General features: G+C 62.2%; 31 protein-coding genes (1 of these 31 only partly in view). 12 read left to right on the forward strand and 19 right to left on the reverse strand.

What is annotated here, in order from left to right:
• The 5 genes in view from lpdA to pdhA are tightly spaced (at most 37 nt apart) and all read right to left on the reverse strand, a layout consistent with a single transcriptional unit that may run on beyond the window.
• Positions 1 to 496 carry the 5' end (the start) of a dihydrolipoyl dehydrogenase gene (gene lpdA, locus ASILVAE211_RS15280; protein WP_227322200.1) on the reverse strand. 902 nt of this gene lie to the left of the window's left edge, so 496 of the gene's 1,398 nt are visible here — the first part of the coding sequence; its start codon is at positions 494 to 496; the stop codon falls past the left edge of the window.
• A 37-nt stretch (positions 497 to 533) separates the two neighbouring features.
• On the reverse strand, positions 534 to 1,016 hold the full coding sequence (locus ASILVAE211_RS15285; protein ID WP_227322201.1) for a GNAT family N-acetyltransferase: 483 nt from the start codon (positions 1,014 to 1,016) through the stop codon (positions 534 to 536).
• Between the two features lie 25 nt (positions 1,017 to 1,041).
• On the reverse strand, positions 1,042 to 2,325 hold the full coding sequence (locus tag ASILVAE211_RS15290) for a pyruvate dehydrogenase complex dihydrolipoamide acetyltransferase (RefSeq protein WP_227322202.1): 1,284 nt from the start codon (positions 2,323 to 2,325) through the stop codon (positions 1,042 to 1,044).
• A gap of 14 nt (positions 2,326 to 2,339) precedes the next feature.
• A complete protein-coding gene (locus ASILVAE211_RS15295; RefSeq protein ID WP_227322203.1) occupies positions 2,340 to 3,698 on the reverse strand; it encodes a pyruvate dehydrogenase complex E1 component subunit beta in 1,359 nt (452 codons plus the stop codon).
• 5 nt (positions 3,699 to 3,703) lie between these two features.
• The gene (pdhA, locus tag ASILVAE211_RS15300) at positions 3,704 to 4,663 is read right to left on the reverse strand and encodes a pyruvate dehydrogenase (acetyl-transferring) E1 component subunit alpha (RefSeq protein WP_227322236.1); all 960 of its coding nucleotides are present in this window, start codon (positions 4,661 to 4,663) and stop codon (positions 3,704 to 3,706) included.
• 552 nt (positions 4,664 to 5,215) lie between these two features.
• On the opposite strand from pdhA, the gene ASILVAE211_RS15305 reads away from it, so the two are divergent.
• The 3 genes from ASILVAE211_RS15305 to ASILVAE211_RS15315 all read left to right on the forward strand — a co-directional run bounded on the left by ASILVAE211_RS15305 (position 5,216) and on the right by ASILVAE211_RS15315 (position 6,973).
• A complete protein-coding gene (locus ASILVAE211_RS15305; RefSeq protein ID WP_227322204.1) occupies positions 5,216 to 6,223 on the forward strand; it encodes a hypothetical protein in 1,008 nt (335 codons plus the stop codon).
• Positions 6,224 to 6,236: 13 nt separating this feature from the next.
• Positions 6,237 to 6,581, forward strand: a complete 345-nt coding sequence (locus ASILVAE211_RS15310; protein WP_227322205.1) for a hypothetical protein — start codon at positions 6,237 to 6,239, stop codon at positions 6,579 to 6,581.
• A 188-nt stretch (positions 6,582 to 6,769) separates the two neighbouring features.
• A complete protein-coding gene (locus ASILVAE211_RS15315) occupies positions 6,770 to 6,973 on the forward strand; it encodes a hypothetical protein (RefSeq protein ID WP_227322206.1) in 204 nt (67 codons plus the stop codon).
• Positions 6,974 to 7,354: 381 nt separating this feature from the next.
• On the opposite strand, the gene ASILVAE211_RS15320 is transcribed toward ASILVAE211_RS15315, so the two are convergent.
• From ASILVAE211_RS15320 to ASILVAE211_RS15335, 4 genes are all read right to left on the reverse strand, one after another.
• Positions 7,355 to 8,128, reverse strand: coding sequence for a class I SAM-dependent methyltransferase (locus ASILVAE211_RS15320; protein ID WP_227322207.1), 774 nt, complete (start codon positions 8,126 to 8,128; stop codon positions 7,355 to 7,357).
• On the reverse strand, positions 8,125 to 9,819 hold the full coding sequence (gene leuA, locus ASILVAE211_RS15325; protein WP_456304496.1) for a 2-isopropylmalate synthase: 1,695 nt from the start codon (positions 9,817 to 9,819) through the stop codon (positions 8,125 to 8,127). The genes ASILVAE211_RS15320 and leuA overlap by 4 nt, the downstream gene beginning before the upstream one ends.
• A gap of 392 nt (positions 9,820 to 10,211) precedes the next feature.
• A complete protein-coding gene (locus tag ASILVAE211_RS15330) occupies positions 10,212 to 11,909 on the reverse strand; it encodes a Na+/H+ antiporter (RefSeq protein WP_227322208.1) in 1,698 nt (565 codons plus the stop codon).
• 114 nt (positions 11,910 to 12,023) lie between these two features.
• Entirely contained in the window at positions 12,024 to 12,923 is a 900-nt protein-coding gene (locus tag ASILVAE211_RS15335) for an S-methyl-5'-thioadenosine phosphorylase (protein WP_227322209.1), read from the reverse strand.
• A gap of 194 nt (positions 12,924 to 13,117) precedes the next feature.
• Between ASILVAE211_RS15335 and hemF the strand changes: the two genes are divergently transcribed.
• A complete protein-coding gene (hemF, locus tag ASILVAE211_RS15340) occupies positions 13,118 to 14,026 on the forward strand; it encodes an oxygen-dependent coproporphyrinogen oxidase (protein WP_227322210.1) in 909 nt (302 codons plus the stop codon).
• A 118-nt stretch (positions 14,027 to 14,144) separates the two neighbouring features.
• On the opposite strand, the gene ASILVAE211_RS15345 is transcribed toward hemF, so the two are convergent.
• A complete protein-coding gene (locus ASILVAE211_RS15345; protein WP_227322211.1) occupies positions 14,145 to 15,239 on the reverse strand; it encodes a branched-chain amino acid aminotransferase in 1,095 nt (364 codons plus the stop codon).
• 249 nt (positions 15,240 to 15,488) lie between these two features.
• On the opposite strand from ASILVAE211_RS15345, the gene ASILVAE211_RS15350 reads away from it, so the two are divergent.
• Together ASILVAE211_RS15350 and ASILVAE211_RS15355 are read left to right on the forward strand one after the other, a co-directional pair.
• Positions 15,489 to 15,944, forward strand: coding sequence for a DoxX family protein (locus tag ASILVAE211_RS15350; protein WP_227322212.1), 456 nt, complete (start codon positions 15,489 to 15,491; stop codon positions 15,942 to 15,944).
• A 227-nt stretch (positions 15,945 to 16,171) separates the two neighbouring features.
• Positions 16,172 to 17,257, forward strand: a complete 1,086-nt coding sequence (locus ASILVAE211_RS15355) for an acyltransferase family protein (RefSeq protein ID WP_227322238.1) — start codon at positions 16,172 to 16,174, stop codon at positions 17,255 to 17,257.
• 3 nt (positions 17,258 to 17,260) lie between these two features.
• Here the strand turns inward: ASILVAE211_RS15355 and ASILVAE211_RS15360 are convergent, their stop codons facing one another.
• Positions 17,261 to 17,596, reverse strand: a complete 336-nt coding sequence (locus tag ASILVAE211_RS15360; RefSeq protein WP_227322213.1) for a DUF1491 family protein — start codon at positions 17,594 to 17,596, stop codon at positions 17,261 to 17,263.
• An 84-nt stretch (positions 17,597 to 17,680) separates the two neighbouring features.
• Here ASILVAE211_RS15360 and ASILVAE211_RS15365 point away from each other — a divergent pair, with 84 nt between their 5' ends.
• Together ASILVAE211_RS15365 and ASILVAE211_RS15370 are read left to right on the forward strand one after the other, a co-directional pair.
• On the forward strand, positions 17,681 to 17,878 hold the full coding sequence (locus ASILVAE211_RS15365; RefSeq protein WP_227322214.1) for a hypothetical protein: 198 nt from the start codon (positions 17,681 to 17,683) through the stop codon (positions 17,876 to 17,878).
• A 183-nt stretch (positions 17,879 to 18,061) separates the two neighbouring features.
• Positions 18,062 to 19,723 carry a Na/Pi cotransporter family protein gene (locus tag ASILVAE211_RS15370; protein ID WP_227322215.1) on the forward strand — a complete coding sequence of 554 codons (1,662 nt, stop codon included), beginning with the start codon at positions 18,062 to 18,064 and terminating at the stop codon, positions 19,721 to 19,723.
• A gap of 6 nt (positions 19,724 to 19,729) precedes the next feature.
• Here the strand turns inward: ASILVAE211_RS15370 and ASILVAE211_RS15375 are convergent, their stop codons facing one another.
• Both ASILVAE211_RS15375 and ASILVAE211_RS15380 read right to left on the reverse strand, forming a co-directional pair.
• The gene (locus ASILVAE211_RS15375; RefSeq protein WP_227322216.1) at positions 19,730 to 20,407 is read right to left on the reverse strand and encodes a DsbA family oxidoreductase; all 678 of its coding nucleotides are present in this window, start codon (positions 20,405 to 20,407) and stop codon (positions 19,730 to 19,732) included.
• Between the two features lie 119 nt (positions 20,408 to 20,526).
• A complete protein-coding gene (locus ASILVAE211_RS15380) occupies positions 20,527 to 21,450 on the reverse strand; it encodes a LysR family transcriptional regulator (RefSeq protein ID WP_227322217.1) in 924 nt (307 codons plus the stop codon).
• A gap of 164 nt (positions 21,451 to 21,614) precedes the next feature.
• Between ASILVAE211_RS15380 and ASILVAE211_RS15385 the strand changes: the two genes are divergently transcribed.
• Positions 21,615 to 22,286: a peroxiredoxin-like family protein gene (locus ASILVAE211_RS15385; protein WP_227322218.1), complete on the forward strand. Its 672-nt coding sequence runs from the start codon at positions 21,615 to 21,617 to the stop codon at positions 22,284 to 22,286.
• A gap of 18 nt (positions 22,287 to 22,304) precedes the next feature.
• Here ASILVAE211_RS15385 and ASILVAE211_RS15390 read toward each other — a convergent pair whose 3' ends face one another.
• Entirely contained in the window at positions 22,305 to 23,249 is a 945-nt protein-coding gene (locus tag ASILVAE211_RS15390) for an acetamidase/formamidase family protein (RefSeq protein WP_227322219.1), read from the reverse strand.
• Positions 23,250 to 24,212: 963 nt separating this feature from the next.
• On the opposite strand from ASILVAE211_RS15390, the gene ASILVAE211_RS15395 reads away from it, so the two are divergent.
• Both ASILVAE211_RS15395 and ASILVAE211_RS15400 read left to right on the forward strand, forming a co-directional pair.
• On the forward strand, positions 24,213 to 24,989 hold the full coding sequence (locus tag ASILVAE211_RS15395; RefSeq protein ID WP_319799579.1) for a glycosyltransferase family 25 protein: 777 nt from the start codon (positions 24,213 to 24,215) through the stop codon (positions 24,987 to 24,989).
• A gap of 1,297 nt (positions 24,990 to 26,286) precedes the next feature.
• Positions 26,287 to 26,976: a trehalase-like domain-containing protein gene (locus tag ASILVAE211_RS15400; protein ID WP_227322221.1), complete on the forward strand. Its 690-nt coding sequence runs from the start codon at positions 26,287 to 26,289 to the stop codon at positions 26,974 to 26,976.
• Between the two features lie 122 nt (positions 26,977 to 27,098).
• Here the strand turns inward: ASILVAE211_RS15400 and ASILVAE211_RS15405 are convergent, their stop codons facing one another.
• From ASILVAE211_RS15405 to ASILVAE211_RS15420, 4 genes are all read right to left on the reverse strand, one after another.
• The gene (locus ASILVAE211_RS15405) at positions 27,099 to 27,998 is read right to left on the reverse strand and encodes a glycosyltransferase (protein WP_227322222.1); all 900 of its coding nucleotides are present in this window, start codon (positions 27,996 to 27,998) and stop codon (positions 27,099 to 27,101) included.
• Between the two features lie 218 nt (positions 27,999 to 28,216).
• Positions 28,217 to 31,336, reverse strand: coding sequence for a glycosyltransferase (locus tag ASILVAE211_RS15410; protein ID WP_227322239.1), 3,120 nt, complete (start codon positions 31,334 to 31,336; stop codon positions 28,217 to 28,219).
• Positions 31,337 to 31,529: 193 nt separating this feature from the next.
• Positions 31,530 to 32,528 (reverse strand): calcium-binding protein, encoded by a 999-nt coding sequence (locus ASILVAE211_RS15415; RefSeq protein ID WP_227322223.1) that lies wholly within the window; start codon positions 32,526 to 32,528, stop codon positions 31,530 to 31,532.
• Between the two features lie 72 nt (positions 32,529 to 32,600).
• Positions 32,601 to 46,505, reverse strand: a complete 13,905-nt coding sequence (locus tag ASILVAE211_RS15420) for an AIDA repeat-containing protein (protein ID WP_227322224.1) — start codon at positions 46,503 to 46,505, stop codon at positions 32,601 to 32,603.
• 474 nt (positions 46,506 to 46,979) lie between these two features.
• On the opposite strand from ASILVAE211_RS15420, the gene ASILVAE211_RS15425 reads away from it, so the two are divergent.
• Complete coding sequence (locus ASILVAE211_RS15425; protein WP_227322225.1) at positions 46,980 to 47,756, forward strand: EAL domain-containing protein; 777 nt, start codon at positions 46,980 to 46,982, stop codon at positions 47,754 to 47,756.
• A 7-nt stretch (positions 47,757 to 47,763) separates the two neighbouring features.
• Here the strand turns inward: ASILVAE211_RS15425 and ASILVAE211_RS15430 are convergent, their stop codons facing one another.
• A complete protein-coding gene (locus ASILVAE211_RS15430) occupies positions 47,764 to 48,870 on the reverse strand; it encodes an AraC family transcriptional regulator (RefSeq protein WP_227322226.1) in 1,107 nt (368 codons plus the stop codon).
• Positions 48,871 to 49,098 lie beyond the last annotated feature (228 nt).

Raw genomic sequence — 49,098 nt, forward strand, 5'->3', positions numbered from 1 at the left:
GCTTGTAGTTCCAGATCAGCTTGCCGTCCGCCTCGATGCCCGGCAGTTCGCGGGCGCGGGCGCCGGTGGCAAGGATGATATGCGGCGCCTTGACGGTCGCGACCACCTTGCCGTCCTTCTCCACCGTCAGCGTGTTCTTGCCGGCCAGCTTGGCCGCGCCGTCGATGACGGTGACCTTATTCTTCTTAAGCAGAAAACCGACGCCGGTGGCGAGCTGCTTGGCGACGCCGCGTGAGCGCTTCACCACCTTGTCGAGGTCGAATTTAATGTTGTCGGCCGAAAAGCCGAATTCATCGAGATGGGCCAGCATGTGGGACACCTCGGCGCTGCGCAGCAGGGCCTTGGTCGGGATACAGCCCCAGTTGAGGCAGATGCCGCCCAGATGCTCGCGCTCCACAACGGCTGTCTTCAGGCCAAGCTGGGCCGCGCGAATGGCGGCGACATAGCCGCCGGGGCCACCGCCGACGACCACGACATCAAAGCTTTGCTCGGCCATGACTATTTCCTCTCTATCGAAACGGCGATCGGCGCCGTCAGCTTTCGGCAAGCGCCGTCAAGGACGGCCCGGTCAGGCGCTGGCGGGTCCAGCCATCAAGCGGAAAGGCTCCGATCGAGCGATAGAAGCCGATCGCGTTGCTGTTCCAGTTCAGGACATCCCAATCCATGCGGGCGCAGCCCTGGGAAATGGCGCGCTGAGCCAGGAAACGGAAGATCTTGCGGCCGATGCCAGCCCCGCGATGCGCGGGATCGACATAGATATCCTCCACGTAAAGCCCGTGCCGGCCGCGAAAAGTGCTGAAATTATAGAACCAGAGCGAGAAGCCGGCGGGCTTGCCGCCCAGTTCCGCGATCAGCGCTTCGGCGCGCGCCGGCGTGCCGAACAGGGAATCGTGGAAATCCGCTTCCGTCGCCTGGACCTCGTCTTCCAGATGCTCGAAGGCAGCCAGAGCCTTCACGAAGCCGAGGATGGTTGGCACATCCTCGGGCGTCGCGAGGCGAAGCGTCACGCCCGTCATGGTCAGTTCCCCGCAGCCCGTCCGGTCACAGCATCAGGTTGAGCGGTTCCTGGATGATGGCCTTGAAAGCCTGCAACCATTCCGCGCCGAGCGCACCGTCTACCACACGGTGATCGACGGAAAGCGTCGCTGACATGACAGTTGCGATGGCCAGTTCGCCGTTCTTGACCACGGCGCGCGGTTCACCGGCCCCGACCGCCAGAATGGCGGCCTGCGGCGGATTGATGATGGCCTGGAAGTCCTTCACCCCGAACATGCCGAGATTGGAGATGGAGAAGCCGCCGCCCTGGAATTCCTCCGGCTTCAGCTTGCCGGCCCGCGCCCGCAGGCCCAGGTCCTTCATCTCATTGCTGATCGTCGCCAGGCCCTTCTGGTCGGCCTTACGGATGATGGGCGTGATCAACCCATCCGGGATGGCGACCGCGATGGAGATATCAACGTCGTCATAGAAGGCGACGCCCTCATCGGTGAAGCTGGCATTGACCTTGGGCACGCGGCGCAGCGCCAGCGCCGCCGCCTTGATGACCATGTCATTGACGGAGAGCTTGAAGGACGAACCGCCGTCCTTGGAGGAGCGCGCATTGAGCTCTCCACGCAACTTCAGCAGCGCGTCGAGTTCCACATCCATCGTCAGATAGAAATGCGGAACGGTCTGCTTGCTCTCGGTCAGGCGCTTGGCGATGACCCGGCGCATGGTGGTATGCGGCACCAGCGTATGCGGCGCGGCGATGGGGGCTGCCTTCGGTGCGGGCGCGACGGGCTTCGGTGCCCCGGTAACGGCAGCCGGAGCCGGCGCGGCGGCAGCGGCCGGCGCGGCCTTGGCCCCCTCGACATCGACGCGGACGATGCGGCCGTTGGGGCCGGAACCCTTGACGGCGGAAAGGTCGATCCCCTTCTCCCCGGCAATGCGCTTGGCCAGCGGAGAGGCGAAAATCCGCGAACCCTTGTCATGGCCGTTCAAGGCCGGCACGGCACTCGGCGTCGCGGCGGCTTTCGGCGCTTCAGCGGCAGCCGGGGTTGCGGCGGCAGGGGCCGGCGCGGGCGCAGCGCCGCTCGGCACGGCCTCGCCTTCCTGCACCAGGATGGCGATCGGCGCATTGACCTTCACGGCTTCCGTGCCGTCGGCGACCAGGATTTTGCCCAGGATGCCTTCGTCCACGGCTTCCACTTCCATGGTCGCCTTGTCGGTCTCGATCTCGGCGATGACATCGCCGGCCTTCACTGCCTCGCCTTCCTTCTTGAGCCAGCGGGCGAGCGTACCCTCCGTCATGGTGGGGGACAGCGCCGGCATGAGGATATTGATGGCCATGGGCTTGCGCTCCCTCAGACGATCTTGCGAACGGCGTCGACGACCCAGGCCGGCTGCGGCAGCGCCAGCTTTTCAAGATTGGCGGCATAAGGCAGCGGCACATCCAGCCCATGCACGCGAACCGGGGGGGCGTCCAGGTAATCGAAGCAGTTTTCCATGATCTGCATGGCAACTTCGGCGCCGATGCCGGCGAAGGGCCAGCCCTCTTCCACCGTTACCAGGCGGCTGGTCTTCTTGACGCTTTCCACGATGGTCGCGGTATCGAGCGGACGCAGGCTGCGCAGGTTGATGACCTCGGCGCTGATGCCCTGCTCGGCCAGCGCTTCGGCGGCCTGCATGGCAACGCCGACCATGATGCTGAAGGCGACGATGGTGACGTGCTCGCCGCGCCGTTCGACCTTGGCCTTGCCGATGGGGAGAATGAAGTCCTCATCCGTGGGGCAGTCGAAGGTCTGGCCGTAGAGGATTTCGTTTTCCAGCACGATGACCGGGTTGGGGTCACGGATGGCGGCGCGCAGCAGGCCCTTGGCGTCCGCCGCCGACCAGGGGGAGACAACCTTCAGACCGGGGCAATGCGCGTACCAGGACGCATAGCACTGGCTGTGCTGGGCCGCGACGCGGGACGCCGCGCCATTGGGGCCACGGAAGGTGATGGGCGCGCCCATCTGGCCGCCGGACATATACAGCGTCTTGGCGGCGGAGTTGATGATCTGGTCTATCGCCTGCATGGCGAAGTTGAAGGTCATGAATTCCACGATCGGCTTCAGCCCGCTCATGGCCGCGCCCACGGCCATGCCGGTGAAACCATGTTCGGTGATCGGCGTGTCGATGACGCGGCGAGGACCGAATTCGTCCAGCAGGCCCTGGCTGATCTTATAGGCGCCCTGATACTGGGCGACTTCCTCACCCATCAGAAACACGTCGCCGTCACGGCGCATCTCGGCCGCCATGGCGTCACGCAGCGCTTCGCGGACGGTGATGGGCTTGGTGGCGCCCCAGTCCTTCTCCGGCGCGGCGGCCGCGACCGTGGGGGCCAAGCTCGGGGCGGAATTGGCGACGGGTGCCGGGGCTTCCGCCACCGGCGCAGGAGCTGCTGCCGGTGCGGCAGCGGCCGACGCGGCAGCGGCCGCGCCATTGCCGCCGATTTCGGCGATCGGCGTGTTCACGGCCACGCCCTCGGTGCCTTCGGCGACGAGGATGGAGGAGAGCTTGCCCTCATCCACCGCTTCCACTTCCATCGTCGCCTTGTCGGTCTCGATTTCGGCGATGACATCGCCGGCCTTGATCTCATCGCCGACATTCTTGAGCCAGCGCGCGAGCTTGCCCTCTGTCATGGTGGGGGACAGAGCGGGCATCAAAATCTGGGTCGCCATAAGGATCAGGCCTCCACCAGGATATCGGTCCAGAGTTCTTTGGGATCGGGTTCGGGGCTGGTCTGCGCGAAATCCGCCGCATCCTGAACCACGGCCTTCACCGCATCGTCGATCTTCTTGATCTCGGCCTCGTCCACGCCTTGTGCGGTCAGCAGGTGATGCACGGCCTCGATGCAGTCGCGCTCGCTGCGCATCTTCTGCACTTCCTCACGCGTGCGGTATTTCGCCGGATCGGACATGGAATGGCCGCGATAGCGGTAGGTCTTCATTTCGAGCAGGAAGGGGCCGTTGCCGGCGCGGCAATGGGCAATGGCCTGTTCCGCCGCTTCCTTGACGGCGACGACATCCATGCCGTCCACCTGCAGCCCGGGAATGCCCCAAGGGCTGCCGTTTTTGGAGAGGTCTTTCGACGCTGAGGCGCGCTCGACGCTGGTGCCCATGCCGTAGCGGTTATTCTCGATGACGAAGACGACCGGCAGTTTCAGCAGGGCGGCGAGATTGAAGCTCTCGAACACCTGGCCCTGGTTGGACGCGCCTTCGCCGAAATAGGTGACGGACACATTGTCATTGCCGCGATACCAGTTGGCGAAGCCGAGGCCGGCGCCGATGGAGACCTGGGCGCCGACGATGCCGTGGCCGCCGTAGAAGCCGCGGGCCTTGCTGAACATATGCATGGACCCGCCCTTGCCGCGGGAATAGCCGGTCTCACGGCCGGTCAGCTCGGCCATGACGCCGCGCGCTTCCATGCCGGTGGCCAGCATATGGCCGTGGTCGCGATAGCTGGTGATGACCTGATCACCCTCCTTCAGCGCCGCCTGCAGGCCCACGACCACCGCCTCCTGGCCGATATAGAGATGGCAGAAGCCGCCGATGAGCCCCATGCCGTAAAGCTGCCCCGCCTTCTCCTCAAACCGCCGGATCAGCAGCATGTCGTGATAGAAGCGGAGGAGGTCGTCCTTGCCCATTGATACCTCGGGGGTTTTGGTCCGTTTGCGGGGTGCCGCTGCCTGGGCCATGCTCTTCTCCCTGTCGCCGGTTCTAGGCCCGTCGTCGAAAACTCTGGTCCGACACCTAGCCATTCCTGTCCGCCGCCACAAGTCGATGGCGAAAAAGCCTTATGTTGCAATGCAATATAAGACGTTAACTGATTTGTGGTTAAGTCCCTGATCGGCCTGTCCGGCGCCGGGCGGAGCTCGACACGGCATTACCCATCTGCCCCTTATTTCGACCGGTTGTTGCCGGAATCCGCGCCTTGCCTTCTCAACTCTTGCGGAAACGGGCTCTCGGCCCGCTGAAACAGTGAGGATTACGGCGCGGTGTAAAATTTTGTTGCAATTTCATTCCAAATTTTGTTAGTTAATCTAACATTTTGTGGCTGATATGCCATGCCAGAGACCGATCCGCCACCCTTCACGCATCTGCGCCTGCTCTTCTGCTTCGTGCCGAAGGGCGCAAGCCTGCCAGCCGATTGGGCCGCCGCCCATCCCGGTTCGATGAAATTTCCGGCGTCCTTGCGCATGCGTCCGGGCAGCGCTCTGCCGCCTGCATTGCTGCCGATCTCTCCGGGCGACGATTGGCTGCCTCCGGACGAGACGGCCACCTCAGTGGCTCATGCCGACGCGCAGCAGTTCCAGCCGCATGACGCCCGATCGGTGGTACCGCGCATCGCCAGACCGCCCCGACAGCCGCCGCGCCTGCCAGCGCACCGGACGCCGATGCCTGGCACCTATACCGATCCCAAGACGCTGCTGGCGGCCTTCGGCGGCACGACCGCGCGCGCTGAAGGCCGGGCCGTGCTGATCCGCTCGGCGCAGGTGATGTTGGATGAACTGGCAAGCCAGGAAGCCGCACGAGCGGCGGCTGTGGCCCTGGACAGTCTCGCGGAACTCGCCCCGCCACTTGCCGCTGGCGCGATCCTGCTGCGACCGGAGCCGGCCGGCGCGGGCGAGGAACAGGCGCTGCGCCACGCGTTGGTGGAACTCCGCGCGAAAGGCCAACGGTCTTTCGATATGCCGCCACCCAGTCCGCCTTTACCCGGTCTGGTGCCGCCGGACCAACCAAGACGCAAACCCGGCGAAAGCGGCTTCACGCCATCGCCACCCGCAAAACGGAATCCAGGCTACACTCCTGCCCTGCCACCGGTCCTCGTTCGCCCTGGCCGCCCCACGACCGAGAACAAGCCGATCATTCTCGACAGCAGGAAGGACGAACCAAGCTATAATGGCGAAACAGAGCTTTCTAGGATTTTAGTCCCAGGCGGAAAAAGAGTTGGATGGGTAGAAGGCTCGAATAAAAACGTGAGAACCGTCACACCTGACCAGTTCGAGAAAATTAAGCAGGAACTTCTCCAAGACGCTCGCGAACTTCAGACAGATGAAAGCTACGATGGCGATATATATGAGTTGTCTGATGGTGAGATTTTCGGCATCCGCATGAGCGTTCAGCACGGAATAACCATCGATATTCACTATTCAAAAACAACACGCATTAACCGAAACTTTAAAGTTCATCAAAATGCCCCCTGAGCCGATGCATCGATTGGACGATGTCACGCTGACCGAATGGATCAACCTTGTTCCGGGGGAATTGCCGATCGACGCCGTAGGACTGTGGCAGATCATCCCTACCCTGCAACATGACTTTGGGCTTGAGGGCGAAAAACTGACCGAAGCCGTGAAACGTACCATAATCACGTTGATCCAGCATGGTGCAAAGCCGGTTCGCGGCGGCCGAGGCACCGGGCGTGACTGGATCGAACAACCTCATTACGGATCAACCCCTGAAGAGATAGCCCGTAAAATCATCATTGAATGGAGCGGCTGGAGCTTCGCCGAACCTGCTCTCGGCGGCCTGTGGTTTGCTCTGCCGGAACTGTTTGGCTGAACACATGTCCCTAAGCATAGCGTCGCTTCATCCGATAATTCTAATCGATCAAATCTTGAACTATAATCAGCGGCGGTGAGGATGCAAACGCGCTTCAACTTTCCCTTTCCGCTGAAGCGAAGAAACGCATAGCGGTTATTCTCAGCGAATTCAGAAGCCGCTTTCACAAGGAGGGGATACCCGCGCTCATGTGGCTCGACTCATCTTTGAACAAGGGCGCGATTGAGTCACAGCCTGCCATCGGCTTGTACGACGAGAAAGATGATATCGCTCCTGGCGATTTACTGATTGTGGACGGAATTGAGATAGCCATCGCCGTTGCGGATGATGATTTCATGCGCTTTCGCGGAAAGAATTTAGACTATGAAAGCGGACGCTTCGTACTGAGGTAAATATTTCACCTATTGCTTACCTTTGAAAAAAATCACCATGGCAAATGTCTCATACAACGCCGCAAGTATGGCGTCCCGGCACAATCGCCGTGCCGTAGAAGAGAGCGAATTTTGCGGATGCTTCTATTGCTGCAAACTATTTGCACCGCACAAAATCATTGCTTGGACAGACGATGGCGCGACGGCCCTTTGTCCGTATTGCAGCGTCGATGCCGTTCTACCAACGAGAACCGTTGCCGTGACGGTGGAACTGCTCGCTGATCTGAAGAAGACGGCTTTCGGTTCCGGTCTTTAGTTTCGCGAACTTGTTTGGAATAGCCTCGTCCCCGTCATCCCCGCGCATGCGGGGATGACGTTGCTGCGACAAAAACCCGACGGACGCTAGAACCCGCGCACGACCTCGAAGGTCGCGACGTCGATCATGAAGCTGCCGTCGGCTTCGATGGCGAAATGCCGGCGCACGGGCTCCGCCATCGCGCCCTGCAAGGCGCGGATGGCGTTCGCCATCACCTCCGGCGTGCGCATCCGGGCGATCCAGGTCGTGAAATCCATGCGCAGGCGGTGCCGGCGCGTGGCCTGCACCATGAAGCCGCTATCGGCCAAAGTGGCTTCCCATTCGCCAGCGCTGTAGTCCCGCACATGCGAGGTATCGCGCAGCACTTCCACCGATTGCAGATAGGTATCCAGCGCAGGCGCGCCGGGTGACACGACATCGATAAAGACGCCGCGACCGCCGGGACGCATGACGCGATGCGCCTCCTGCAGGCCGGCACGCCAGCCTGTCCAGTGATGCGCGCTGAAGCGCGAGACGACCCAGTCAAAACTGCCGTCCTCGAAGGGCAGCGCTTCGGCCTCACCCTGCTCGGTCAGCAGATTGTCCAAGCCGCGCTCGCCCGCCGCATGCGCCACGACGGACAGCATTTCCGGTGACAGGTCATAGGCCACGACCTCGCGCACGAAGGGCGCCGCCGCGAAGGACATATGCCCGCCGCCGCAGCCCATATCCAGCACGCGGCTGCCGGCCCCGTCTTCCACCAGCATGGCCGAGAAATGCGCCAGATCCTCGCCCTGCGCATGAACCGCACTGGTCAGATATTCGGCGGCGCGCGGCCCGAACTGATTTTCGACCGTTTCCGCCTGGCTGATGCCGTTCATTTCGCCACTCCCATATCGCTGTCGGCGTTATTGGCGGCGCTCAGCACCGCGCGCATGGACGCCTCGCCGCTATCGACGTCGATACCGACGCCGAAGACGGATTTGCCATCCGGCAGCACGCATTCGACATAGGCCGCCGCCTGCGTGCCGGACCCGGTGCCGATGGCATGTTCGTCGTAATTGACGATATCCAGATGCATACCGAAATTGGTGTTCAGCGCATCGACGAAGCTGGACAGCGGACCATTGCCCTGGCCGGTGATGCTGCGCGTCTGCCCGTCGACCTCGACGCGGCCGGTAAAGGTGCGCGGCGCGCCGGACTTATCAACACCCGAGACGCTGTAATCGACCAGCGAGAAGCGCCCCGACCCGTCCAGACCATAGGTGTGACGGAAGGCTTCCACGATGACCGCCGTCGTCGTCTCGCGCTTCGTGCGGTCGGCAATTTCCTGCACGACGCGGCTGAAGGCGATCTGAAACCGGCGCGGCAGGCGCAGGCCCTGATCCTGCTCCAGCACCCAGGCGACGCCGCCCTTGCCGGACTGGCTGTTGACGCGAATGACGGCCTCGTACGAGCAGCCGATATCCGCCGGATCGATGGGCAGATAAGGCACTTCCCAGATGGCATCGTTCTGCTTCTTGCGGGCGGCGAAACCCTTCTTGATCGCATCCTGATGCGATCCCGAGAAAGCGGTGAAGACCAGTTCGCCCGCATAGGGATGACGCGGATGGACCGCGATCTGGTTGCAATGCTCCACCGTGCTGACGACCTTCCGCATGTCCGAAAAATCCAGCTCCGGATCGACGCCCTGGGTGTACATATTCATCGCCATGGTGACGATATCGACATTGCCGGTACGCTCGCCATTGCCGAACAGGCAGCCCTCAACACGATCGGCGCCCGCCATCAGGCCCAGTTCGGCCGCCGCGATGCCGGTGCCGCGATCATTATGCGGATGCAGAGAGATGATGGCGCAATCGCGCCGGGTCATAGTCCGGCAGAACCATTCGATCTGATCGGCATGAACGTTCGGCGTCGCCACTTCCACCGTCGCCGGCAGGTTGAGGATGATCGGGCGTTCCGGCGTCGGCTGCCAGACATCCATCACCGCTTCGCAGATTTCCAGCGCGAATTCCGGCTCGGTGAAGGAAAACGTCTCGGGCGAATACTGATAGGTCCAGATCGTTTCCGGGTGCTGTTCCGTGAGTTCCTTGATCAGCTTCGTGCCGGATACCGCCAGCGCGATGGTGCCGGCCTTGTCCTGATTGAAGACCAGGCGGCGGAAGACTTCGGACGTCGCGTTATACAGATGCACGATGGCGCGATGCGCGCCGGCCAGGCTTTCGATCGTCGGGCGGATCAGCTCTTCCCGGCTTTGCGTCAGAACCTGGATGGCGACGTCTTCCGGGATCAAATTGCCGTCGATCAGGCTGCGGACGAAATCGTAATCGGTCTGGGAGGCGGAAGGGAAACCGACTTCGATTTCCTTGAAGCCGGTCTTGATCAGCAGGTCGAAGAAGCGGCGCTTGCGCTCCCCGTCCATGGGGTCGATCAGCGACTGATTGCCGTCGCGCAGGTCAACCGCGCACCAGCGCGGCGCGTGGGTGATGCGCTTGCTGGGCCATTGCCGGTCCGGCAGGTCGACGGTCGCGAAGGGGCGGTATTTGGAAGCCGGATTGGTGATCATCATGGCAGTCTCTAGTCCTCTAGTCCTTCAGGGCAGCGTCAGGCGGATCAGGACGGCGTCATACGGTCGCGGGCTGGCCGTTCAGCGCACGCGACCGCATCGAAGTCGCGGCAGCGCACGCCTGGGCATCCAAGCGGTGTGGCGATGAGGGCAGAGACGAGACATGGGTCGGATACTTCCGGCAACGACGATCGGTGAGGCAGCGCGGATTGTCCGCGCGCGGCAGAACAAACGGCCTCTTTCAGAGGACCGCGGTGGTAAGTCGCCGAAGGAGCGCAAGCGCGCTCGTGGGGATGTTCTGCATCGTCATAACGACGAGACCGTGCCTTCGCGGCAAGGTTCACGCAACCAAAGGTCGCGCAGGTGTCCTATGCGCGCAGGTTTATTCCGCGACTTTATTCCGCGGCCTCGCGCCGGGCCGGCAGGCTGGCGGCAACCCGCGACAGCGCCTCCTCCGCCAGATCCAGTTCCTCGATCAGAATCTGGACCGCCTCGTCATTGATGGCATGGTGCTGGCGGAGCCTGCGCATCTCGGCCCGCTCGGCGCGAACACCCCGCAGGCGCAGCGCCATTTCCGCACGTTTGTCTTCCCGCGCCTGTTCCTGGCCGTCATTGCCGTCATCACGACCATCCAGTCGCAGACGGTAATCGGCCAGCACCCGGCTGCCCGCCTCCTCATAGGCGTTGCGCCGCGTGCCTTCGCGGCGCTTGAGCCCATCTTCCACGCGTTCTTCCAGCTCGCGCATGGCGCTTTCCGCCATCTGCTGCCGGGCCGCCGCGAGTTCAGCCTCGAAAGGGTCTTCGTCCTGCTGGCCGAGACGGCGCAGCAGCAGCGGCACGCAGACCACCGCGATCAGCAGGGACAGCACGATGACCCCGGCGGCGACGCTGATCAGCAGGGAACGGGCGGGAAATTGCGATCCGTCGGGCAAGAACAGCGGCAAAGACAGGATACCCGCCAGCGTCACGGCGCCGCGCACGCCCGCGACGGAGGCCAGAGCCAAAGCCCCGAAACTGGCAATGCGCCTTTGGCCACGCCGCCTGACCCGGTGCACGCCCGTGCGCAGCAGCGAGGTCATCAACACCCAGGCGAAGCGCAGCAGGATCAGAACGCCCGTCACGAAGACGATCAGCAGCGGCAAGGCCCAGGGCGAATAGCCGGCATGGACGGCCCGCTGGATGCCGCCGCCCAGAATGCTGGGCAATTGCAGGCCCAGCAGCAGGAAGATGAGGCCGTTAAAGGCGAATTCGAGAATACGCCACAGAGAGAAGACATGCCGGCGGGTGGCGCCATGGCTGCCGCCGAACGGGTCCAGCAGATTGAGCACGAGGCCCGCGGTCACAGCCGCCAGAATGCCGGAAAGCCCCAGTTCCTCGGCCGCCAGATAGGCGGCGAAGGGCAACAGCATCACCAGCACGACATAGATCGAGGCCTCGCCCGCGTGATGGGACAGGACACGCTTGTCGAGCTGGAAAAACGCCCAGCCGAGAATGGCACCGATCAGAATACCGCCCAGCGCCACGGCCAGGAATTCGAGACTCGCGACGCCCAACGAAAAATGCACGCCGGCCACCGTCGCGACCGCGAAATTGAAGGACACCAGACCGGAGGCGTCATTCAGCAGCGCCTCGCCTTGCAGCACATGCATGAAGCGGCGCGGCAATGCGCGGCCGTTCAGAATGCCGCTGAGCGCCACCGCGTCCGTCGGCGACAGCACGGCCGCCAGCGCCAGCGCGGCGGCCAACGGCACGAAGGGCAGCAGCCAATGAACGAAACTGCCGACGCCGAAGGTCGTGAAGATCACCAGCCCGACGGAGAGCATGAAGACCGGGACGCCGGCCTCGGTCAGCTCGCGCTTCGGGATGCGATAGGCGTCGGAAAACAGCAGCGGCGGAATGAAGAGCAGCAGAAACAACGCAGGGTCGAAGGCGACGTGGAACCCCAGCAGATCGCAGACCGCGCCCACCGCGATCTGCAACAAAGGCAGCGGCACGCGCACGACCGTCACGGCCAGATTGGTCAGCGCCGTGATGAACAGCAGCAGTAGAATGACGGTCGTCAGATGCATCGCGGCGCCTTTGCTGGAAGCCAAGTCTTAGGGATGTCATCCCCGCCTTTATGGCGGGAATCTACCCATCGGGGCGCCGCTACGGGTAGATGCGCGGCATAAAGCCGCGCATGACGAGGCTGAGTTGGAGCAGAAAACTCAGGCGGCTTTCAGAACGCGGCCGGCGACGACATCAAGCTTGGCGACCACTTCCGGGTCGCGCGCGGCCGGTGCCGTGATCAGGCTGTATTCCAGGGCACGATCGCAACCCGCCGAGCAGAGGCCACGGTTCTGACCGACGACGGGCAGCACGGCCTTGACCAAAGCGCGGGCATTGTCGGCATTGCCGAACAGAACCTTCACCACCTGATCGACAGTGACGGCGTCATGGCCTTCATGCCAGCAGTCATAATCCGTCACCATGGCAACCGTCGCGTAGCAAAGCTCGGCCTCACGGGCGAGCTTTGCCTCGGGCATGTTCGTCATGCCGATCACCGAACAGCCCCAGGAGCGATAGAGCACGCTTTCGGCATAGGTCGAGAATTGCGGGCCTTCCATCGTCAGATAGGTGCCGCCGCGCGTCACCGGCAGGCCGAGGCCGCGTGCCGCCCCTTCCAGCGCATCGCCGAGGCGCGAGCAGACGGGGTGGGCCACCGAGACATGGGCGACGCAGCCGGTGCCGAAGAAGCTTTTCTCGCGCGCGAAGGTGCGGTCGATGAACTGGTCGATGACCACGAAATGGCCCGGCGGCAGTTCTTCCTTCAGGCTGCCGACGGCCGAGAGCGACAGCACGTCGGTGCAGCCGACGCGCTTCAGCGCATCGATATTGGCGCGATAGTTCAGGCCGGAGGGCGAGATCTTATGACCGCGACCGTGACGTGGCAGGAAAACGCAGCGCAGGCCATGCAGGCGACCGAACAGCAGATCGTCGGACGGCGCGCCCCAGGGGGTTTCAACCGTCCGCCATTCCTTCTCTTCCAGTCCGTCGATGTCATAGAGGCCGGAGCCGCCGATAATGCCGATGAGAGGTTCCACAGTTCCGGTCGCGTCTTCAGCCATGAGGCTCTCCTTCGGTGAGAGGTGCGGGTCAGGTCGGGATGTGCAGGGCATCAACAACAGCCGGGCGCATGAGGCAAGGTGCGGCTTGATATAGAGCAATGCCTGAGGGGGAGATTCACGCGCAAGACATGTGTATGAACCTGCGGCAGCGGCGAGGTTTCCTCTGCCTGCCGCATCGCTGAAGGATCGGCCTTATGTCTGACACCATCACCCCCGCCGCCGACCCGGCGCTTGCCCATACCGCCCTGCGCGGCGAAGCCACAGCTTGGTTCGAAAGCCTGCGCGACCGTATCTGCGCGGCCTTCGAGGCCATCGAAGACGCGCAGACCGGCCCGCTGGCGGATCGCGCCCCCGGCCGTTTCGAGCGTACCGCGTGGCAACGCGATACGACGGAAGGTGGTGAAGGCGGCGGCGGCGTCATGAGCGTGATGCGCGGCCGGGTCTTCGAGAAGGTCGGCGTCAATGTCTCAACCGTCTCAGGCGAATTCAGCCCGGAATTCCGCAAATCCATTCCCGGTGCGGCGGAAGACCCGCGCTTCTGGGCCTCCGGCGTCAGCCTGGTCGCGCATATGCACAGCCCGCTGGTGCCGGCCGTGCATATGAATACGCGCATGATCATCACCAGCCATGGCTGGTTCGCGGGCGGCGCCGACCTGACGCCGATGCGGCTGGAAGCGCCGGAAGCGATGGAGGACGCGGCGGACTTTCACGCCGCCTTCAAGGCCGCCTGCGACAAGCACGGCGATGATTTTTATCCGCGCTTCAAGCAGTGGTGCGACGAGTATTTCTATCTGCCGCATCGCGGCGAGCCGCGTGGCGCCGGTGGCATTTTCTATGACCAGCACAAAACCGGCGACGTCACGGCCGATTTCGCCTTCACCCGCGATGTCGGGCTGGCCTTCCTGGACGTCTATCCGCGCATCGTCCGCCGCCGGATGTTCACGCCCTGGACCGAGGCCGAACGCGAACACCAGCTGATCCGCCGTGGCCGCTATGTCGAGTTCAACCTGCTTTATGATCGCGGCACGCTGTTCGGCCTCAAGACGGGCGGCAAGACCGAAGCTATTCTGATGAGCATGCCGCCCGAAGTGCGCTGGCCCTGAGGCGCTTCAGGCTTTCACTAAAGCCACGTCATTCCCGCGAAGGCGCGAATCTTCGTCCTTTGGCACTGCGACGAGACTGAGAAGATGCCCGCTTACGTTGGCATGACGGCTGGTGCGCTCAAAAAACCTTCTGCACCCAGCCATGCGGGTCGGGGGCCTGGCCCAGCTGGATATCCACCAATGCGGCGCGCAGCTTCGTCGTTACCGGGCCGCCGACCTCGGGATTGCCGATCGTGAAGCTGCCCGCTGGGCTGGCCACCCGGCCGATGGGGGCGACCACGGCGGCCGTGCCGCAGGCAAAGACTTCGCGCAGCTTGCCGCTGGCGGCGTCGGCCTTCCACTGGTCGATGGAATAGCGTTCCTCACGCACCGTCAGGCCTTCAGCGCGGGCCAGGGTGATGAGGCTGTCGCGTGTAATGCCCGGCAGGATGGTGCCTTCCAGCGGCGGGGTAGCCAGCGACCCGTCTTCGAAGACGAAGAAGACGTTCATGCCGCCCAGTTCCTCGACCCAGCGGCGTTCCTTCGCGTCCAGGAACAGCGTCTGGTCGCAGCCGTTGCGGATGGCTTCCGCCTGAGCCCGCAGGCTGGCGGCGTAGTTGCCGCCGCATTTGGCCGCGCCCGTGCCGCCGGTGGCCGCACGCGTGTCGTTCTGGGAAATCCAGACTGAAACGGGGCCGCCCGCGCCCTTGAAATAGGAGCCGACCGGCGAGGCGATGACCATGTACAAGTATTCGGCGGAGGGTTTCACGCCCAGGAAGATCTCGCTGGCGATCATGAAGGGGCGCAGATAGAGGCTGCCACCGGGCTGGCTGGGCACCCAGTCGCGGTCGACCTCGACCAGCTTCTTCACCGATTGCAGGAACAGATGCTCGGGCAGTTGCGGCATGGACATGCGATCCGCCGAAGCATTGAAGCGCCGCGCATTGGCATCCGGCCGGAACAGAACCGAGCCGTTGTCGACGCGATAGGCCTTCATGCCCTCGAAAATCTCCTGCGCGTAGTGCAGGACGGCGCTGGCGGGATCGACCTGCAAGGGCGCACGCGCCTCAATCCGGGCGGAGTGCCAGCCCTTGCCTTCCGTATATTGAATGACGGCCATATGATCGGTAAAGACGCGACCGAAGCCTGGATTGGCCAGAAGGGCATCCCGCTGGACCGCCGGCATCGGCGCCGGGTTCGGTTTGTGGTCAAACTGTACGCTGTTGCCGCTCATTGCGTCGCTTCCATCAAATCCATCATCGTCGTGTCGTAGAATGTCACCTGCGCGCAACTTTCGCCTCTAGCGGGACCGCAGACAAGCTATGCGCCGATGCGGAGACGCGGCCGGCAGTCAGGCTGCCGCCGCGCGCGGCAGTGTGATCGCCAAGTGATTGACAGGCCGCCATAAAAAGCGCCCAAACTAGCTACCAAGAAGAACCGGCTCCGCCTGCCCTCATTACTCCCGCAAGAAGGAGTTACGGCGATGCTCGAATTAGGTGCTGACAGAATCAAGGACGGCGCTCTGCTCGCTGCCCGCATCCTGCTGATGCTGCTCTTCGTGCTATTCGGCTGGGACAAATTGACCCAGTTCGGCGATACGATCGGCTTCATGTCCCAGACGGGCGTCCCGGATGCGCCGCTCGCGGCGGTCTTCGCCGTGGTCATGGAGTTCTTCATTGGCCTCGCCTTGGTGGCCGGTGTCATGACACGGCTGACGGCTCTGTTGATGGCCGCCTATACGCTAGCGACGGCGATCGTCGGTCATCCCTTCTGGTCCATGACCGGCAGCGCCGCCGCCGATGCCGAGCTGAATTTCTTCAAGAACATATCGATCATTGGCGGGCTTCTGGCGATCTACGTCACCGGCGGCGGACGTTATTCCGTGGATGCCACGATCAAGCTGGAAAACCACCATGTGCCGAAAATAAGCGGAACGTAACGCCACTGCCGCGACGATATCGCATGTAGTCCGAAAGGCGCATGGGTCGCGTCAGTCAATTAGGGCGTGTGACCCGGCCCTGCCGCCTAAGCTATTGGCTTCCCCAAGTTGCGCGATAGCAATCTGGGGGCTACCTGACAGTTACATCGGACTTCACGACCAAGCGGCGACCGTCGCTCGGGCAGCGTCTTGCTGAGACCAAAGGCCGCCCGTCCGGCTTCGACTATCTGCGGATCGGTCTCGCGCTTGCCGTTGTCATTACGCATGGCGCCATCACCACGGGCGGCCAGGCTGCGGATTCTCACCTCTGGGTAACGCCGCTGCGCCCGGTTTTGCGCGCGGTGCTGCCCATGTTCTTCGCGCTGAGCGGCTTCCTGGTCGCCGGAAGCCTGGAACGGTGCCGGACGCTGATTTCCTTCCTGGGCCTGCGGGTTATCCGGATCTATCCGGCGCTGATCATCGAAGTGCTGCTGTCGGCCTTCATCATCGGCCTCAGCATCACCACGCTTCCCGCCAAGGCCTATCTGACGGACCCCGAATTCCACCGCTATCTGCTGAACGTCACCGGCGATATTCATTATCTTCTGCCCGGTGTCTTCGCGGACAATCCCTTCCCGAACACCGTCAATTCGCAGCTATGGACCGTCCCTTACGAACTCGGCTGCTATATCACCATTTCCGCGCTGGCGCTGATCGGCGTCGTCAGGCGGCCCTGGCTGGCGCCGCTCGCCGCCCTGGGCATCTGCGTCCTTCATCTGGGCTATCGGGTGATCGAGCACCACGGACAGTCCCTGTATATGCTGGGCGGAATTCCCGGCACGCTGCTGATCGTCAGCTTCCTGGTGGGGATTTCGCTTTATCTCTATCGCGAACAGATGAGCTGGGACGGCCGGCTGTTTGGCGGCTCGGTGATCCTGGCCGCGCTGTTGCTGACCTATCTCCCCGGCGGCGAATATCCGGCCGTCTTCCTGCTCGGCTATGTCACCGTATGGCTGGGCCTGACGGACTACCGACGCCTCGCCATTATCCGGAGCGCCGACCTCTCCTACGGGGTCTATCTCTATGGCTTCGTGATTCAGCAGCTCTTCGCGTTTCTGTTCCCCGAATTCCGCTATTGGTGGGCCAGCGTCCTTGTCTGCATTCCCTGTTCGCTGCTCTTCGCGGCGGCATCCTGGAACCTGATCGAAAAGCCCGCCCTGAAGCTGCGCCGGCCGCTCATGAAACTGGAAGCCTTCCTGTTTCCGGCATCCGGGCAGCGGTTCTGGCAGAAGGGCGTGCCGCTGACAGACGGCGCGGCGAAGCGGGATATCTAGCGCTTACAGAATTTTCCCCTCGAAGGGCGGCAGGAAATCCGGTCCTTCGAATTCGATGACCCAGAGATCGGGATCGAATTTCACCTGGCGGTCGACATAGGCATCGGCCTTCTCCTGATCGACCGGCTCGGCTCCCGTCGCGCGCAGCCAGGCGAGCGCGCCGCCATCCGTTCGTGTCTGCGACAGCACGACCAGCCGGTTTTCCCGGTCGCGCAGCACCACGAGGATGCCGCCAGCATCGGCATCGCCCCGGCGCAGGACCATGCCCGGGCGTCCGTCCTTATCGCCCAGGCGGAGTGCCACCTGCACCCAGATCTGGGCTTTTACGCGTGCTTCCATAAAACCGTCCTTTGCCCACTCGACTCGCAACGCTCTGCCTGCCAGATGAGGCCAGAGACGAGGAGGCCCTCAATGGACCGAAAGATGACCGAATCCCAGCGCGCTTATGAAGCGAAGCGCGCGGCGAAGAATGGCATGAGCCTGGATAAATGGCTGGTCAGCAAGGAGCAGGAGAAGAAGGCTGCCACCGCCGCCAAGCTGCCGCCCGCGCCGCCGAAGCCGCCGGGCTTCTTCTCCCGCCTGCTGGACCGCGCGCACAAGCCGATCAAAACCAAAACCTGATAGTGGTGGGCCGCCTACAGCGGCCGTCACCTGGCCTTTCATCGGTCATGTCGCACTGCAACAGGCCAGAGGACCATTTTTGACAATACGGTTACAGTCCTAAGGGGCCATCTTAGTCGATCACCCACACAGCATTGAGGCTCTCACGCCGCTGCCTGCGCTTGATCGACCGAGGAGATCGCTTTGGACCTACCGCTCACCCTGCTTCAGCTCGCCGGCTATGTCGCCCTGCTGCTCTGGGGCGTTCATATGGTCCAGACAGGTGTGCAGAGAGCCTTCGGTGCCAAGCTGCGCGGTTTCCTGGGACAAGCGCTCCGCAACCGGTTTAAAGCCTTTCTGGCGGGCATCGGCGTCACCGCCATCCTGCAAAGCAGTACCGCCACGGGGCTGATGGTGACCGGTTTCGCCGCCGGCGGGCTGGTCGATCTGGTCCCGGCCCTTGCCGTCATGCTGGGCGCCAATGTCGGCACCACGCTGATTGTGCAGCTGCTGTCTTTCAACGTCACCGACGTGGCACCCGCGCTGATCCTGATCGGCGTGCTGATGTTCCGCCGCGCGACGGCCGCCACGCGGGATTTCGGCCGCGTCTTCATCGGCCTCGGTCTTGTTCTGATGGCGCTGAGCCAGTTCGTCGGGCTCGTGACGCCCTACGAAGATGTGCCGAACCTGAAGGTATTTCTGGGTGCGGTCGCCAATCAGCCGCTGGTCGATGTCATTCTGGCGGCCGGCCTCACCTGGGCCGCCCATTCCTCGGTCGCGGTCGTGCTGCTGATCATGTCCTTCGCCGGCAATAACGTGGTGCCGCCGGATGCCGCTTTCGCGCTGGTGCTGGGCGCCAATCTGGGCACCGCCATCAACCCGGTGCTGGAAGGCTCGACCGGCGCGGACCCGGCGGCGCGGCGTCTGCCCATCGGCAATCTCATCAACCGGGCCATCGGCACGCTGATCGCGCTGTCGATCCTCCCCTGGCTGGGCACGCTGCTGGTGCAGATCGAGCCCGATGCCGCACGCTCGGTCGCCGATTTCCATACCGCCTTCAACATTATTCTCGCCGCCGCCTTCTTCCCTTTCCTGAAAACCTATGCGGCCTTGCTGCGAAAGCTGCTGCCGGCGCGCGTCGACCCCGCCGATCCCAGCCGGCCGCAATATCTGAACGCGGGCGCGACCGAAGCGCCGGTCATCGCCATCGGCGCCGCCGCCCGCGAGGCTCTGCGGCTGGCGGATGTGCTGGAGACGATGCTGCTGGGCCTGCGCGACGCTTTCGGTCGCGGCGACCGCCGCGAAATTGCCGAGACCAAGCGCCTGGACGACGTGCTGGACCGTCTGAACACGGCGATCAAATCCTATCTGACCGGTCTCGACACCGACGCGCTGACGACCGCCGATCATCAGCGGGTGACGGAAATCCTGTCCTTCGCGACCCATATGGAACAGGCCGGCGATATCGTGGAGCGCGACCTGCTGGGCGTCGCCCAGAAGAAGCTGCGGCGCGGCCTGGCCTTTTCGAAGGACGGCGAGGCTGAGCTGATCGCCATCATCGATCGGCTGACCGCCAATCTGCGCGCGGCCGGATCGCTGTTCATGACCGGGGACGAGCGCGCCGCCCGATTGCTGGCGGAGGAGAAGGAAAACTTCCGGCAGATGGAGGCACAGGCCACGGCCACGCATTTCGCACGGCTGCGGGCCGGGCGCGTGGACAGCGCCGAGACGAGTTCGCTGCATCTGGATGCGCTGCGCGACCTCAAGCGCATCAATGCCCATCTGGTCGCGGCTGCCGCCTATCCGGTGCTGGAAACCGGGGGCAATCTGCTCGCCAGCCGCTTGCGATCAGCCGAGCACGACTAGGCTGCTTTAGTCGGCGTCGCTCATCGAGAGATCGAAGATCGCGACATTCAGCAGGCATTCCAGCACTTCGGGCTCCTGCGCGCCGGCAATGGCGTGCCGGCGGCCGAGGATGAAGCAGGGCGCACCATTGATGCCGAGACGATGGGCGCGAAGATTGTCGGCATGGACCAGGTCCGTCGCGACATCGCCGGCCAGGAAGGTTCTTGTCTCCGCCATCGGCAGGCCGGCGGCTTCGCCGATGCGCAGCAGCACGTCATAGGCGCCGATATCCTGGCCTTCGCAGAAATAGGCTTTGAAGATCGCGCTCGCGACGACCTCGGCGCGGTCGAAACCGGCCGCGAAATGGACCAGGCGATGCGCATCGACGCTGCTGGGCGTGGTGCGGATGAGGTCGAAGCGGAAGGCGATGTCCTCGCTGCGGCCGAGATCGGTAATCGTCGCGAAAAGGCGCCTTGCCCGGTCCTCCGCGCCGAATTTGCGCTGGATATAGGCACTGCGGGTCATGCCTGCGCGGGGCATATCCGGATTGAGCAGGAAGGGCCGCCATTCGACGGCCATATCGATATCGGGCCGGCGGCGCATCATGCGCAGCAGCCGGCGCGTGCCGATGTAACACCAGGGGCAGACGAGATCATAGATGATCTCGACCACGACCGGTGCTGGGGAAAAGGCGAGCATATTCATGAGCGATCTGCCTGGCCGCGCCCGCCTGTTCCTGACCGCACCGGGCGCAAAACGATTCACCTAGCACAATCGCGCGGCGGCCGCAGCCTACCGCCGCCCAAGTCCGGCAGTATTAATTCTCAGAGGGCGGTGTAGTCCGACACCATCGGATCAAGCCGGAATTCGTTCACAAAAAAATCGATCACGGCCCTGACACGCGGCGCCAGATGTCGCCGCGACGGATAGACCGCATGGATCGGCACGCGTGGGGGCTGCCAGTCCTGCAGAATGGCGACGACACGCCCCTGCGCGATATCCTCGTCGAACATCCAGGTCGGCAGGCGGCTGATGCCGAGCCCGGCCCTGATGCCGTCGCAAATGCCTTCGACGCTGTCGCAGCGGAAGCGGCCATGGACTTCGACGATCGTCGATCCGCCGGGACCGTCGAACTCCCACTGACTGGCCGAGGCACGACCGAGGCCGCCCGTATAAACCAGGCAGGAATGCTGGGCGAGGTCCGCAGGCGTTTGCGGTTCGCCATGCTTTTCAAGATAGGCGGTGGAGACGATCATGCCGCGCGCGGTGGACCCCAGATGCCGGGCCACCAGAGAGGAATCGGCGATCTGCCCCGCGCGAACGGCGACGTCGATATTCTCGGCAACGAGGTCCTGCACCTGTTCCGACATGCTGATTTCGACTTCCAGATCCGGATAACGCTGCATCAGCCGTGGCAGGCGCGGTATGATATGCTTGCGCGACATTGCGGTGGACGAGGCGATGCGCACCGTGCCCGAGGGCGAGGCGCGGCGCTTACCGAGGATTTCCTCGGTCTCGTCCACGGTATCCAGAACCCGGCGCGCATGGGCCAGCAGATCCTGCCCGTCCTGGGTGAAGGTGAGACTGCGCGTGGTACGTTGGATAAGGCGAACGTCGAAATGCGCCTCAAGGGCGGCGATCTGGCGGGATATGGCAGGTTGGGTTGAGCCGACTTCGCGCGCTACCGCGGAGAAGGAACCCGTCTCTGCCACCCGCACGAAACATCTGAAAGCCGCTAATAAATCCATAACCCATACTCGATAGCATGAATGATATCAAAACGTCAGGTATTTAACTTAAGGGAGATATGAACGATCTCTCTTAAAGATGACAAATCTTTAGTCTTAGCCGTGGACAATTCGACGCCAGCCCTGCGATAAACGCATTGGATAAAGAGCTTCCGGGTGCCGCCATGAAATCTTTGAACGCCCAGCTAGTCGCCTTCAAAACCTCCGTTTTCGAACGAGCGGATAAGGAAACCGCTTGTGCATTGCGTGGGCTGGAGACCGAATACCGGGCTGAGGCGGCAATGGCGAAGCCATTGACGATTGGCGAGCGCGCCCCGGACTTCACCTTGGACGGTGCGGATGGGAAACGTCACCAACTTGCAAACTATGCCGCCCAGGGGCCTGTTTTTGTTCTGTTTTTTAAGGGGGGCTGGTGCCCGTACAGCACCTTGACATTGCGCGCCTGGGAAGACATCGCGCCGGAGGTGCGCCGCGCTGGCGGGTCTATCCTCGCGATCTCGCCGCAGAAGGTCAGCCGCGCGGCCCTGGTCCAGGAGAATAACGGCGTCAGCTTCCCGATCCTGTCGGATAGCTGCAACAAGGTGGGCGATGCCTTCGGTGTCGTCAGCAATGTGAAGCAGCTCACCCGCGAGATCCTGACCAAGCTTGGCTGCGACCTGACGGACGAGAACTGCTCCGGCGACATGCGACTGCCGCGCGCCGCCGAATTCCTGATCGGCAGCGACGGCGTCATCCGCTTCGCCCATGTCTCGCCCGTGCATTTCGAGCGGACCGAGCCGCGTGACGGCCTGGCGGCGCTGCGCACGCTGAACGCCGAGACCATGGCGCCGGCCTAAAACCGGCGCCGTCGGCCTTTACGCAAAGACGATGCGCGGGAAATAAAAGCTCATCAGCCAGTTGGGCTTATCGACGATGGCGCTGATGCGCAGATCCCCCGCGACGGAGCACAGCATATAGGCGTCCATCGCCGACAGGCCGTGCTGCGCGCCCAGCAGGTCGATCATCCGGGACAGCGCATCCTTCGCCCCCTGCATCAGGTCTGGCCCGATGCCCGTGGTCACCTCATAGCCCGCGCCATCCAGATGCCGCGTGACCGGCCCGGGCGTCGTGAAACGGGGCGTTTCCAGCTTGGTTTGCTTGATCAGGTCCAGCGTCAGCGTCAGGTTCATCGGGCTTTCAATGGCCGTGCCGCAGACCTCACCGTCCCCCTGAGCCGCATGCGTATCGCCGATCGAGAAGAGGGCGCCAGCCACCTCCACCGGCAGGTAAAGCTCCGTCCCGACCGCGAGGTCGCGAATATCCATATTGCCGCCGACCCGGCGCGGCGGGACGATGGAATGCAGCCCGGCCTCGGCCAAGGCCACCCCGATGGTGCCGGCGAAGGGCTTCAGCGGCACGCGTGCGATGTCTGAGAACAAGGCCGGCGCCAGGGTCGCTGCGTCATAGGACCAGATTTTCAGCGCGGCATCCGGAAACTGATCCGCCAGCAGGCCGAAACCGGGAATATTGGCCGTCCAGCCGAAGCCGGAGGGCGTGAAGTCGTGGATGCTGACTTTCAGAACGTCCCCCGGCTCCGCGCCTTCCACGTAGACAGGGCCCGTCACGGGATTGATGAGGCCGAAATCGAGCGTCGTGACATCGCCGACCGTGCTGTCCGGGGTGAGCTGGCCGGCGGATGCGTCATTGCACTGGAAAGCGATCGTCTTGCCGGGCTCGGTCCGCAGCACGGGCGCGAAACTATTGTCCCAGCCGAAATGATGCTGGGCGGCATGGATGGTAAAGTCGCAATTTCTGCACATGCGGCGAGGCTCCTGCGGGGACGACCAGGGAAAGCCGCAGCCTAGCCGAAAGAAACAGGCTTTGGGCAGCCTTGCCGCTCGCTTTCGGCTTCAGTATGAAGAGCCTGTGTGTTCGCGTAGCTCAGCAGGATAGAGCACAGGATTCCTTGTTGTTGAAACTGGGCGTCGCGATGGGAAACCGCGCGGCGGATCCGCTCAAAGTCGGGGAAAGCTTGGGGTCGCCGATGACCCTGTGCCAATCCCGAGCCAAGCCCCGGCCGAAAGGCCTGGGAAGGTGTAGAGACTGGATGGGTGGCGCCTAAAGGCTTTGGCCTATGGCGAAGGGACAGTCCAGACCACGAACGCGGCCCCACGGGGCAGCGGCGGCGAAAGCCGAAGTGGCATGAATCCTGGGGCCGTGGGTTCGAATCCCGCCGCGAACATTTCCTGACTTCTGTCCATCATCGCGCGATCCGCGCAGGAACGGATTTTAGCGCGCAAGCGTGCTTCCAGAGCGCACGATATTGCCATATCAATATAAAGACGGAATGCCGTAGGGCTTGGCACTGCGGCGGCCTGTCCCGCCGAAAAGCCAGCGGGGAGGTTTGCGGCCCTCCCCGCCTCTCCCGGTCTGGAGACGACGACTTACGAAGTCAGTGGCGCCGTAGCTAGCGATTACTAGCACGCGGCCATTCGTGCCGCGATTTTAACCGCGACGCCACTCTTGACATCTTGGCTCAAATTGATCGGCTCCTGCATCGTTAGATAGGCAGCGTCGCCCTCCATTCGCTATGGATAAGACCATGCTCTCCAGCCGAGCGTATTGGCCTGGACAACCGTTCCCGCTTGAGAGTCCGAGAATGTCGACCGCCTGACCAATCACAATGATGCCCGCCGCGTGATCGCCCAGGCTCAACCTTCGCTCCCCCAAAACTTCGGCACCTCAACTTTCCGGTCAGATAGCCCATGGTATCGTCAATTCGCGTGATCAATCTTGATTCGACACCCGAGCGTTTTGAACAGATCACGGCATGGAACCCAGGCTTTCCGTTCGAGCGCTTTTCCGCCGTCGTCGGCAAAGATCTGGACCGCGATCAGTGCATCCATGACGGGCTGATCACCGAAGACAATACTTATACGATGGGCACGGTGGGCTGCGCCCTGTCCCATATCACCCTCTGGCGCCAATGCGCGGCCGGGTCGCAACCCTTCCACATCGCCGAAGACGATCTCATCCTGCGGGCCGACTTTCAATCCATGGCGCAGGCCAAACTGAACAGACTTCAGGATTGGGACCTGGTGCTGTGGATGCATAATTTCGACTGGCCGCTGAAAGTTGAGCCCGCCGTTGGCCTGGGCCCGGCCATCATGCAATATGACCACGCCACCGCCGTCAGCCGGCCGGATGTCTTTCGCCAAGAAACGACAGAACCCATGCTGATGCGCCTTCTCTCGGCCGCCGCCATGGGATGTTATTCGATCTCACCCAAAGGCGCTGCCCGCATGCTGGCGGATTGCCTGCCGGTTGCCAATCAAAGCGCGGATTACGTCACACAACCGGGCGTCACATGGTTCAATACCGCGCTTGATGTGGAGATGAACCGCCACTACCACAAATGGCAGGCCTATGTGTCCGTGCCGCCCCTCGCCATCTCACCGAACGACCAGTCAACCTCTACCATCCGTGGGCATATGGCGAGAATGCACAATACGGCGACCGCCAATCGCGCGGTCATGCCAATACTCAGCATTGCGGACTAAGCGCGCATAGCGTTCACCGGCATCATTCAACGACGCTGCGGTCGTCCGGCGTACGGGACGATCAAAGCGAAACCGCCTGACCTGCCCGACCGACCACATCACCGGGTCGCCAGGTCAGGGGCGCGGACAAGCCTCTTGCATGATCATTAAATAAATCTCATCACGCTTCTAGCGTTTACTGTGCGATGCCTGGACTATCTTTTTGAGCGCAGGATTGCTCCGCCTCAGAGCATCCTGTTGGGCCGAGACGGCAGCAGATTTCAGTGCACCGTCAGGTTTCAACAAAAAAGCCCGCGCCCCGATCGTTCCGGCTTAGCGAGCATTATCAAATAGTTGTACCGTCAACTTTGACAGCGCGACTCCGATTCGACAAAGCGCGATAAGCGCGACACGCCCCGGCACAGATACCTTGCGCCGCCCGCCAAAGGCTAAGCACCACAGCCGATGCATTGATCAGGCAAGTTATATAAGGTTGGCCATATGCGGCCCCAGAATTTCGACACCTGCGCCTAAGGTGTTCATTGGCTCTTTCTGCAATCGACCTTTCCCCAAATTCTCTCGAAGTCATAAGTAGTCAAGTCAATACCCCGCACTACGACCAATGGTCATTGATGATATATCAAATTACTTAGACCATGGCCGATTGTCGGCGGCGATCCATCGCGAAGCCCCATTAGTTTCTTGTTCGTGACGTTGCTTGTCACTGAAAATATTGCAAAATATTTCTAAATTTTTATTCTAAAGAAAGAATGCATTCATCTCAGCCAGACCGGAAGAAGTTTTCTCTTCATGGCACCCCTCCCTATGGCTAGACACATTGCGGCCTAGCATAGTCCTTTCTATCAGGCTTCTTTTTGTTTGCCAGTCAAAGTAAAAATCATTTCACTATAATTTTTTCGATCCTTCCTTTGTCGCATTGACATATGATCACAACCTGCCGACAAATCCATTCACTTTTTCCGTGCCGTCGGCTGCCCCACTGACCTCGCCTTAATCCAAGACGTTGATTGCGGAAAGTAACCTAGCCGTGCGAAGATTTGAACGACTAAAACGCGTAATTGTCGGCAATCATCTTTTTACCTTTACGGCTCATTACTACCTCGTCGCACTCATGTTGAAAGAAATTTGTAACTCCTGGCCTTTAGGTTGGCGCGCGCATGACGCACACCTGCCTTGGGGCTTGTCTCCAATGGAACCACCAATCGGATTGACGATATGAGCTGCCCTCCACTGTTACCGAAATCTGATTATGACGGGCACAACAGAGGTAGCGGCATCGACGCCGGCTCGCCGGCTAATGCCGATGAGCACCATAATGGCTGAGTTTGAACCGGCCGTAGCCGCAGCAAGCGATCACAGCGTGATTGGGGATGGCTCCTCCATCGCTCTCGTGTCGCGCAAAGCCGAGATCGACTTTCTCTGCTGGCCAGATTTCAGCCACCCGACCCTATTCGCGCGGTTGGAAGCATCGGACCGCGGGGTCTTCACGCTGGCCCCCGACCTGCCGGATGCCACAATCACGCAATCGTACATGGTGGATACGAATGTTCTGATAACGCAGTGGCAGGGTGCGCTTGGCCGCGCCCGAATTGTCGATATCCTTCTACCCGACGCCGGTCCCGGCGGACTGCCGACCCGACTGATCCGACAGGCGACAGCCATGGAAGGCCACATCCCTTTCAGACTTCTCTGCCGCCCACGTCCCAATGACGGGACGGAAATCCCGGCCACCGAGACCGTCCGCAATACCATCGGGTTTCGATCGGCCAGCCTGCCGGATCTCATGCTCGGGCGACACGACGCGTTGCGCGCCGGCGACGGTGAGGCTCATGCCGAATTCACATTGAAACCCAGCGCCTCGGCGGCCTTCATACTCAGCACGCGCGCTGCGGTTGAATATCATACAACCAGAAGACTAGAGCGCCTGATTGATCTGGCTCTCGCCAAGCAAGGCAAACCATCTGAAACTATTATAACGTCCAGCTGATTTGTGGGGCATTCACTGCCACAGCTACCGCCATGACGTCAGCTGACCATGCCTGTTCCGATGCCGCGACAGAGGCGGCACCGGATATGCACATAGTTCACCATGGCCACTGCCTGGCTTAATCATTCAGGAAACATACAAAAATTCATGAAGCTGACATCGACTTTCTGAAAATGCACCGCCGGATCATAGGATCGCAATCTTAACAAAAGACGCCCTAAATAGTCCTGTTCAGCAGCGTTCAGCGCTGGGATGTAGCTTTCTATCTTCTGGAACGCCTCAAGATAGCTTGGGAAATGCTTGATAAAAAGGCTGCCGATCTGCTTGCCGTGATTGCTCTCCCAATTCCAACGCTCTTCGACGATGGCCGCTATCGCACCAAGCTTCGGACCGTGAAAATGCAGTAGCGCCGCTGCGTCGTTCTGGCTCCAGTAAGGCTTCCAATTCAGCTCCAGCGGCAGTCTGTCCCACCGTCCGCGGTAGAACTCATTATAAGCGATCTGGTCGTGAAAGTTGTGGGTCTTCTCCCGCAGCGTCGTGACCAGGTAGCGTTCAAATTCTTCGTAATCGCTACGCATGTTCTGCGGGTTCAGCACCATGACGCCCGCGTTGAAGTAATTCCAGCTTGTCCGGTCAAATTCCGGAGCAGCCGAAAAATAGCGCGGACAGATGGTTTCAAGCTCGGGCCGCTTCAAAAACAGAACATCGACATCAGAATAGAAGACGTGCTCATCCTCTCGCTCTTCGAGGCAGACATTGGTTCGGAGCCAATGTCCGACCGTCAGCATATGATAGCGCCCAGCTGCCGCCAGTTCCTCAATCACCGCTAAATAAGGAAGGCGCGAATCGATGACTTTGACACCGCGCTCTTCCAACCAAGCCGTGAAAGGATTGCGATCCCCCGTGTAGAGCAGACGAGGCGCAAGCTCCGTATGTTTCAAGGCGGAGAGAACAGCCAGCTTTGTATGCAGGCCGATATCGCCGCGCGTACCGCCTTCATTGAGCGCCAGATACCATTTCATTTTTTAGATCCCAGCGCAAATTACGTCCGCACAATCAGGGCGCCGCAGTTAATGCAACTCAACAGTCAAAAATCAGAAATCGACTTGAATATAAGGAAGCCCCGATTCCTGAGGAAGGCGTTCAAAAAGTTTTTGGCTAGGTATGCATTTGGATCGAACAACATTTTTCTGAAAGAGCCCAAATCTCGGCGCACTTAGCGGATGATCCGACATCGACGTCAGCCAGCCATGTCCAAGCCAAGTTCCTCTTGATTCGAGTGAAAGCGCAGCATCGATTCCACGAGTCTCGATATCGGCAGCCCGAGGGGGATTAAGCCGCCGCCGCCGGTTTGCCGAATTCGCTCTGCCGGCGCCCCTATATCAAAGGCCAATACCGGCAAATTTGCTTCCCAGCACTGACTAAGAACAAATGACCAAGTTTCGGGCCAGACGGCAGGGAAAAATGCAAATGCCGCGTCCTGGGCCTTGATCAGGGAAATGACCTCAGCTTCCTGATAGCCACCGGTGATGTAGACGCAGCCGGTTTCCAGCAAAGCACGATCATTGCAGGTATAGCCGACGATGCGGAATTCAATATCAAGCCCCTTTCGCTGCACCCAACGGGCCGCGTCCAGCAAAATCTTAAAACCCTTTTCCTGGCCAATCGCGCCCACGACGCAAATGCGTCGCTTGCCACCTTTGGAACTCTCGACAGATTTGAGCGTTGCAGGGATCGACGTCCCTTTTTCCCACTGCGCAACCCTCGGCTTAACGGCAAAACGTCTGGCCATTCTGCGGCTGACATCGACTGAAGGAACAAACACATTGTCCGCGCCGGCAAGAATGGCCTGGGACCGATCAATAAGAGACCGTGCTGAGATCACCTCATCAATCGTGCTGCCGTATTCCCCCACACAGGCCTCGCAGGCCTCGACCGGGGGCTCACCACAATAGCGGTTTTCACCGGTCGTCAGCGTGATGCGTGGGCAAAACCAGGAATAGTCGTGGATGAACATGTCATAGCATTTTGCAGCCTGAAGCACATGGGCGATCACCTCGCTCGACCAGCCTATCGTGTGATGCAGTTCGATCGATGCCACGGCCAGATCTTCAAAAGTCAACGAAAACGGATTGCCTTCACCCGACAGATCGAGTGTTAGCTTGTCTTTCCGCGGCGAGAAATAGTCCTCAAGATAGCCGACCTGATCAGTCTTTTGATTTTTGCCCGGCCGCATAACCAGCACAAACTTACCTGCGTCGCGCGCCAGACCCGCACGATAGTCGATAAATTTCTGGACGCCGCCGTCCCGGTTGTGAGTCACCAGAACAATCGTCTCACGGTCAGCCAGGCGCTTCTTCCAAAGAGCGATGAGCAGTCTGCTCCGAAACGGCTGAAGCGCATCGGCTTTAACCCAATCCGCGATCATTTGGTCATAGCCAGGATGCAAGCGGTTCAGACGTTTTAAATTTCGTTCGAGAAGGAACGTTTTTGAATCTGTAAAGGACTGGCTTTCGATATGACCGATATAGCTCCCCGTCGCCGCCACATGTTTCCAGCCAAGGTGGCTTGCGCGCAGAGAGAAGTCATTCTCCTCTCCATAACCCAACCCGAAAACGTCTTGCCGCAAGACGCCCGTCTGAACCAGACAGTCCCGCCGTATATACATGCAGAAACCGTGAGCGGTTGGCATTTCAACCGTCGTATCGCCATTCACTGCATAGGCGAGCGCCGCGATCTCGTCGGCCTCACGGCTGGTCGGAATGGCGTTCACCGTCTTCGTGCTGGGAAAGCTGAGGATCGACGCCGCATTGGACAATGGCGTGATGGTGCCGATGGTCGGGTCGGACAGAAGCGGTCTTTGCAGCCGCTCGATCCAACCGTCTGTGACGATCGTGTCACTGTTCAGCAGAATGACGTCGCGCCCACGATCAATCGCCGCGCGAAGCCCGACATTCGCCGTTGCCGGAAAGCCCTCGTTCCGGGGTTTCAGGATCAGAGTGATTTTTCGAGATTGTCCCAGTTTTTTGAGCCGTGCGACCAGTTCATGGTCCGGGGAATCGTCGACGACCGCCAGAATTTCGACGCTGGCCGCTGAATGCTTTCTAACGGAATCGATACAGGCCAGCGTCACCTCCAGCCCGCGATAGACTGGAATAACGACAAGCGGATCCCGCGCCACGAACGGCGTCGTCTCGGGCGGCAAGCCGGGAAAATCCGGAACCAGGCTGAAATCGGACAAGGCCGGAATGCCCGCAGCAGCCTCATTCCCCTCCGCATCCGCCCCCGCCGGATAGCGCGCGGCGATGGCGCAAACCAATGTGCGATTGGTTTTGATCTGATGAAAAGGACGAATGGGACTACCGACAAAGATGCGCCCATAGCTATCTCGCACCGCGAAAGCATCGAGGTGATGCATGTCCGATGTCAGATCAAACTGGAAATGTCTTTGAAATTGCAGAGAGGCATAATCCGCGTCGTCTGCCGCGACCCGCTCCGGACGATCGGACAGGATTTTTCCGTCCTCTGCATCGACCAAAACGACGGAAGGCGACATCAAAGGGCGGCCCGGATACCAGGATTTGCCGCAGATACGACCGCGGTCGAGCCAGATTGTAGAAATATGCGCCAGAGCATCGGCCACGACAATCGGACTGCCAATCAGCGGCAAACGCTTGTTGAAGACCGAGATTGACTTCGCCAGATGCCATAGGTCCGGCAAGATGACTTCCGTATATCCGTCCGCGATCCGAATATCCGCGTCACCCAGCCGGATAGGCTTATCGTCCAGAAGAACCGTGATCTCGGCTGCCCCCAGGGCATGGGCCTTGCCCCCGATATGCAGGGTGCCGGCGTCGCCGAAGCCACACCACCCTTGCGCTTCGGATTGATCTGCGATCTGGCCCGCCACGTCCCTGACGCTGGCGCCTGGCGGCACCATATAGTGACGAAGTGCTTTGTTCAGAGCCGCCGCCGCTCTGTCGATATCGCCGGCCATAAGCCTGGCGGCAGCGGTAAAAAGGCCTGCGAATTTTGCCGGTGACTGCGTCGACAGAAAGTCGAACTGCTCGACGCAGGTATTGTCCCGCAGATGCAGCTTGATCTCGCCGATCGCCAAGGTCATGGCGCGGTTAGATACGGCCCTGCGCTGGCCATAATTCAAAATATCGACCGCGTCCCGCGGGCGATGCTCCAGGAGCGCCGTGCTGGCACGCAGCAAAAGCTCCGCCGTTTCAGTGTCGCTCTCCGCCCCGGCCATGCTGGCAAGGTAGCGCTCTATCGGCTCCAACTTGCCGGAAAAGCGGTCACCCAGATCGTAGATCAGGTCGAGAGTCGTTTCCGAAACTGGCTCTGTCTGCATCACGCTTAACTAATCCGGGACGGGGGTTTTGCCACGAAAGCACCGCACCTTCGGGTGTATGCTCAATGGTGGCTAGCCAGTATGCCCAATGATGCGTCACCCGGCAAGCCGACCACGCCCGAGATTGCCTTCTTTGTGCGGATCTTGGCTTTCGTCTGTGAGATCCAATCAGCCGACCGCCGCAACCAGATGATCAGAAAAACTTGTGATCCACACCAAGGAACGTAATCTGCGTGCCATCCGTCAGTGTCATGACATCGCTGCCATCGACCACGGTTTCGGATGCGATCGCCCAGCCCGAATAATTGCCGAAGGCCAGATTATCCCCCGTATGAAATCCTTCAATGACGACCGAACCGCCGGCATGTCCATCCACAAAGCCGAAGACGTCATCGCCGGTTCCGCCGACAATGGTAGACTGGCCCGTGCCGGCGATAACGGTATCGGCAGCATTATTGAGACCGAATACAGCGGTTCCGGTGTTGGAAATGGGACTGGTGAACATGATCTCATCACCCGTGCCGGTCATGCCGTTGAGCTGCGAATCACCCGTGCCTGCAACCATCGTTACATCTCCCGTACCGTCGGCGAATTCGGTGGTATTGGTGCCGCCGATCATGGTCGTCGCGCCGGTGCCGGAGCCGCCGGACAAGGTGCTGTTCCCGGAACTTGCCTGCAAATAGGTCGTGCCCGTGCCGGTCGATCCAAACAGGAGTTCCGTTCCCGTTCCACCGCTGACGGAGGCCGCCCCGGTGCCGCCGTAGAAGACAAGATTGCCGGTGCCGCCAGAAACCGAGACGGACCCCGTTCCCGCGTAAATCGTGGTGTCGCCGCTGCCGGGCATGACCAGATCGTCGCCCTTGGCATAGACAATGGGATCGACGGCGGACAGCTGGAGCGTCGTGTTGTTTTCCAGGAAGTAGGCCGATGCATTTTCGCCACCGACGATCGTGTCGCTGGTCGATGCATCATAGACCGCGACATATTGCGTCGGCACGGCCGCCATCGTTCCGGCGGCAATATAGAGAACATTGCTGTCCGAAGAGGTCGGCACGTCACCCGTTCCCGAGTAGCTCGCGACCGTTCCCGAATAGAGGGCGGCAAACTGGGCGTTCGACGTGGCCGTGTAGTTGCTACCCGTAAAATCCCAAGAGAGTGTTTGTCCACCAGTTACCGTGGCGTTGTCGGACATGTCACTTATTCCTATGCACTAGCACTATTAAATCCGCCCCGAACCGGGACAAGTTATCCAACGCGAATTGCGCTATAATCTTGCCGATCCCGGATAAGGACGTATCGTGGCCTGGTCGTACGGTGACAGTGCACTCGCTGTGGCCGTTATGCCGATTGCCACGGCTAGTTCATCTCTGACGGATTGATCTGAATAGCCATTCTTCACAACGCGCATCCCTGCTTGGCTGAGCGCCTCGCAGCGTGCGGGATTGCGGTAGAGTTCGATGATAGCGTTAGCAAAGTTGCGCGCGTCATGGTCGGAGACGATCATCAGCCCATCCGACGGAAGCCCTTCGGCGGCGATCGGCGAGACGATGCAGGGCAAGCCGTGCGCGAGGCTGGACAGAACCTTGCCTTTGACGCCGGCGCCGAAGCGGAGCGGCGCGACGGACAGACGGAACGCCCCGAGCGCCGCGCCGATATCGTCCACCGCACCCAAGACAAGAACACGGTCCGATGCCAGCGCCTTGATGCTGCTATCCGCGCCCGTGCCGATCAAGCCGCAGATCATGGAAGGCTCCTGCTCCCAGACCAGAGGCATGATCTGTTCGGCCAGAAAGACGGCAGCGTCTACGTTCGGACGATGCGCGAAATTCCCGACAAAGCAGATATTGCCGCGCTGCTCCGCCGGTGCGGGTGCGTCCCCGGTCGGGTGTTCCCACCCAACCGTGAAGACACGCGCGCCGCGCACCGCGTTGCGGATGAGCGTTGCTTCGACATGTGAATGCGTGACCACGATATCGGCCAGCGCCGCATGGGTAAACTCAATCAGCTTCAGACGCTGGCTTTCGATGGCCAGTTCCGGCCGATGCTCCGCCACCGACTGGCGCATCGTGCGAAGATGGTAGAGATCGGCGACGCTGTAGATGATTTTCGCATTCGGATAGTAGTGCCGCGCGAGGGAAAGATATTTGGCGGCGGTCGACTGGCGGTGCAGGTAGATGACATCGAAACAGCCAGCCTGACGGCTGAGGATTTCCTCCACCGACATGTAATAGGGCGCGCTACAGACGGCGATATCCCGCGCCTGCAAATCCGCATTCGCCGCAACCTGGCCGTCGATCGTCTGCGCAGCCGCGAATGTGACATGGAAACCCAGTTCCGTCAGCGCCTTCATATGCGACAGAATGGCACATGACCCGGCATCGTGATTGACCTGCGGTGTCACTTCGTCAATGAACAGCGCGCGCTGGCCGGGATGCATCACCGCATCCGCCGCATGGTCGGCGACGGCAAGTGCCCCCCACCGCCTTTTGAACGCGGCATAATCCGATCGCTTCTGCTTCTGGCTTTCCTGATCGGCCTGTTTCTGGATCAGCCGATCGGCCTGGGCCACCAGAAACGACGTGACGCGATCATGCTCGTCCAGATTCTGGAGCCGGGCAACCGCCCCCGCCACCGCATTTTCCAGCGCTTCGTCGAAATCAGCGCTGGGCTCGAGCAGTTTCGGTGAAGCTTCCAGCATCACATCCGCGCCCACCGTGATTTCGATGCGGTGGCGCGACAGCGGAGAGAGGCCGCCCGGGATCGTCACGACGAAGCCGTGGCGCCCATTGCCGATGCCGGCCTCTTCCAGATCCCGCCGATGGCGGTTGGCCATGAATTGCCCAAGCAGTTGCCCGTTGTCGTGAACCGTGATCACAACCGGGCCTTCCGGGTTATGCCGGTCCCAGGCCCAACCGGACAGTTCCGAGAAGCTTGCCTGCTCGAAGACGCCTTCGAGCAAGCTGATGGCATCCGGCACGATCGCGGGTGCATCATCCTCGTCTTCCGGATCCGGCTCCGGGTCATCCCCCTTCGTCACAATGAAGGGCGAGCCGACCAGCGACATGCCATCGGATTGGCGCGTGATGCCGATGGCCGCGGCCCCGTCAACGAAGTCGAACAGACCACAGTTCAGCGCGAAACCGTGACGACCATTGCCGATACCCGCGTCTTCCAGATCTTCGCGATAGGCCGAGGCCAGAATGGTGCCCGTATAACGGCCGTTGCAGGTGACGTTGAGCAGCACCGGCACATCCGGATTGGCCTTGTCCCAAGCCCAGCCGATCAGGGCGTCGTCGCTCACCTGTTCGACGAAGCCTGCGGCCTTCTCATGCTGCGTCTGCGGATCCTGCTCGGCCGGCGCGGCCCGACGCTGCTTGATCCCCGCGATCAGCGCCACCAATTCGCTGCCGTCTTCCAGACGCGGCGCGCAATAGATCGCCGTCCGGTCGCCGAAGCTGGGATAGAGCAGATCGAATTCGGCCGCGTTGTCGAACATCTTGCGGCTGTTGTCGTCGACGAAAGTCTCAGTCAGAGCGCCCTCGGCGATGATGACGTCATGCTGCTCCAGTTCGATGTGGAAGTATTCGATCGCCGCTTCCCGTCCGGGCTGCGTGATGCGGTCACCGTCGATCAAGGCCCAGGCCGGCACGATGACGCCGTCCACACATAGGCCGTGCTCGGGCGAGACCTGTAGATCGGCCACTGGCACGCCCTGCCCCAGAGAACCCGCCTTGAACAGGACCGGCATCAGGTCACGGTTGTGGCGGATCACTTCGGCGCTGTAGCGGCGCTTGCCGATCCATTTGACCGGCTGGATGCCGCGATCCTTGGTCATCACCCCATCGCCGATCTGCAAGGTTTCCACTGCGGTCGAGCCTTCGGCCGTCGCAATGCGCGTGCCTTTGAGGAAGCAAGCGACCTGAATGACCGTGCCGCCCGTGGCACTTTTCGAGAGGGTGAAATACTCGTTCGTATAATCACCCGCCAGTTGCACCGTGTAGCTGGTGCCGCTGGTCGTGATCGTCAGAACGTCCGTCGCCGAATTGAACGATGTCGTCGCCGTCGCGTCATAAGGCACACTGGCGAGAACGATCTGGTCGCTCTGGCCGTATTGGAAGCCGCTGACGGTGACGCCGGTTTCCGACGTGCCGGAGAAGACGACCGTATCGCCGGTGCCGCTGAGCACGACCCCGCCGGTGACGATGCCGCCCGAGGCGACGGAGAGCGTGCCACCGGAGAGGACGACCCCGCCGGCGCTGCCACCGGAGGCGACGATTTCCGTGCCGCCCGAGGTGACGGTCGTGGCGGAAGCCACGCCACCGGAGGCGACGATCTCGGTGCCGCCCGAGGACACTGTCGTGGCGGAGGTTACGCCGCCGGAGGAGACGATCTCGGTGCCGCCCGAGGTGACGGTTGCCTGATTGGCAAGACCGCCGGTCTGCACGGATTGCACGCCGCCGCTGGTAACGACGACCCCAGAGGCGACGCCGCCCGAGGAGACGATCTCGATACCGCCACCGCTGACGACGGCACCCGAGGCAACGCCGCCGGAGGAAACAACTTCCGTGCCGCCGGAACGGATCAGGCTGCTGACGAAGGTGCCGCCGGCGGAAACCGTCTCCACCGCACCGCTGCTGACGATAGTGCTGACCGTCTGGCCGCCGGAGGAGACAATCTCGACCGCGCCTGACAGCAGCGTCGTGCCGCTGGCGACGCCACCGGAGGAGACAATGATGGTGCCGCCGGAGCTGATGGTGTCGCCGGTCGCGGCACCGCCGGAGGAAACGGCGACCGTGCCACCCGAACTGACGCTGTCGCTCGTCGCCGTCGCACCATTCGTGACCAGCTCCTGACCGCCACTGCGCACGACTGTGCCGCTGGCATTGGCACCGGAGGACAGCACCAAGTTGCCCGCCGACGTGCCATTGCCGCTCAGAACCGTGCCGCTGACGACAGCGCCCGCATAGGCCGTGGCCACACCGCCGCCGCTCACCACCATGCCGGAGGTTGTGCCGCCGCTATAGACCTGCGCCTTGCCGCCCGAGGACAGAACCAGGCCGCTGGCATAGCCGGAGATGACCGCGCTGGTGACAGTGGCGCTGGTATCCAGCACCGTGCCGCCGGCCAGAACGGTGACAACACCCGTTTCGATCGCGCCGGATTGCAGGATCAGCGTGCCGCCCGAGGACACGCTGGCGCCGGCCGCCGTGCCGCCGGAGGAGACGACTTCGGTGCCGCCGGAGGACACGGAGGCCAGATAGGCCAAACCGCCCGATTGCACGGATTCCACGCCACCGCTGCGGACGGCAGCATAGAAGGTCGTGCCACCGGACAGGACGGTTTCCGTGCCACCAGCGGACAGGATATCGCTGAACGCGAGGCCGCGAGCGGAGACGTAGTCGTTGCCGTAGACGGTCTGCGTATAGACCGTGCCGCCGGAGGAAATCAGCTCGGTGCCACCCGAAGAGAGGGTGCCGCTGGATACCAGGCCGCCGGAGGAGATGAGAACCGTTCCGCCGCTGCTGACGGTCTCGTAATAGTCCTTACCACCGGAGGACAAAATCACCGTGCCGCCGGAGGAGACAGTGCCGCTCAGCACCGTACCGCCCGAAGACAGGATCTCGGTGCCGCCGCCGCTGACGACCGCGCCCGAAGCCACACCACCGGCAGAGACGATTTCCGTGCCGCCGGAGCGGATCAGGCTGCTGATGAAGGTGCCACCGGCCGAAACGATTTCGACGCCGCCGCTGCTGGCGATGGTGCTGACCGTCAGGCCGCCGGAAGAGACAATCTCAACCCCGCCGGACAGCAGCACCGTGCTGCTGGCGACACCGCCCGAGCTGATGACTTCCGTGCCGCCGCTGCTGACGATAGCGCCGCTGACAACGCCGCTATCCTGTAGCAGACCGCGCGAGGACACGACCGTCCCCAGCGCCGTCGCCCCGGCATAGACCGCCTGATTGCCGACATAGGAGGCATTGCCGATCAGCACGGCGCTGATCGCGGTGCCGCCAGACGAGACCAGCTCACCGGATGCACTGATCGTCGACGCGCTTGCCACGCCGCCAGACGAAATCCATTCCGTCGAGCTGATGACCGTCGCGCTGATCTCGGTCCCGGCGACATAGTCGTAGGATCCACCGTAGACCGTCGTGCCGATCGTCGTGCCGCCCGCCAGCACAGTGCCGGTCGTGCCGTTGCTGGTCTGCGCCGAAACCGCCGTGCCGCCGGAGGAGACCGTCAGCGTCGTGCCGCTCTGCATCGCCAGGCCACTGGCGACACCGCCGCTCAGCACCGTCACGCTGCCGCTGATCAGCGCGCCAGACGCGGAAACCACGCCCGCATCCGTCAATGCGCTGATCTCGACCGCGCCGGATTGCAGGATCAGCGTGCCGCCGGACAAGACGACAGGCGCCACCGCCGTGCCGCCGGAGGACACAACCTCCGTGCCACCGCTGCTGACCACCGTGCCGCTGGCGACGCCACCAGAGGCTACAACTTCGCTGCCGCCGCTGCTGACGATGCTGCTGCGGAACACGCCCGCCGCAGACACAGTTTCCACCGCGCCGCTGCTGACCACCGTGCCTACCGTGGTGCCGCCAGACACCACTTCCGTGGCGCCGCCCAGCATCGTCGTGCCGCTGGCAATACCCGAAACAAACAGCGTGCCGCCGCTGGAGACGGTCGTGCTGATGGCGCGGTCGGTCGCGTTCCACAGGAACTCCGTGCCGCCAGCCTTGATCTGCGTGTTCGAGGTCGTCGCGCTGGTGAGTTCCGCCAGCACACCACCGCTGCTGACGATCGTGCCGATCGCGATTTCGGTGCCACCGCTATTGCCCGCGTCCATCGCCAGCGTGCCGCCGGACAGAACGGTGCCGATCGCCGTGCCGCCGCCAACGACAGTCGCCCCGTAATAGCCCAACTGTTCGTAAGCACCGCTCATGACAATCGCGGAAACCGTCGTGCCGCCGCTCGATACGAGGATCACACCGCCCGAACTGGCGACCGTGCCGACCGCCGTGCCGCCGGAGGAGACCACCTCGCCACCGTAGAAGTTGGCGAGTTCCTTCAAGGTGGCGCCGAACAAGGTGCCGTAGGTGGACAAAACCGTCGCCGGCTGCGCGCTGACGATCGTACCACTGGCAACGCCGCCGGCCCAGACGACCTCCGTGCCGCCGCTGCTGACGACCGTCCCGATCGTCAGCGCCGAGCTATTATAGACTTGCTCGGTACCGCCGCTGGCGATGGTAGCGTTGATCGCCGTGCCGCCCAGCACGACATCGATGCCGCCGCTGCTGAACAGGGCGCCAAAAGTCGTGCCGCCCGAAAAAACGCCATCATTGGCGCCTGAACCATAGGTGCCGCCACTGACGACGCCGCCAGAGATCGCATTGATGGTCACCAGCTTGGCGCCGGCCGCCGACATCACCGCGCCGGTGCCTGATACCGTTGCCGTGCCGCTGAGTACCGCGCCGGATTGCAGGATGGCGGTGCCACCGCCCGCGACCGTGCCATTAACCAAAGTGCCGCCGGAGGACACAACATCCACGCCGCCACTGGAAATCGTGGGGTTGGAGGTCACGCCGCCCGAGAACACAATTTCTGTGCCACCAGCGCTGACCGCGGTGGCCGAGGCTACACCGGCAGATGACACAATTTCCGTGCCGCCGCCGCTGACGATACTGCTGATGAAGGTGCCGCCAGAGGAGACCGTTTCCACCGCGCCGCTGCTGACGATGGTGCCGACCGTGGTGCCGCCGGAAACGATTTCCACCGCGCCCGACAGCAGGATCAGCCCGCTCGCCACGCCGCCGGAGGCGACGATGACCGTGCCACCCGAACTGACGACTTCATTGATCGCAAGACCGCCGGCGGAGATGATCTCCGTGCCGCCGCTAGAGACCGTGCCGCCCGTCTCGGTGCCGCCGGAGGAGACAACCTCCCGGCCGCCCGACAGGACACTATCGCCGCGCCCGACGCCGCCGGAGGACACCACTTCGGTGCCGCCGCTGCTGATGATGGTACCGCTGGCAACGCCGCCGCTGCTAACTACCTCCACGCCGCCGCTGCTGACGACCGTGCCGCTCGCGACACCGCCAGTTAAAACGGCTTCCGAACCGCCGCTTTTGACAAGCGCGCCGCTTGCTACACCGCCGCTATAGACGACTTCGACGCCGCCGCTGCTGACGACTGTGCCATAGGCCGTGGCACCGGAGGAGACATACTGGTTGCCGGTAAAGCCGGTGCCTGCGGATGCAGCGCCGATCAGCGTAGCGCCGCTGGTCACGCCGCCGGAAGACACCCATTCCGTAGCGCCAGCAACGGTATTGCTGATTTCCCTGCCCAGCACATAGTCATAGGCACCGATATTGACGGTGGTCGCACTTTCGATGCCGCCGGCCGCGACGGTCGCGGTGCCGCCCGCCATCACCACCGCCGAAACGGCCGTGCCGCCGGAGGAGACCGTCAGCACCCCGCCGCTTTGCATCGTCAGACTGCTGGCGACACCGCCGCTGAGAACCGTGACATTGCCGTTGATTGACGCACCCGACGCCAGAATCAGGCCGGCATCGGTCAGTGTGCCAGTCTCGGACCCGCCCGATTGCAGGATGAGTGTGCCGCCGGAGGAGACGGCACCACCTGCCGCCGTGCCGCCGGAGGACACAATCTCCGTGCCGCCGTTGGCTGCGGTGGTGCCACTGGCGACACCGCCCGAGGACACGACTTCCGTGCCGCCGGAACTGACGATGCTGCTGCGGAACACGCCCGCCGCCGACACGGTTTCCACCGCGCCGCTGCTGACCATAGTGCCGATCGTCGTGCCGGCGGAGACGATTTCTACCGCGCCGGAGAGCAGAGTCGTTGCACTGGCAATACCAGCGTTGCCATTGGCCGTTCCAACCAGCAAGGTGCCGCCGGAGGATACCGTCGTGCTGGTGGCGGTGACCCCACCCGCCAGAAGTTCGCTGCCGCCTGACTTGACCTGGGTCGCGGACGAATTGCCGCCCAGCAGTTCCTCAACGCCGCCGCTGCTGACGATGGTGCTGATGGCAATGCCGGTCAGGGCGACTTCCTGCGTGCCGCCGCTCAGAACCACGCCGATCGCCGTGCCGCCGGCCACACTCGCGTTGCCCAGTTCCTGCCAGCCACCGCTGAATACTGTCGCGGAGATGGAGGTACCGCCGACGGAGACAACCTCGACACCGCCGCTGGCCACGATCGTGCCGACGGCCGTGCCACCGGAGGATACGAGCTGGCCGCCACCGACCGAACCCGTCGTGAGCTCGATGGCGCTGCCGAAGGCCGTGCCCCAGGCATATTGATTCAGGTTCTGGGCGCTGACGACCGTGCCGGAGGCGACGCCGCCCGACAGAACAACAGCCGAGCCGCCGCTGCTGACGATCGTGCCGCTGGCAACACCAGTTGAATAGACGATTTCAACACCGCCGCTGCTGACGACCGTGCCACTGGCAACGCCGCCGGAACTAACGACTTCCGAACCGCCGCTTTTGACGATCGCACCGCTGGCAACGCCGCCAGAGAGAACAATTTCGTAGCCTGCGATTGCGACGCCGCTGACGACTGTGCCGATGCTGGTACCGCCGGACGAGACATACTGGCCGCCACCGATCAGTGTCGTGCCGCTGGCCAAGCCGCCGGACGAAACCCATTCCGTCGAACTGATGACGATATTGCTGACGGCGGTGCCGGCAACGAAATCAGAGACATTGCCATAGATCGTCGTGGCACTTTCGAAGCCACCGGCCGAAACAGTGACCGTGCCGCCGGACGAGGTGGTTGTCGCGGAGACCGACGAGCCGCCGGACAAGACCGTCAGCGTCGTGGCCGCCTGCATCGCCAGGTTGCTGGCGACACCGCCGCTGTAAACCGTGACATTGCCGCTGATCAAGGCGCCGGATGCCCGAACCAGACCCGAATCCGTCAGCGCTCCAGTCTCGATCGCGCCGGTGGACAGAACAAGCGTGCCGCCACTGGACACCACGCCACCGACATTGGTGCCGCCGGAGACAACGGTCTCCGTGCCGCCGCTGGCAACGGTGGTGCCGCTCGCTACGCCGCTGGCGGACACAAGCTCAGTGCCGCCGTTGCTGACGATGCTGCTGATGAAGGTGCCGCCGGAGGAGACCGTCTCCACCGCGCCACTGCTGACAATGGTGCCGAGCGTCGTGCCACCGGAGACGATTTCAACGGAGCCAGACGGTAGGACAAGGCCGCTGACCACGCCACCGGAAGCGACGATGATCGTGCCGCCGGAATTGACGGTCTCGTTATTCGCGCGACCGCCGGCCGAAATGATGATCGTGCCGCCGCTGGAGACGGTGCCACCTGTTTCCGTGCCGCCGGAGGACAGAATCTCCGTGCCGCCTGACTTGACGCTATCACCACGCCCAAGGCCGCCCGAGGACACAACCTCGGTGCCGCCGCTGCTAACAATGGTGCCGCTGGCGAGGCTGCCGGAGGACACGTATTCGACGCCGCCCTTGCTGACGGTCGTCGCAATGGAGGTGCCGGCTGAAAATACAAATTCAGTGCCGCCACTCAGCACCGTCGTCCCGCTCAGCACACCTCGGGAATAGGAATATTGCGTGCCGCCGCTGCTGACGACGGTCCCGCTCGCGACCGCCGAACCGGAATAGACCTGCTGGACGCCGCCACTGCTGACGGTGGCGCTGATCGCCGTGCCGCCCAGCACAATGTCCTGGCCACCGTTGCTGACCACGGTGCCAAAGGTCGTGCCGCCGGCAAACACGCCGTCATTGGCGCCGGAACCATAAGTACCGCCACTGATGACGCCACCCGAGGTAGCATTGACATTATACAATGTCGCGCCTGCGGCCGATATCACACCGCCGCTACCGACCACACTCATCGTGCCGATCTGGATCGCGCCGGATTGCAGCACAGCGGTGCCACCGCTGCTGATAATGCCGCCGGAGACGGTGCCGCCGGAGGACACGGTTTCCGTGCCACCACTGGACACAATCGTGCCCGAGGCCACGCCGCCGGAAGAGACAATTTCCGTGCCGCCAGAACTGACGATGCTGCTGCGGAACACGCCTGCCGCCGACACGGTTTCCACCGCGCCGCTGCTGACAAGCGTGCCGACCGTCGTGCCGCCGGAGGAGACGATCTCCACCGCGCCCGACAGCAGGATCAGCCCGCTCGCCACGCCGCCGGAAGCGACGATGACCGTGCCACCCGAACTGACGACTTCATTGATCGCAAGACCGCCGGCAGAGATGATCTCCGTGCCGCCGCTGGAGACCGTGCCGCCCGTCTCGGTGCCGCCGGAGGAGACAACCTCCCGCCCGCCCGACATGACGCTATCGCCGCGCCCGACGCCGCCGGAGGACACCACCTCGGTGCCGCCGCTGCTGACGATCGTGCCGCTGGCAACGCCACTGGTGTTGACAACTTCCACGCCGCCGCTGCTGACGATGGTGCCGCTGGCAACACCGCCAGTTAAAACGGCTTCCGAGCCGCCGCTTTTGACAAGCGCGCCGCTTGCCACGCCGCCGGTATAGACGACCTCTAGGCCACCGCTGCTGACGACGGTGCCATAGGCCGTAGCACCGGATGAGACATACTGGTTACCGGTATAGGTAGTACCCCCGTAGACCGTGCCGATCAGCGTGGCGCCGCTGGTGACACCGCCGGAGGAGACCCACTCCGTCGAGCCAATCACGCTATTGCTGATTTCCGTGCCCAGCACATAGTCAAGGGCACCGACATTGACGGTGGTCGCACTTTCGATGCCGCCGGCCGCGACAACCGCGGTGCCGCCCGCCATCATCACCGCCGAAACAGCCGTGCCACCGGAAGCGATGGTCAGCACCGTGCCGCTCTGCATCGCCAGGTTGCTGGCGAGGCCTCCGCTCTGCACCGTGACATTGCCGTTGATGACGGCACCCGACGCTTGCACCAGACCGGCATCGGTCAGCGCGCCTGTCTCCGTCCCGCCGGATTGCAGGATCAATGTGCCGCCAGAGGCGACGGTCGCGCCGGCCGCCACACCGCCGGAGGACACAATCTCCGTGCCGCCGCTGGATACCGTGGTGCCGCTCGCCGCGCCACTTGAGAAGACAGTCTCCGTGCCGCCCGACAGGATCACGCTGCTGCGGAACACGCCGGCCGCCGACACGGCTTCCACCGCGCCGCTGCTGACGATGGTGCCGATGGTCGTGCCGCCGGAGATAATCTCCACCGCGCCGGACAGCAGTGTGATGCCGCTTGCGACACCGCCGGAGACGACGATGATGGTGCCGCCGCTGCTGATGACTTCATTGGTCGCAAGGCCGCCGGAGGAGACAATCTCCGTGCCGCCCTTGGACAAGGTGCCACCGGTCTCCGTGCCGCCGGAGGAGATGATCTCCGTGCCGCCCGACATGACGCTATCGCCGCGCCCGACGCCGCCGGAACTGATGATTTCGGTGCCGCCGCTGCTGACGATCGTGCCGCTGGCGACGCCACCGGTGGAGACAACCTGCGTGCCGCCGCTGCTAACCGTCGTGCCGCTGGCAACACCGCCCGACACTGCGTTCTGTACGCCGCCGGATTTGACCGTGGCGTTTCTATCCGTGCCGCTGACGAATTCTGCACCGCCATTGGAGAGCGTGACGCCGGACTCGGTGCCGCCCGAGGAAACCGCGATCGCGCCACCGGAGGACACCACCGTGCCGCTGGCAAAACCACCGCTTTTCACATACTGGACGCCGCCGCTCGACACCGTCGCGCCGATTTCGGTGCCGCCGGAAGAGATAACGCTATAGCCGGCAGCACTGATGATCGTGCCCGAGGCGACGCCAGTGGAATAGACGGTTTCAACGCCGCCGCTACGGACGACCGTGCCGCTGGCGACACCGCCGGACGAGATGTATTCAGTGCCGCTGCCGGTGATGACCGTCGCGTTGGCAACGCCGCCCGCGTAGACAACTTCGGCCGCGCCAGCCGTGCCGCCACTGATGACCGTGCCGATGCTTGTGCCACCGGAGGAGACGATCTGGGTGGCGGCAACCAGGGTGGTGCCGCTGGCAAGACCACCGGACAGCACCCACTCTGTCGAGTTGCTGACCGTGTTGCTGACCGCAACGCCGGCAACGTAATCATAGACATTGCCATAGATCGTCGTCGCGCTTTCGACACCGCCAGCCGCAACGGTGACCGTGCCGCCGGAGATGGTCGTCGTCGCAGAGACCGACGTGCCGCCGGAGGAGACCGTCAGGGTCGTGCCGCTTTGCATCGCCAAGCCACTGGCGACACCGCCGCTCAGCACCGTCACGCTGCCGCTGATCAGCGCGCCGGATGCGGAAACCACGCCCGCATCCGTCAATGCGCTGATCTCGATCGCGCCGGATTGCAGGATCAGCGTGCCGCCGGACAAGACGACAGGCGCCACCGCCGTGCCGCCGGAGGACACAACCTCCGTGCCGCCGCTGCTGACCACCGTGCCGCTGGCGTTACCGCCCGCCATGACGGACTGACGCGCGCCGTTATTGACGGTCGTGCCACTGGCCACGCCACCCGAGGACACAACTTCCGTGCCGCCGGAACTGACAACGCTGCTGCGGAAAACGCCCGCCGCCGACACGGTTTCCACCGCGCCGCTGCTGACCACCGTGCCTACCGTGGTGCCACCGGAGGACACAATCTCGACCGCGCCGCCCAGCATCGTCGTGCCGCTGGCAACACCCGGTGCGCTGTTGGACCCGACAAGCAATGTGCCGCCAGAGGAGATGGTCGTACTGGTGGCGCTGACAGCACCGCCATCCAGCAGTTCCGTGCCACCGGACTTGATTTGCGTATTGGAGGAGTTGCCGCCCAGAAGTTCCTGAAGGCCGCCGCTGCTGATGATCGTGCTGATCGCAAGGCCGGAAACCGCGAGTTCCTGCGTGCCGCCAGACAGAACCGCACCGATGGCCGTGCCGCCGTTGGCTCCGTAATAGCCGAGATCCTGCCAGCCGCCGCTGAGGACTGTCGCAGAGATCGACGTGCCACCAACAGAGATGACCTCAACGCCGCCGCTGCTGACGGTCGTGCCGACCGCCGTGCCGCCGGAGGACACGAACTCGCCACCACCGACTGACCCAGAGGTCACGCTGACGGTGTGGCCGAAGGCCGTGTTCCAAGTTCCCAGGTTCAGTGTTTGCGCGCTGACGATCGTGCCACTGGCAACACCGCCCGACGAAATCGCCTGCGTGCCGCCGCTGCTGACGACAGTCCCTATCGCCAGCGCCGAAGTATTATAGACCGCCTGGACACCGCCACTGCTGATGGTGGCGCTGATCGCCGTGCCGCCCAGCACAATGTCGTAACCGCCATTGCTGGCCACGGTGCCAAAGGTCGTGCCGCCTGAGAAAACACCGTCATTGCCGCCGGAACCATAGGTGCCGCCGCTGATGACGCCACCCGAGACAGCGTTGATGGTCACTAGCGTGGCGCCGGCCGCCGAGATAACCGCGCCGGACCCGGTCACCGTCATTGTGCCGCTCAACACGGCCCCGGATTCCAGAATGGCGGTGCCGCCACTGCTGACGAAGCCGCCGAAGACGGTGCCGCCGGAGGACACATCTTCCACGCCGCCGCTGTACACGATCGCGCTGACAGCCACGCCACCAGCGGAGACAGTCAGGCTGCCGCCGCTGCTGAGGATAGTGGAGACGGCGCTACCGCCCGAGGAGACGACTTCAAAACCGCCGGTGCTGACCACCAATGCCGAGGTCACGCCGCCGGAGGAGACGAAGACCGTGCCGCCCGCGCTCACCGCGCCGTAATTGGCCAGACCGCCGGCATAGACGACTTCCGACCCGCCGAAGCTGACCGTGCCGCCCGCCAAGGTGCCGCCGGACGAGACCATTTCGACGCCGCCGGCCTCGACCATGAAGGCTGAGGCGAGGCCGCCGTTCATGACAAGTTCGGTGCCGCCGAAATTGACGGTAGAGCCGCTCGCCACGCCGCCGGAGGAAACGACCTGCGTGCCGCCGACATTAATGACTGTGCCGGACGCCGTGCCGCCGGAGGATACGACCTCGGTGCCGCCGCTCAGCGTGTCGCCCACCGTCGTGCCGCCGTTCATAACCACGGCCTGATCTGGCGCACTCAGCACCAACCCGCTCGAGACCACGCCCGATGAGACGTACTGAGTTGCCATTGCATCCACCTAACTTACGAGATCGGTTCAAACACGTGGAGCGCGCAACTCCACCGGATTCGCCACAACGCACTCGCCACCCAGGCTGGCCTGTCCGCATCGCGATGGCACGCGGACATGGTCAACCAAGGAGGCTATCAAAGCCCTAGCCAAAGGCCCCGGCACGCAATCGCACCGATGCCCTAATTATGGTTATGGATACAGGAGCCCTGCCCACCTGACTTGACCTCTCGCATCAGACTGCCTGTCACAAAATGGGTGTTAATCAGGACATGTCTTGATCAAACGCATTTGTGGCCGGGGCCGTAACGGCCGACGTTCATGCGGAAGCCTCAGCGGGCGCGCGGTGTCTTTTCTTCGCGATAATTTCAAATCGGCTGATTATGACACCAGCTAACAAGGCGCGGCTTCCCCAGATAAAATAGAAGCGGCGACATGTCTTCGCGTCGATGACGAAGATTGGAGCCCCGGGCAGTGTTGGACAGTTTCTCGGCTAGCGAATTGAATGACGAGATCGAAAACTCGCTCGATGCCGGCCATTTTCATCTGGCGTATCAGCCGCAGATCAATCTTCGCACCAAGGCGGTCGATGCCGTCGAAGCGCTGATCCGTTGGACGCATCCGTCCATGGGCAGCCTGGCGCCTGCCGATTTCATCTTGCGCGCCGAGGCGCTGAATGTCATCGGCCCGATCGACCTCTTTGCCCTGCGGCAGGCCTGCCGCGATGCTGTGCATTGGCCCGAATCGGTCAAGATCGCGGTTAATTTCTCAGCCCGCGCCTTCAGCAGACCCGCGCTCGCGGCCGATATTCACGCCGCCATCGTCAATAGCAGGCTTGACCCCAAACGCCTGGAAATCGAAATCACGGAAACCCATCAGATCGAGGATCATCGTCAATTCGCTCAGAATGCCGATGAGATCGCGGCCCTTGGAGTCGCCCTCGCGCTCGATGATTTCGGAACAGGCTATACAAGCTTCCAGGCATTGCGGTTCAGCAATTTCACGAAGATCAAGCTCGACGCGACCTTCGTGCAGAACTCCGTGTCCGAAAATAAAAGCCATGCCATCGCAAAGGCCGTGGCATCATTGGGGCAGGATTTGTCGCTCACGACGGTTGCCGAAGGTCTGGAGTCGAAGGAGCAGGTCGATCTGATTACATCCTTCGGATTTACCACCGGCCAGGGCTATGTCTTTGCGCGCCCGATGCCCGCAGATGTGCTGTCTCATTTTCTGGCCGCCGATGCAGCCTAGTCTGAAATCACGGCAGGCGGACAGCCGTCGCGCGACGCCTGCCCCGTCGAAATTCGGAAGGCGCGCCGCCGAAGGACTTCACAAAGGCACGCGTAAAGGAACTATGCTCGGAATAGCCGATCAATGACGCAATGTCATGAATCGATACATCGGTTTCCTCAAGATAATATTTGGCGGTCGACATGCGGATATAGGCGACAATGTCGGTGAATTGGAGCCCCACCGCCGACAAGCGCCGAAACAGGCTGGCCCGGCTCACGCCCAGTTCTTTCGCGATCTCCTCCATGCCGCCTGCATTCGTCGCGATGTACCGACGGATGTAGAAGGCCATATTGGGAACCAGCGATTGATAGGCATTCGGTCGGATTGTGGCCATTGATGGAGCCGACAGGTCAGATTCCGGAGACTCCCTGAACAGAAGGCAGGTCTGATTCAATGCCGATCTCGGAAACAGAATCGTCGTCGCCTTTGCCCCGAAACTCACCGGCATTTCAAACAGCTCGCGTATCTGATTACGGTCGGATCCGCGAAGATGCTCAAAATGCAGTTCTTTCGGCCAGTATTGCACTGGCAAAAGCTTCCGCATGATCCTGACCAGAATGGCGGCCATCAGCTCCGCCATCTGTCTGCGTCGTGGGCTAATACCATTTCGATATTGATATTCGAGCATTGCGTAGTCGCTCTCTACCGCCAGATGGAGACGCGCGTCGCTTTGCAGAAGCTGGAAATGTGTGGAGAGCTGCTTGATGGCGACAATGAGCGAGGTCGCGCTTTGCGCCGGCAGGATTCGCCTCAACAAGTCCGAAAGCCGGTATTTCATGCCTAGCTTGGCACCGGTCAGAGCATCATTGCTGGCCGTCGCGATATCTTCCAATATATCGCTGATATAGACACTGCTGTCATCCGATGACAGATCACGTGATACAGTCAGGACTTTTTCGTCTGCCAGCAAAAAATTTTTCTCGGCCATGCCTGCCACGGCAGTACGAATATAGTCCGACAGATCAGCCGCCAAAATGCCGCTCTCGCTCCAGCACATTTCTTCCAGCCGAGAACGCTCGCCGAATGTGTTGGAAGGGTAAGCCTCAGGCAAATTATGAGATAGCTGCGGCATGTGCCCCATCAACGTCGCTTATGCAAACTCATGACACATAGCGACTAGTTTTTTGAGGGTAAATCATTGGTACTTTTTATCGGCAAGTAAGAGTTCCAATGTCAAATTCCGGATGCCCCCGCCATATCAAGTTTATGCCTTATCAAGCTATGACTTTACCCGCGGGCGCCCATTCAAATATACCTGATCTGTCAACATTGTTCATTGACATATCGCATTGTCGTGAAA

It is taken from the genome of Acidisoma silvae (genome assembly GCF_020618775.1).
Classification (GTDB): domain Bacteria; phylum Pseudomonadota; class Alphaproteobacteria; order Acetobacterales; family Acetobacteraceae; genus Acidisoma; species Acidisoma silvae.

Bases quoted from the DNA above. Each gene is read 5' to 3' on its own strand.
- ASILVAE211_RS15285 (WP_227322201.1), bottom strand. From the start codon at position 1,016: ATGACGGGCGTGACGCTTCGCCTCGCGACGCCCGAGGATGTGCCAACC.
- ASILVAE211_RS15290 (WP_227322202.1), bottom strand. From the start codon at position 2,325: ATGGCCATCAATATCCTCATGCCGGCGCTGTCCCCCACCATGACGGAG.
- ASILVAE211_RS15295 (WP_227322203.1), bottom strand. From the start codon at position 3,698: ATGGCGACCCAGATTTTGATGCCCGCTCTGTCCCCCACCATGACAGAG.
- pdhA (WP_227322236.1), bottom strand. From the start codon at position 4,663: ATGGGCAAGGACGACCTCCTCCGCTTCTATCACGACATGCTGCTGATC.
- ASILVAE211_RS15305 (WP_227322204.1), top strand. From the start codon at position 5,216: ATGCGTCCGGGCAGCGCTCTGCCGCCTGCATTGCTGCCGATCTCTCCG.
- ASILVAE211_RS15315 (WP_227322206.1), top strand. From the start codon at position 6,770: ATGTGGCTCGACTCATCTTTGAACAAGGGCGCGATTGAGTCACAGCCT.
- ASILVAE211_RS15320 (WP_227322207.1), bottom strand. From the start codon at position 8,128: ATGAACGGCATCAGCCAGGCGGAAACGGTCGAAAATCAGTTCGGGCCG.
- leuA (WP_456304496.1), bottom strand. From the start codon at position 9,819: ATGATGATCACCAATCCGGCTTCCAAATACCGCCCCTTCGCGACCGTC.
- ASILVAE211_RS15335 (WP_227322209.1), bottom strand. From the start codon at position 12,923: ATGGCTGAAGACGCGACCGGAACTGTGGAACCTCTCATCGGCATTATC.
- hemF (WP_227322210.1), top strand. From the start codon at position 13,118: ATGTCTGACACCATCACCCCCGCCGCCGACCCGGCGCTTGCCCATACC.
- ASILVAE211_RS15345 (WP_227322211.1), bottom strand. From the start codon at position 15,239: ATGAGCGGCAACAGCGTACAGTTTGACCACAAACCGAACCCGGCGCCG.
- ASILVAE211_RS15350 (WP_227322212.1), top strand. From the start codon at position 15,489: ATGCTCGAATTAGGTGCTGACAGAATCAAGGACGGCGCTCTGCTCGCT.
- ASILVAE211_RS15360 (WP_227322213.1), bottom strand. From the start codon at position 17,596: ATGGAAGCACGCGTAAAAGCCCAGATCTGGGTGCAGGTGGCACTCCGC.
- ASILVAE211_RS15365 (WP_227322214.1), top strand. From the start codon at position 17,681: ATGACCGAATCCCAGCGCGCTTATGAAGCGAAGCGCGCGGCGAAGAAT.
- ASILVAE211_RS15375 (WP_227322216.1), bottom strand. From the start codon at position 20,407: ATGAATATGCTCGCCTTTTCCCCAGCACCGGTCGTGGTCGAGATCATC.
- ASILVAE211_RS15380 (WP_227322217.1), bottom strand. From the start codon at position 21,450: ATGGATTTATTAGCGGCTTTCAGATGTTTCGTGCGGGTGGCAGAGACG.
- ASILVAE211_RS15385 (WP_227322218.1), top strand. From the start codon at position 21,615: ATGAAATCTTTGAACGCCCAGCTAGTCGCCTTCAAAACCTCCGTTTTC.
- ASILVAE211_RS15390 (WP_227322219.1), bottom strand. From the start codon at position 23,249: ATGTGCAGAAATTGCGACTTTACCATCCATGCCGCCCAGCATCATTTC.
- ASILVAE211_RS15400 (WP_227322221.1), top strand. From the start codon at position 26,287: ATGCCGATGAGCACCATAATGGCTGAGTTTGAACCGGCCGTAGCCGCA.
- ASILVAE211_RS15405 (WP_227322222.1), bottom strand. From the start codon at position 27,998: ATGAAATGGTATCTGGCGCTCAATGAAGGCGGTACGCGCGGCGATATC.
- ASILVAE211_RS15410 (WP_227322239.1), bottom strand. From the start codon at position 31,336: ATGCAGACAGAGCCAGTTTCGGAAACGACTCTCGACCTGATCTACGAT.
- ASILVAE211_RS15415 (WP_227322223.1), bottom strand. From the start codon at position 32,528: ATGTCCGACAACGCCACGGTAACTGGTGGACAAACACTCTCTTGGGAT.
- ASILVAE211_RS15420 (WP_227322224.1), bottom strand. From the start codon at position 46,505: ATGGCAACTCAGTACGTCTCATCGGGCGTGGTCTCGAGCGGGTTGGTG.
- ASILVAE211_RS15430 (WP_227322226.1), bottom strand. From the start codon at position 48,870: ATGCCGCAGCTATCTCATAATTTGCCTGAGGCTTACCCTTCCAACACA.